The following is a 56,400-nucleotide window of genomic DNA, read 5'->3' as shown; positions in this document are numbered from 1 at the left end:
TTCAGAAATGGAAGTCACCACTTTCAGCGCGGACTTCGTCAACGCTTCGTTCTCAAGTTTTTCAACTTGTTTCCAAAGTGTTTCGAAAGATTCATTATTTTTCTGCGCTTGCGCCATTTGAGAAAATAGAATTATCGTTAATATCGTTACTAGATGTTTCATTACGAGTTTCTTAAGCTATACGCTATACATAGAACGATTTAGCTCTACTTAAGGTATACAATTTCAAATTTACGTACAAAGGTGAAGCCAAAACCCCCTGAAAACAATGAAAATTGAGGGAAGAGTACTTTTGGGTTAGGGAGAAAGGTTAGCTATTTGGTGCTCGGTGCTCGATGTTTTTGATTTTTATCGTGCATCGTGCATCGTGCATCGTGCATCGTGCATTTAGCCTTTACCGATACTCATCTCTAGCCGGACTAAATACATCCATCAATTTACAGGGAGTCAATGCTTTTCCGCTATGTGGGATATTTGAAGCAATAGGTACAATGTCTCCTTGATGGTAAATTTTGGTCTCTCCATCCAAAGTAAATTCAAACTCCCCTTCTATTATATGCATGATTTGTTCGTGCACATGATGGTGTTCCGGTACTACGGCATCTTTTTCAACATCCCAAAAAACCAAACTCATGGTTTCGGTATGCACCAGTTTGCCATGATAACCTGGCATGATTTCTTTGGATTGAATGTTGGAGAGGTTGAGGTTCATGGTATTTTGTATTTACAACTAAGATAAATATAATGTGGTGGTTTTCGAAGCTAACTTCAATTCCTATCTTTACACAATAATTACTACTTCATGCAAATTCATTTTATCGCCATAGGTGGCAGTGCGATGCACAATCTCGCCTTAGCATTAGATTTTAAAGGATATATAATTACCGGAAGTGACGATGTCATTTTCGAACCTTCTAAAAGCCGATTGGCAGACAAAGGTTTGCTACCTGAAAAGTTCGGATGGTTTCCTGAGAAATTACATTCAGATATCGATGCTGTTATTTTGGGTATGCATGCCAAACCTGATAATCCTGAATTGTTGAAGTCGCAAGAATTGGGGTTGAAAATTTATTCCTATCCGGAATTTCTATACGAGCAATCGAAGAATAAAACAAGAGTGGTAATCGGCGGAAGTCATGGTAAAACCACCATTACCTCAATGATTCTTCATGTGTTGAATTATCACGACCGCCCTGTGGATTTTATGGTAGGCGCGCAGTTGGATGGTTTTGACCGCATGGTGCATCTGACCGAAGAAAATGACTTTATTGTTTTAGAGGGAGATGAATATCTCTCATCACCTATCGATAGAAGGCCGAAATTCCATTTGTACCAACCCAATATCGCTTTGTTAAGCGGAATCGCTTGGGATCATATTAATGTGTTTCCCACTTTTGAAAACTATGTGGAGCAATTCCAGATTTTTGTGGATAGTATTGTCAAGGGAGGAAGCATCACTTACAATGAAGAAGATGTAGAAGTTAAAAAGGTTGTAGAAGCTTCGGAAAATGCGATTCGAAAGTTGCCTTATCAAACCCCCGAGTACGCTGTTAAAGATGGAGAAACACTTTTGGAAACTCCCGAAGGACCAATGCCGATTGAAGTTTTTGGCAAACATAATCTGAACAACCTAGCAGGCGCCAAATGGATTTGCCAAAACATGGGTGTAGACGAAGATGATTTCTATGAGGCGATTGCAACTTTCTCCGGGGCTTCAAAACGATTAGAGAAAATTGCAGAGGGGAAGACTAGTGTTGCCTATAAAGACTTTGCCCACTCACCCAGTAAAGTTGCTGCGACCACAAATGCTGTGAAGGAACAATACCCCGATAGAAAACTAATCGCTTGTTTGGAATTGCATACCTATAGTAGTTTTAATCCGGAATTTTTAAAGGAGTATATGGGCGCTTTAGATGCCGCGGATGTTGCAGTAGTTTTCTATTTGCCAGAGTCAGTCGCTATCAAAAAATTGGAACCCGTGAGCGGAGAGCAAATTAAGGAAGCCTTTGAACGCCCCGATTTGAAAATATACACCAATGCCGAAGAATTTCATAACTATGTTTTTGGTCAAAACTTTGATAACTCCACCTTACTTCTAATGAGTTCAGGTAATTATGGCGGATTGGATTTGGAAGCGCTGAAAGCCACTGTAGAATCTTAAGGCGTTGATTGCTAGCTGCATATTTGTCAGGTACAGCGTGTCTGGAATGTATTTTGACTAATACCCTACATGACCAAAGAGCAGAAAGCCACTCTTATAAATGCTGCATATCGATTTTTAAAGCGAAAACTATCCCTTTTTATGATAGCCTGTATGTTGGGTATTTCCAATGTTATTCTAGAAGAAGATAGAATGGTAAATGATACTAGGGCTAAAATCGAACACCAAGAGATTCAGTCAGAAGACGATTAGACTCCAAATTGTGTCAAGTGGTGGTCCAGATGTTTGTACTCCATCTTTCCCCATTGTTCATGTGTGAATTTTCCAAATATGGGATGTGGGTTCCATTCCATACGAGTTCTACACTCATAAAAATCAGCAACCAATTGTCTTAATTTTGCTTTCTCTGTAATTAAATCCCTTTTTTCTTTTGCCTTTAGGTTTGGAGCTGTTGGTAGATTCTTTCGAAAAGGTTTGTCTGAATACATCTGCTTTTTAAAGAAGGTTCGAACGAAGATATTTCCATTTCCTTTGTCCTTGTTTTTGATTCCAATCACAAATGGAAATTGACAATGCCAAACCATTTGTCCAACTGTCATCTTACCCCATTGCCGTTCAGAATTTTCATTAAGCGAATCAATTCGCGCTAAAACTTCATTATAAGTAGATTCTTCAAAAAGGGATTTCATTGCTATCGGATTTGAGCCATAAAAGTATGCTTTATTGGACAATTTCATATTTGTAAGATTTATCTTATTTTTAGAAATGCAAGAAAAACGTGCTTCCCTCTCCATTAAAAATTGGTCTGACGATGATAAACCGCGGGAAAAATTAGTACAGAAAGGTAAAGCTGTGCTTTCAGATGCGGAACTCATAGCTATTCTGATTGGCTCCGGAAACCGAAACGAAAGCGCCGTAGAACTTTCGAAACGGATATTAGCATCGGTAAACAACAATCTTAATGATCTGGGAAAACTTTCCATAAAACAACTTATGGCATTCAAAGGAATTGGCGAAGCGAAAGCCGTAACCATTGCCGCAGCATTAGAAATGGGAAGGCGCAGAAGGGGAGAAGAAGCTCAGAAAGTCACAAAAATTCAAAGTAGTAAAGGTGTTTTTGAGCTTTTACAGCCTATCATGGGAGAGTTGGAACACGAAGAATTTTGGATTGTTTATCTAAACAATTCCAACAAAGTCCTACATCGGGCCCAGCTAAGCAAAGGGGGAATTACTGGCACTTTGGTAGATGTCCGGTTGGTAATGAAACAAGCATTAGAACTAGGTGCGGTAGCTTTAATCTTAGCACATAATCATCCATCGGGAACACTAAAACCAAGCAATGCCGACAAACAAATAACACAAAAGTTAAAGGTTGCCGCCGAAGCACTTGATATAAAAGTTTTAGACCATTTAATCATTACCCAAAAGGAATATTTTAGTTTTGCAGACGAAGGCGTTTTATAAAATCGTATTTTTCTGAATTAAGATATTCATGTTATTAATCTATACCCATAAGATTACCCCTCGTTTCAGTTATACAATGAAACACATCTTCACCAGAACTTTGGGGATAGATGTTACCTTTACTACTAAGGTTGAAGATTTCATAAAGCATTCCGGAGCAAAAGTTACTTATACCAAACAGCCTTTACAGAATGAATTTTTCATTCGAAGTAATGATTTGCTTTTTGAGCAGGGTATCAATGATATTCAAATTAGCGTTTCTGATTGGGAAGGTGTTCCTTGTTTTTTTACTGCTGGTGAGCGAAGCACCATTCCTTTTGACATTTTTTCAGCTAGCTTTTATTTGCTAAGTCGGTATGAGGAGTATTTACCCCATGTAAAAGATATGCACGGCCGATTTCCGCCTAAAGAAAGCATTGCTTATCAAAATGGATTTTTACAACAGCCTGTGGTCGACATTTGGGCTTTTAAGTTATTGGCAAAACTGAAAGAGCGTTTTCCCAATTTGGAATTTAAGAAGAGAGCCTATAAATACACTTCAGTTATGGATGTAACCACTTCGCATGGATTTGCCCATCGTGGATTCACTAGGAGTGTGGCTGGACTATTATATGACTTGGGGTCCTTCAAATTGCGAAGAGTCGGGCGACGCATAGGGGTTTGGTTTAATCCGAAAAAGGATCCTTTCGACAATTATGGTTATTTGATTAATCTGCATAAAAAGTTTACCGTGAAGAGCATGTTCTTTTTTCAGTTTGCTTCTTATTCCACCTATGACAAAAACCTTTCTCCAAATAATAATAGGTTTAAATTTTTGATTAAATCGATTGCCGATTATAGTACGGTTGCACTTGCGGCTTCATATAGTTCTTTCGAAGACATTATTCTTTTAAAGAATGAGAAAAAGAGACTTTCAGATGTAATAAATCGCGACGTGACTTCCTCGCGAATGCGCTATAATCGCGTTGATGTCCCAAATACCTATAGAAATCTAGTAGATGCCGAGTTTACTGATGACTATACTATGGGATATACCCATGAGATAGGTTTTAGAGCAGGAACATGTACTCCATTTTACTTTTATGATATTAATCTTGAGTTGCAACAACCCATTCGCGTTCATCCATTTGCTTTTCACGATTATGCTCTGGTGAGTATGGCATCTAAAGAAGAAATTTCACAAAAGATTAGTGCATTGTATCAAAGGGTTAAAAATGTGAATGGAGATTTTACAAGCGTTTTTTCCATTGAACTTCTTGGCGGCCAAAAATCCAGAGATTGGAAAATATTATATGAATCCGTATTAAGTGAATTTCATGTTTAAAGAAATTGTAACCGATGTATTTTTTGATTTGGACCATACACTTTGGGATTTCGAGAAGAATTCGGCACTTACTTTTGAAAAAATTCTATCTGAGAATAATATTCCAGTAAGTCTTTCCGATTTCTTACAGGTCTACGTTCCAGCTAATTTGGCTTTTTGGAAGTTATATCGTGAAGAAAAAATCACCAAGGAAGCCCTGAGATATCAGCGTTTGAAATCCGTATTTGATAAATTGGGACTTTCCGTCGTAGATGAAATGATTCACAAGTTATCTGAAGAATATATTCTGTATTTGTCCTCTTACAATCACCTTTTTCCTAATGCAATGGAAGTTTTAGAATACTTAAAGCCCAAATACAAACTACATATTATCACTAACGGTTTTCAGGAAATTCAAGGAAAAAAGCTCCGAAACTCCAATATAGATGGGTATTTTGAACATGTCATTGATTCTGAAATGGCCGGTGTAAAAAAACCGAATCCAATAATTTTCGAATTGGCACTCAACAAGGCAAATATTGCTTCAAAAAATGCCCTGATGATTGGAGATAGCCTTGAAGCCGATATTCTTGGAGCAAGAGATTCCGGATTTCACATATTGCATTTTAACGCACATAAAGAACCTTTCCACGAGTTTTGCCCAATCATTCAAGATTTAAGTGAAATAAAAAGCTTTTTGTAGAGTTATCATAAGTAGGGTAAAGTACTTCTTTCCTGTTGTTTATTAAAAGGTTTATTCGATGAAAAGAATACTTCAAAGTGTATTGTTTGTTATGCTGCTCCTCGGCGGTATGAGCGCTTGTACAGAAGAACTTGATTTTAACCAATTCGATGATTTAGAAGCTACGCCTACATATGAGGCGGGTATTCTTTACCTTGAAGCACAGGAGGATCTCATAAACTTAATTTCAGGAACCAATGTTTTTAGTCAAAACTTCAATTTTGATGCTTTTAGTTCAGACATATTTGCTGATAGGGTTCTTGATGGGACAATAACTTTTGTTGTGGAAAATACAACGAGTAAGGAATTAGCTATTACTGTAGAGCTTTTGGATGAGGCCGACACCGTTACCGATACCGAAATATTTTCAATTGAACCAGCGCCGACGGCCATCATTCAGCGTGAGATTGCCTATGGCGATTCAGGTAGAAGTATAGACATTATAAAAACCCTTTCAACCATACGAGTTACCGCCACAAATTTGGGGGACAATACCAGTGTTTCAACTTTGCCAGATCCCCTTATCACCTTGAAGTCTAGCGGTAAGTTCAGACTACGTGTAAAATGAGAATTCCCAAAATCTTATTCTTAACCCTTTTGTGGGTATGTACTGGTACGCTTGCCCAGAACAAGCAGTTACTGTATGATTTTACTGAGATTCCGCAGTCATTGCTTATTAACCCCGGCGTGCAAACTGATTTCAAATGGTATGCTGGCGTCCCTGGAATTTCTGGACTTTCTTTTCAAGCTGGATCGAGCGGTGTCTCAGCATATGATCTTTTTGCTGCAGACGGTATAGATTTTAATACGAAAGTAAGAGACCGTCTACTCGGTGGTATGACCACAAGAGATGAACTCAGCGGAACACAGCAAATTGAATTGTTGAATGTCGGTTTTCGAAGTAACGACCCCAATGTTTTTTATTCTTTTGGAATTTACAATGAGAGTGACGCCATAGGATATTGGTTTCAAGACTATGCTATTTTGGCGATAGAAGGAAATGCAGATCGCTTGAATCAAAGATTTGATTTAGGAGATTTAAAAACAAGAGGGGAAATGATGAATGTTTTTCACTTCGGAGTCAATAAGAAGATGAATAACAAACTTACCGTTGGCGGTCGAGCAAAAATTTACTCTAGCATTTTGGATTTCAACTCAACAAGAAACAAAGGTTTTTTTGTTACCCGCCCTGGTCAGAATAATTTATTGTCAAGTACGTTCAATGCTGATATGAAATGGAGAACATCCGGTATAAATGCTCTAAAGGCTGCCGAAAACGAAGAGGACATTCCCGGAACAATTCTTAAGAGGGGATTTTTCGGTGGGAACCTAGGTTTGGGTATCGATTTAGGCCTTACCTACCAGTTGAACAAACAAACCGTATTTACCGCAAGCCTTTTAGATTTAGGATTTATCTACCATTCCAATGATGTGGAAAATTATACATTAAAGGGTGATGTTACCACAGAAGGTGTTGAGGTTATTTTACCTCAAGACGTTTTAGATCCCAATCGAGATTTTTGGCAAGATTTAGTCGACAATATTGAGGAAATTGTTCCTTTTGAAAATAATTTCAATAACTACATAACTTTTAGACCTACTAAACTCTATGCTTCCTTGCGTTATAATTGGGGGGAGCAGGCATTGAGAGGCGCAGATTGTGACTGCGGACCATATGTTACAAGTAGCAATAGAGTTCCGAAATTTGTTAATGGTGTTGGCGGACAATTGTACATGATAAATCGTCCTCGTGGACCACAAGCGGCAATAACGGCCTTTTACCAAAGACGATTTGGGAATATTATGGCGGTGAAAGCTACTTATACGGCAGATAAGTTTACCTATACCAATATTGGTTTCGGACTTAACTTGCAAGCTGGCCCTGTTAATTTGTACCTGATGGCTGATAATCTTCTTGCTTATCGCAACATAGCGGACAGCCGTTATGCTTCTTTTCAATTAGGATTAAATATCATATCTTGGGGCAAGAAATGATATGATTTATTAAGCAGCCATTCATTACTAATTTCTTCTTTGGCATGCTTTTTTCATATGATGTTATAATTAATCTGAAATTGTCACAGTATCTAAGTTTGTGATGGTTTTGAAAAATGTGTGATTTTGAAAATTATTGTAATAACTGTTTTTTTAATGGTAAGTTTTATTGGTTCATCTCAGGTAAATATGGATGACTACAAATACATTGTAGTACCTAAAAGGTTTGATGGTTTTAGAAAAGAAAATCAACATCAAACAAGTACCTTGATAAAATATTTGTTCAGTAAGAAAGGCTTCTTGACTATCTATGACGATAACTTACCCGTTGACTTGAGTATTGATAGGTGCTTAGGACTTTACGTAGATCTCATTGAAAATTCATCAATGTTCACCACCAAAACAATTTTGGCCTTAAAAGATTGCAAAGGTGAAGAAGTGTTCCTTTCTGAAGAAGGGAAGAGTAAGAACAAAGATTATAAAGGTGCCTTTAACGAGGCAATTACCGAGGCCTTTGATTCTTTCGAGTCATTGAATTATACGTATGTTCCGAAGGAAGGCGAAAAGGAAGAGGAGGCGCCAGTAACCGTGAGCTTTAAAAATGATATTAAAAAAGTAGTGGAAAAACCAGACCTAAAAAGACAACAAGATAGACTAGTAGAGGAGATTTCAACTGAGGAAGTGCAGTATTACAAGGATCGTACGCCAATAGAAACAGATATTAAGATGGCTGAGTCTACTAGCGAAAAGAAAACAGTGGAGCAAATAGCTACGAAAGATGAACGAAGCTTTAAAAGTATGGAGCCGGTTCAAACTGATTATAAGAAGGGAGAACTTGCTGGCTCCACAGTATCTAAAATTTCCCGCGGAACTTTATATGCACAAGAACTCCCCAATGGATATCAATTGGTAGATAGTACTCCAAAAATTCAATTAAAGATTTTCAAAAGCTCTATGCCAAATGTATACATCGCCAAGGGTGATAGTAGAGATGGAGTAGTGTATACTTCAGATGGGAAATGGTTTTTCGAGTATCACGAGGGAGGTCAGATTGTAAAAGAAGAACTTAATATTAAGTTTTAGAATTGTACTTATCTTTCCATCTATTTTTTAGGAACTCTTTGATAGCGTTTTCACGTTGGTTTACCCCAGGTTCGTAAAAAACAGTACCAGATAATTCTTCTGGTAAAAACTCTTCTTCTACAAAGTTGTTCTGATAGTCATGGGCGTATTTGTAGTCTTGCCCATAGCCTAAGTCTTTCATTAATTTTGAGGGTGCATTTCGCAAGGGTAGGGGAACGGAAAGATCTCCCGTTTGCTTCACAATCTGTTGTGCTTTGCCAATTGCCATATAACTGGCATTGCTTTTTTGAGATGTAGCTAAGTAAATTGCACATTGACTTAGTAATATCCTTGCCTCTGGATATCCAATCGTAGTTACAGCCTGAAAAGTTGCATTTGCAATTACCAAAGCAGTCGGATTTGCCAATCCAATATCTTCAGAGGCTGAAATAAGTAGTCTACGTGCAATAAATTTGACATCTTCACCACCTTCAATCATTCGAGCGAGCCAATATACAGCACCATTGGGGTCACTACCTCGTATGGATTTAATGAAAGCGGAAATGATATCATAATGCTGCTCGCCTGTCTTATCGTACAGTACAGTGTTTTTCTGAACTTTTCCCAAAACCAGCTTGTCAGTTATAGTGATAGAATCAGATTGTTCAGAATTCACTACAAGCTCAAAAATATTTAGCAACTTCCGACCATCGCCTCCTGAAAGCCTTAAGAGTGCTTCGGTTTCTTTTAGTTTTATTTTTTTTCCTTTGAGAAAAGTATCTTGTTTTAGGGCTCTGTTCAAAAGGGCTTCCAAGTCTTCCTTTCCAAAAGCATTTAAGACATATACTTGACATCTTGACAATAATGCAGGAATCACTTCAAAACTTGGATTTTCAGTAGTTGCACCAATCAAAGTAACCCATCCCTTCTCTACGGCTGCCAAAAGCGAGTCTTGCTGCGACTTACTAAAGCGGTGAATTTCGTCAATGAATAGAATGGGATTTTTAGCAGTAAACAGGCCCCCACTTTGTTTGGCTTTTTGGATAACTTCTCGAATATCTTTGACGCCACTGTTAATAGCGCTAAGCGTATAAAAAGGTCTTTCACTTTCGTTGGCAATAATGTTGGCAAGTGTAGTTTTGCCCGTACCTGGAGGACCCCAAAGAATTAGAGAGGGAATTATTCCTTTTTTGATTTGGTGTGTTAACGACCCTTTTTCACCCACTAAATGGTTTTGGCTAATATAGTCTTCTAGCGTTTTGGGGCGCACTCTCTCTGCAAGTGGTTCGTTCATTCGGTAAATGTAGCAAATAATATAAATGACATTCTTTCCGTTTTTAAGTTTTTGGCTTGTTTATTGACTTACTAAAAAAATTATCTAGAGAAATGGCTGAACAGACCGAATTTCGATTTTCAAACTCAGTAGTGGTTGCTCCTCTGTTGGCTCTGCTACTTATTTGGTTTGTCTTTTGGATGGAATTATATTTTCAGACCAATTTCAACGATTTGGGGCTCTATCCTAGAAGATTTTCTGGTCTGCAGGGCATCCTTTTCAGCCCTTTTATTCATGGTTCTTTAGAGCATTTATACAACAATACGATTCCTTTGGCACTTTTATTGACCTTCTTGTTTTATTTCTATCGGGGGGTAGCTTTGAAAGTACTGCTCTTAGGTGCTCTGTTTTCAGGATTGATAACATGGGGAATAGGTAGACCATCATATCATATTGGCGCAAGTGGGATTATTTACCTTTTGGCAAGTTTTATATTTTTTAAAGGAGTCTTCACGAAGTACTTTCGTCTGGTGGCCCTTTCTTTGGTAGTGGTTTTTATTTATGGAAGTTTATTATGGTATATATTTCCAGTTAAAGATGGTATTTCTTGGGAAGGCCATTTGGGAGGCTTTCTTTCCGGATTGGCTTTGGCGTTCTTCTTAAAATCCCATATACCATCCCCTAAAAAATTTGCTTGGGAACATGAAGATTACAATGAAGAAGATGATGAATTTCTAAAGCACTTTGATGAAGACGGAAACTTTGTCGAGACCATTATTGAAGAACCTGAAAATGAAAACGAACCTTTGAAAATTACATATTTATACAAAAAGAATTCACCGGAAGGTTCAAACCCAGAATAGTATTCTAGAGTTAGTAATTCGTTCGTTGTCGTACCGCTTCATAAAGGAAAACAGCACAAGCAACGGATACATTCAAAGATTTGATATCTCCCAAAAGCGGAAGTTTTGCCAAATGATCGGAAGCTTTCAAGATAGATGGGGAAATGCCTCGGTCCTCAGCACCCATTACTATTGCACATGGTGCCTTAAAAGAAACATTATAAATTGTGTTATCGGTTTTTTCGGTTGCGGAGATTACTTCAACACCGGAAGCCTGTAAGTAAAAAACCGCATCTTTGATATGGTCTACTTTTACGATTGGCACTTTAAATGCTGCTCCGGCTGAAGTTTTTATGGTATCAGCGGTAACGGGAGCTGATCCTTTCTTTTGAATAATAATTGCATCCACATCGGTACACTCAGCAGTTCTAATGATAGCACCAAAGTTGCGCACATCTGAAAGTTGATCTAAAAGTAAGAATAAGGGTGTTTTTTTGGATTCCATTACCTTTTCAACCAAGGTTTCAAGTTCATGGAACGTAATGGGTGAAATATTTGCGACTACACCTTGATGATTATTTTTAGTTAAACGATTCAGTTTTTCCACCGGTACATAAGAAGAATTGATTTGGTTTTTACGCACGACACTCTCAAGTTCCTTCATCAAATCACCTTTAAGCCCCCTTTGAATAAAAACCTTGTCAATAGGTTCTTCTGAGCTTATGGCTTCTAAAACGGCTCGTATGCCATATATTTGAGTGGTCTTTTCCATAGGCAGTAAAGGTAAATAAAAAACCATGTGCTAAATTCACATGGCTCTATTGTTTATATTGATTAGGTGAGTCTTGTTTATATCCCTAGAGAAAGTATTTCAGGAGAAGTTTTATCATAGTGATAGGCCCTCCAGAAAAAACCTTCTCCAACAAAGCGCCAAACGACTTCACCTTTTTCGGTGACTTCCCAAATACCTGCATTTCCTTCGGTTATGAGCCTATTGCCATTAGAAAGTTTCACCACTCCGGATACTTTGGGTGAAAAAAGTGTTTCGTCTGTGAAACTCCATTCGATTTGCGGTTCGTTGTTTGTATTAACCTGAAGGCTTAGTGGATTTGGAAGTCTAAGTTCATATGCAGTAGATTGTTCCTTTGTAAAACCATTGGAAAAAATTAAGATTTTACCTTCATCCGATCCTTCTAAGAGGTTGGGGTAGTGGTTGTGGTCAAAAAGTCTTTCACCACTTGTATTTTGATAGGCTTCTGGATTTCCAAAGCGATAGATTAAGTCTCCGCCCTTATTGAAGGCCCCACCTGAATTAGTTGCTGCCTCTTCTGTTGTCGTACTGTGATCAATCACCCATACTTCGCTAAAGAAATTAACACTGAGATAAATAAGGTCATTCTTTGCATCATAGTTAATACCATTGGCATGCATTATGTCTCCATTTTCATCCGCTACATAGTTCAAATCAATTAATTGTGGGTTTTCGGAGACAATACCAAAATTTGATTTTGATTCATCATAATCTTGTATTAAATGATCCCACGCATGCCACTCCCAAACAATTTCATTGTTGGAAGGATCTACTTCAATAAGAGCATCAGGAATTAATTCAATATCCATATTTGAGCCTGCTTCTTCAGATTCAGTTACAGTCTTTCGTTCCCAAGATTGAAACAAAATATTACCATTTGGAAGTAGTTCTGAATCATGATGGGCTATATGATCATCAGTTGAATACTCATAATTCCACTCAACATTTCCATCCTTATCCAATATTTGCAGAATACCTCCAAACCCACCTAACTTAATGGAGGGGTCTTCCGACTGAAACATAGCCAATAATTTTCCATTGGGAAGAATAAAGGCATCATTACCTAACTTTTTTCCATTCAAAGGCCACTTGAATAGAACCTCAAGGTCTTTATTCATCAAGTAGACATTTTTATCACCAAATTTGTCGTTAATCAAGATATAATTGTCATCAACTAATGCTTTGTTGAAATATTCAGCTTTGCCTAAATCTGTTTCCACCACAGATTCTGGATTTTCTAAGTCGTTGATAATCTCTTCTTCTGGCTGAACCCCTCCAAGAGCTTGGGTCTTAACATCATCTGAACAACTTATGAATGTCAAAGTTGTAAAAAATAACACGGAATAAAGTAAATACTTTTTCATAGCAGGATATTGATAGTATTCAATTTTACGTAAATGTATTTGAAATGAATTTGACGTTAGATAAATTCTAGAATTTTAACAAAAAAAGACCGCCAACAATAGTTTATAGGCGGTCTTTTTAAAAGTTATCTATAGTCTTTTATTTACCATTCAAGAATTCAAAAGTTTTAATTAAATCAGTTTCATTTTTGACATTCAAACTATTTTCTTTCAAAAACTCTTTGGTTTTGACTTTTTCGTTTGCATCAAGAACTTTCAGAAGTTTTGAATTTTTTGCAATTACTTCGTCTATTCTGTTTACACCTTTTTTCTGATAATAATACTCAGTAAACTGGGAAAATTTTGCCGGTACTGCAGCAACAAAAGAGTTTTGTGCATCCTGCCCTTCTGTATATTTAACAGTTATTCTTTTAAATAAGTCATATTCCTCACCGTCTACAAGGGTGGTAAGATAGCCATTGGTTGTTCTCTTTTTACTTGTGATAAAAGTGTTGAAAGCCATTTTCTTACCATCAATAATAAGACTAATTTTTTTATCGTTGCTTAAACCTCTGTATCCTTCCTCTTCAAGTTGTGATCTCTTTATTTCAACTTCCTCATTTAGGGCATTATAGCGATAGAAAATATCTCCTATTTTTTCATCATTGTAGTAAAGAGTAGTAGGTGCAAATTTAAAAGATGTATACGGGGATCCTTGCGCATTGGAAATGTCAATTGCCTTACGTTTCATTTCAGCATCACTAATAGGACCTAAAAATTGTTGTATTGCTGAATTTGCAACAGTATTGGTACTACCAGCTGCGGATGTTATTGGAGCTTGGCCTGCAAATTGAGCTTGTGCTGTTGTAACCGCACATAGCGAAAGAAGTACTATCATTAAATTTTTCATAAGAACTAAATTTTTATAAACTCAAATATACAAATATCACGCCAATTAGGTATTAATTATCTGTTAAGATGCGTACTTTTAAGTTGTCGTTGTTAAAACCTAAAACTAACAGCTTCTCTTTTTTAAATGATAAAAGTTCAAAACTTTTAAGATTACCAAGCGGATATAGCCCGCTATTCTGGTTGGTCACAGGGCGATACCCATCTAGTCCGTTAGAAATTAGTATCAGTCCTGAAATCGCATCTAAACGCGGGGTTTCAACCTCTGTTTCAAAAATATTTCCACCAACAAGACAATCTTGAAAACCATCTTTGTTAAAGTCATAAAGAGCTATATCAAGTATTGGAAATAACTGTGCTTCAATCGGTAATGGTTTTAGCGAAAAACCTCCTTGCCCATCATTAATCAAAATTGCCGATTCAAAACTAGTTACTTCTCTCTGGTAAGAAGTCTTCAATTTATCACCATATATATCTGAAAGTGTTGCTTTTGCAAAATCGGTATAATTAGGGAATTTACCTTTTATAAAGGGCATTTGTTGTGAAGAACATTCGCGACCCCTTACTGGAACATATTCTCCCTGATATTTTTTGCTCAAAACGATATCTTGAGATCCGTTACCGTCAAAATCATCTGCATAAATTTTGAAAGGCTTTGATTCGTTCGCTTTATATTTCAAGTTCTTGCCCGCATTGCCTAGAATATAATCGGGAACCCCATCATTATTAATGTCTGTTTCCTCAATTGAAAACCACCAACCAGTAGTGTTGGGGATTCCATCGGCACCTATTTTTTGAATAAATTTACCCTGTTTGTTTTCGAAAAAACCTATCGAAGTCCATTCCCCAACAGCAATAAAATCCGTCCATCCATCTTTGTTAAAATCTGTTGATACAATGTCATTAACAATTCCGAACGCTTTTAAATCACCTGCGTTTTCGTTGGTAACGTTTTTTAGTTTACCACCTGTGTTTTCATACAGTATTGATGAGGAATGCCTAGGGTAATTTTTTGGTTTTATCCTGTTGCCCACTAGCAAGTCCAAATCCCCATCTTTGTCAAAATCAATGGTAGTGACAGTCTTGCCGCTGGTCGGATTTTGTTTTAAAATATCACCATCCCATCTTGTAAGATTCCCTTTTCCATCATTAAGATAAATTCGGTCGGCGTAATAGGAAGAGCCGGATTCAAATGAATTTCCACCACTAACTACATACAAATCTTGATCACCATCACCTTCAAAATCAAAAAATGCTGATTCCATATCTTCATAGCCAGAATCATTGGAAAGGGCCTGAGATTTTAGATTCTTGAAACCAGTGTCGTTCTGCACGTACAATAGTCCCGATTGTCCTGAAGCGCCTCCGATATAGATATCTTCCTTTCCATCACCATTAACATCACCTTTAGTTATAAAAGGACCAGAAGTAGATTGCTTATAGGGTAAGAGTATCTCCTGTTCGAAATCGTCGTAAAGATTTTCCTTGTGTTTATAATTTAATCCTATTTGCGTATTAGTACTTTTAAAATAAGGATTTAAGTTTTTAGTCGTTCTTTTTTTTACTATAGCGTTGCCTTCGTCGAACTCTATTGAGGTGTTGGCGGTTATATCATATTTTTCTTCTATCAATCCGCTTGGCCATTCAACCAAGACTGTATCCACTTTAGTTACCTTTCCTAATCCAAAATGGGCAGTATCATCTTGGGAAGACATATAGCCTCGAACTCTTTTGGTTTCAATGAATTGAGATTTGCCATCATATGAGATTGTGACTTTTGCAAATGCCTCAGAGTTTTCACCGGTGGTCTTAACTTTTAAATAGTTCCCTAAATCGTTTTCACGCGTGGTATTTTTATACAGAAAAGCATTATCATCCATATTATTTATTACGAGATCTAAATCGCCATCGTTATCTAAATCACCAGTTGCGGCACCATTACTGAAAGAAGGGGCTGCGAGTCCCCAGTCTTGAGCAACATCTTTGAAACTAAGATTCTTGTTGTTCTGATATAAGATATTTGCTAATTTCTCGGAGGGCATCTGGTCATATAATTGTTGTTTTATAGACAAGGGGACATTATTGCCGTATTTTTTTCTCGTTTCAAATACTTTGCGTTGTAGGTCATTATCTAAGGCATAACGACGATATCCATTAGTGATATAAATATCCTTGTCTTCGTCATTGTCAAAATCGGAAAGCAAAACAGACCAACTCCAATCGGTGTTAGCAGTTTCGGTCAGTTGCGAAATGTTATTGAATTTATTATTCCCTATGTTTAACTGTAGGGAGTTAAACATATATTGATGTTGAAATTTTTCAGTATCTACCAAATACGAAAATCGGCCGGTACTCATTGACGCCATGAGGGTCTTTGCTCGAAAGTGGTCTGTAGAAGCCATATCTAATGTAAAAATGTCTTGTAGGTCATCATTGTTGATGTCAGCTATATCGACGCCCATACCGTAAAAAGAAATCTGGTTTGTATATGATTTAACTGAATCAGTGAATGTGCCATTTTGATTATTTATAAAAATTGCATCGGGTAAATAATAATCACTGGCAATGTAGATATCCAACCAACTGTCATTATTGATGTCTCCAACACAAAGACCAAGGCCGAAAATTGGACGCAACAAGCCAGCTTTCTTTGTGATGTCATTGAATTTACCGTTATCATTTTGATATAGGTGTGAGCTATTGGAATAGGCGGTTTCCTCATTTTGGTTTACCAAACGTTTAAGGTTTATTGGGTCTACGCCATATAATTCGTTTTCATTCATGACGATGCAATCCAAATCGCCATCCTTATCGAAATCAAAGAAAGCCGATTGTGTCGTAATTCCATTGTCAGCAAGACCATATTCTTGCGCTGATTCGGTAAAGGTTAAATCTTGGTTGTTGATAAATAATAAGTTATTTCGGTTATCTCGATTGTGTGGTCCACCTTGTGAAACATAGATGTCTTTGAAACCATCATTATTAATGTCCAAAAAGGTAACGCCGTTCGCCCATTTCTTTCCTTTATTTATATCTGCTTTAGCGGAAATATCTTCAAAAACAAGATTTCCTTTATTTAGAAAGAGTTTGTTCGGAACTTGATTTCCACAAAAAAACACGTCTAAAAGACCATCATTGTTTAAATCTTCGACACCAACTCCTGCGCCATTATAGAAGTAGTCAAAATTAAATAGGTTATTCAGGGTAGATACATCTTCTTTTATAGTATTACTAAATATTAACTGACTTTTATCACTTGCTATGCCTTCAAACAGGGGTTTTGTAGATGATACTTCTTTATCAGGCAAATTCGATTGCGATTTTTTGGCTAGGGAATCTTGTTTGCAAGACATAACAGAAGCTATAGTCGTAAGTACGAGAATAATTTTTTGAAAGCTTTTTGGAGCATTAATATTTAAAGAGAGTTTTGACAAACTAATTTTATTTTTTATGATGGGTTTTGAATATATCAAAAATAAAAAAACTGCTCGATGTAAATCGAGCAGTTTTTAAATTCTATATAATCTGAAACAGTTACTAGCCGTTACAAATGTTAAACACTAATGTGCCAGCTGCTGGACTAGGTCCATCTGAAATAGCAGTTTCACCAGTAGGAGCAATGATGGTGTAAGAATGTTCACCTTCAAAACTACCGGTAACATATACAACAGTAAATTCAGTAGTGCCAGCTGGTACAGTAATAGTCGTATCGAATTCACTACCTGATGTAAAAGTTACTTCACTTGTAGTACCATCAATAGTAACTTCAAGCTTTGCACCATCCCATCCGTCACCGTATGAATCTCTAAGTTGAAATTCGTAATCACCAGCTACTGGTGATGTTGGAATACACTTAATAACCTGACGATACTGAAACGGCGACCTGAAAAACAATTGGGTAATTGTATTGGTGTTATCCGTGCTAGTAAAAGCTCTACCATCCGTTAATTTAAGGTTTAAACGGTACGTTATTTCATCACCACCGTCAAATTGACCATCAACAACACCTAGTGATGAAAGTGCATCGGCTAATGAAGTCGAGAAAGTAGCTCTAGGAAGTCCAAATGGTCCAGTTGTGAAAGAACCGGCAGGAATTGTTGTAACTAAAGCTTCAGACGCTGTTGTTTCACCATTTGCAGCAGTATTATCTGTAAAATTTGCAAATACTTCCACCTCACTTAAAAGTCCTCCGTCTTCAATATCCTGAGCCTCAATTTCAAGATTAAAGGTAGAAGAAGTGTCAAACCTATTAAAGGTCCCAGAAGCGCTTATGGTTCTTAATACAGCTCCTCTTGTGACATCGTCATTGACTTGGTCAACTACTTTATCACTGTCCTCGCATGAAGTAATTCCTGCTACGGCAAGAACTGAAAATAATATGAGTTTAAATTTATTTTTCATTTTTTTCATTTTTTAGTTAGCAGGTGGAAATGCAGGACCTGCAGGATTAGTATCCCAGAATACCTGAGTATTCATGTCTGTACGCTGCGTTAAATTTGAATTTGTAATTACTTCGTTTGATGGAAGTAAGAATGTTCTTGGGAATGGCCCTGGATCTAACTCCCAATTTGGAGCAAGAGTTGTAGGAAATCCTGTTTTTCTGTAGAAGTTGTAAGCTTCCGCTCCACCGCCGTACATAGCTATCCAATACTGTTCTGCAAAAATATTCATCTTGTCATCACCTGTCGCAGCATTATAATCGCTAACAATACCGTCAACATAGGCAGTAACTGTAGCCTCATCTGGAGCAATTGATTTATCAGCAGTGGCATCCAGTGCAGCAAAACCTTCTGCTTTTGCAATCGACTTCTCCATACCAGCTTTTAGGAAAGGAGCCGCATCACCACCAGTGGCAATAGCATTCTGTCCTCTCCAAAACTCAACATCCGATGATAAAATTACTGGTTCAATTCCAGCTCCTTGACCACCAAGACCAAGACCTACACTACCAAAACTATTATCGTCAAAACGACCTGCATGTGGGTAAACACCTGCAGCTGTTTTCAAGAATCCATCTGGTGGGCCACCTTCATCATTACCATGAGATCTACCCCAATATCCTTCTGGAATGAAACAATAAACAAATCCGTCATAATGAAGTGGAGGTGTAGCTGAACTACAAGCCAAGTTTTCTTCATCTGCTGGTGCGTCAGCACCTGGCGTTGCATCTACCTGTCTGTAAAAGTAATAGCGTAATCTAGGATCTTGTTTATTCAACATATTATTCATCAACCAGTTTGAACGATATCCACCAGCACCACTTGGAGTGTAGTTCTGAGCGTATACTGGGTGTCGCGTATCTGGGTCAAGTTGACGAGCTCCATATTGAAACTGCATGTCATCTGCAGCAGAAGAAATATAGTTACCTCCAGCGATAATACTGTTAAAGGTACCACTGTCTCCTGTGGTTACAGCTGCTTTAAGACGTACCGTGTTAATGAATTTAACCCATTTGTCGGTATCACCTTCATAAAAGAAGTCACTTGCTCCAATAGGAGCGGGACCAGGAGAAAGTAGTGCTTCAGCTTCATCAAGCATTGCTAAGGCACCAGCATATACAGCAGGGCCATCGTCTAACATAGGGGCTGGGAATTCATCTGCATTACCAGCTTGACTAAAAGCAGCAGTTCCTAAGTAATCGGTTAATAGCAATAGGTTGTGTGCCTGAAGAGCTTTACCAACACCTACATGAAAATCGAATTTTCCAGTTCCATCCAATTCATTTTGGGCTTCTATGTTTTGAATGTTAGTCCATAGTCCAACGGCAGCGTTGTTGCCGATTCCGTTAAAGGAACTACTATACGTTCTAGCCCAGTTTCCACTGAATGTGGCTCCAGGATAGTTATTGAAATAGTTTCGGCCTCCCATGTAATCAATTCTGGTAAGCTGAGAACCTAACCTGTTATAATTTTGCATATTAGTTACATATGCAAATTGAATCGAATTCAAAATTAGATTGGGATCTAACTGATTTTCAGAAAGAGCATTAGGGTCCACCCTAAGATCCAAATCGGCTGTCTCACAGGAGTTCAAAAATGAACCCGCAATGAGGACAATCATCATATATTTTATTATTTTTTTCATAATCGTATTGTAATTTAAATCGTTTTTTAGAATGATGCTCTTAAACTAATTCCATATCTCCTTGCACTTGGACCGTTTAAGAAATCAAAACCTTGAGAGTTACCTACACCGGCACCTTGAACGTTTGGATCAAAGTTCGCTCCATCAGGAGTATTGTAAGCATCATACCAAAGGTTGAAACCTTGCGCGGTTATAGATAAAGAACCAAAAGGTGTTTTATCTAAGAATCTAGAAGGGAATGAATAGCCCAAAGAAAGCTCTTGTAAACGTACAACTGAACCGTCGTAAATTTTATTTTCAAGAGGGCCAAAAAGCAAGTTGCTAAAGTAATAAGTTGAATTATTAATTTGCTTATTGTTTGGCACACCATCACTTCCTTGAACAACACCAGGTAATATATAGGTGTTTTCACGATCTTGTGTTTCAACAATCAAACCACGACCTAATAGTGTTGCAACTGTGTTCGACATGATGTCTCCACCTTTGGTATGACTTAATTGAAAACCAAGGCTCCAATTTTTGTATGACATGCTGTTGATAATGTTCATAACGTAGTCAGGGTTTGGATTACCGATAATAGGCACGTTTCCATCAGCATCAACCGTAGTCGAAACATAGTTACCTGCACTATTTACCTCGAATCTACCTTGAGCATCTCTACTAATTGCCGAACCAACAATAACACCTAGCTGCTCACCTTTGATAGCCGCGTTACCACCTAAGGCAGTAAGGTTGGTACTACCCGCATAGATAATAATATCTTGTTCTTGTTCAGTAACAATGAATTGACTTTTCGTAAAGTTAGCTCTGGTATTCCAGTTGAACCCATCTCTTTCCTCACTTCTAAACCAATCAACTCCTAAGTCAATTTCGACACCATCACCTTCAATTTTACCAACATTACTTTGTCTAAGGGTAAAACCAGTTGAAGGAGATAACGGCTCAAATACAATTAAATCTTTAGTTGTTCTATCGAAATACGTAAAGTCTAATGATACACGGTTGTCTAAAAACTTAGACTCAAAACCAAACTCTATTTCTGAAAGTAATTCAGGCTTTATGTCTGGGTTTGCTCGTAAACTACCTACTTGGTTTGTTGAGAATTCACGTCCGTCTCCAGCTACACCAACAACTTGTTGTCCAACACCAAGTGTAGGATATAATTGTGGGAAAGTCGAAGATTGTCCAATACCAGCTCTTAATTTCAAGAAGTTCAAACCTTTTTGAGATTTGATACCTGGGAAGGAGGCTGTTGGTAACCAAGATAAACTAGCACTTGGATACGTTCTGCTGTTATTCTCCGTTGTAAGGTTCGAAACCCAATCCGTTCTTGTCGAAGCTGTTAAAAACAACTGGTTGTCATAATCAAAAGTAGCTTGACCTAATAGACCAGCAATGTTTTGTTTAACATTGAATTGGATCGGAGTAGTAGTAGCGTAGTTAAAGTGACGCTGAACATCAAAAACAATTTGATTAGAACTTGCTGCACCTTGTATGTCAAACTCAGTTGAACGAGTCGTTGCACCAAGGTTAAACGTCATACCTAACTTCTCTGATAAATCATAATTACCATTTAAAGCTAAATAGTGGTCCCAAATCGTATTGTTATTATCAAAAGTATTTAAGAAACCAAATATCGCTTGTGAAAATTGTACACCACCTTTATTCGAATATTGTGTATTTCTCTCTGTGTAGAAATCCATACCTGCACGATATGAAACATTTAAGTTTTCATTGATGTCGTACTGTAAAGATGCATTCCAGAAAAAACGATTAGTTAATTGTCTATACTTTACGTTTTTCGAAGTCCATCTTGGATTAATGATACTGTTGTTTTGACGATAATAAACAGCTGAACCGTCAATAGGGCTTTCAAAAGGCAAGCCATTTAAATCCACAGAACGTGGAGTAAAGAACACAGCGCCAAAAACAGAAAGTCCAGCGGTACCATTACCACGACTTGCTGCAATAGGAGGCGATTTATAATCAGACCTTGAGTAGTTCATGGTTGCCGAAACTGTAAATTTATTAGACAATTTTGAGCGCCCACCTACAGAAAGGTTAGTTCTACCTAGTGAGTTACCGGGAACAAATCCCTTGTCATCTAAATAACCAAAGTTCACATTATAGGTTGTGTTTCCATCATCGGAAGCACCATTGATGTTAACAGAGGTATTAGAGATACCTCCATCTGTCAAGAAATTCTCCAAGTTATCATAAGGCCTCCAATCATAGCGAGCATTTTGTAACTCTGGGAAGGCAGCACGAATAGAAGCAACACCTGTAGTAGAGTAAGGGTGTGGTAAGGTTACGGTATCTGGATCGAAATCAAACCCTGAAGCGAAACTCCCTGGGTTTGTATATCCAGAAGGTCCGCCAGCTTCAAAACTAGGTCCCCAGTTACTAAAGAACCATCCGAATGACTGATCGAAACCATTACCATACTTATCTTGATAATCTGGTGTAGAAGCCATTTGATTAACGAAGAAAGATTGGTTAACCGTAATTTCAGATTTTTTTACTCCTCCTGAACCTGCGGCACCTGCTTTCGTAGTAATCAAAATTACACCATTCTTACCCTGCGTACCATATAGTGTTGCAGCCGCAAGACCTTTAAGTACTTCAACTTTCTCAATATTGTTAGGATCTAAATCCAAGAAACGAGAAGATCCTGTGTTACCACTAACGAAGCTACCACCGTTATTGGGGTTACCTGCGTTTGTATCACTCGCGAAAGGAACACCATCAACAACAAACAATGCCTGGTTACTTCCACTAAAGGAACTTAAACCACGAATTACAACGTTAGTTGCAGATCCAGACATACCACCCGCAGATGTAATCTGTACACCGGAAGCCTTACCAGAAAGAACACGGGCAACATCACCGTCAGCTCTAGATTCTAAATCTTCAGAACCAACAGAGGAGACCGCGAAACCAAGTGCCTTTTTCTCTCTTTTAATACCTTGGGCAGTTACAACCACCTCTTCTAAGGCTTGTGCATCTTCCTGCATTTGTACATTAATAGTACTACCAGAACCGATTGGTTGTCTCACATCTTTCTGACCGATGTAAGAGAAAAGAAGTGTTTGACCTTCACTACCACTTATGGCGTAGTTTCCGTCAAAATCAGTTTGGGTACCATTAGTTGTACCTTCTACGACGATGTTAACACCAGGCAGTGGCAGACCGTCTTGATCTGTAACCGTACCGGTAATCGTCTTGTCTTGTGCAAAAGATAAATGCACAACAAACGCCAATAGTAGCGTTAAGATTCCATTTAATTTTGTTCTCATTTTTTAATTATTTGAATTAGCTAAGCGCAAAAATCATAATTTCATGTTAATAATCCAAACTAATATTAATAAAACTTTAAGAGAGCATTTCTTTTTTGCCGGTTACATATAAAACAATTTGCCATTATATCAATGTATTATGTAACAGCCTGAGTTTTTATCGATTTGATAAAAAAATCCATTTTAACACTTTTAGGAAATTTGGAGGATGAGATTCTTCATATATCTGTGGTAAAGTCGATTTGTTTTTGACTTTTAGTTTTTAGTTAAAAGTCTAAACGATTTGAAATTGTGCTTTATTTATGGAAGACAATTGTTTGTTGAAAATTAAGTTTAATTCGGGTTTTGAAAAAATAAAAGAAATTTAATGTATTAGGATTTGAAATATTATGAAATAGTATTACATTTGCCAGCCCTTAAACAGGGGTAAAGTTTTATACATATATAAGGTATGCCAACAATTTCACAATTAGTACGAAAAGGAAGAGTCACAATTACTAAGAAGAGTAAATCGGCTGCTTTGGATTCGTGTCCTCAAAGAAGAGGGGTTTGTACACGTGTTTATACCACTACACCTAAGAAGCCTAACTCTGCTATGCGTAAAGTAGCAAGGGTAAGGTTGACCAATGGTAAAGAGGTGAATGCTTACATCCCTGGTGAGGGTCACAATTTGCAAGAGCACTCGATAGTATTAGTAAGAGGCGGAAGGGTAAAAGATTTGCCAGGTGTTAGATATCACATCGTTAGAGGTGCTTTGGATACTGCAGGTGTTGCAGGAAGAACCCAACGAAGATCTAAATACGGTGCAAAACGCCCTAAGAAGTAATCATAACTTTGTAAAGAAGCAGTAATGAGAAAAAAGCAGGCAAAGAAAAGACCATTATTACCAGATCCAAGATTTAACGATCAGTTAGTTACACGTTTTGTTAACATGATGATGTGGGACGGTAAGAAATCGGTTGCTTTTAGTGTGTTCTATGATGCTATTGATATTGTAGAAGAAAAAAAGACAGACGAAGAAAAAACAGCTCTTGAGCTATGGAAGGATGCATTGTCTAACGTTATGCCACATGTTGAGGTTAGAAGTAGACGTGTTGGTGGAGCTACATTCCAGATTCCAATGCAAATCAGACCAGACCGAAAAATTTCAACTGCTATGAAGTGGTTGATTAGTTATTCTAGAAAGCGTAACGAAAAAGGTATGGCTGCAAAATTAGCAGCTGAAGTTTTGGCGGCTTCGAAAGAAGAAGGTGCTGCGGTCAAGAAAAGAGTTGATACCCATAAAATGGCTGAAGCAAACAAAGCATTCTCTCACTTTAGATTCTAATCAGAAATGGCAAGAGATTTAAAATATACAAGAAATATAGGTATTGCTGCGCATATTGATGCCGGTAAAACTACTACTACAGAACGTATTTTGTTCTATACAGGTGTTAGTCACAAAATTGGTGAAGTACATGATGGTGCTGCTACTATGGATTGGATGGAGCAAGAGCAAGAACGTGGTATTACAATTACCTCGGCTGCAACTACTTGTGAGTGGCAATTTCCGACCGAAAACGGAAAGCCGACTGCTGATGCGAAAGGTTTTCACTTTAATATTATCGATACTCCTGGTCACGTGGATTTTACCGTTGAGGTGAATAGGTCATTACGTGTTCTTGATGGTTTGGTATTCCTTTTTAGTGCGGTTGATGGTGTTGAGCCACAATCTGAAACGAACTGGAGACTAGCTGATAATTACAAAGTGCCGCGTATTGGTTTTGTAAACAAAATGGACCGTCAAGGTTCTAATTTTTTGATGGTTTGCAACCAAGTTAAAACCATGTTGGGTTCTAATGCGGTTCCTATTGTTTTGCCAATAGGTGATGAAGCTGATTTCAAGGGAATTGTAGATTTAGCAAAGAACAGAGCCATAGTTTGGCATGATGAAGGCTATGGTTCTACTTTTGATGTTGTTGATATTCCAGAGGAAATGAAGGCTGAAGTAAAGGAGTATAGAGCTGCGCTAATTGAGGCTGTTGCAGAATATGATGAGGAATTGATGGAGAAATTCTTCGAAGATGAGGATTCCATTACTGAAGAAGAGGTGCACGCCGCCTTAAGGGCAGCTGTTATGGATAGGGCTATTATTCCAATGATTTGCGGTTCTTCCTTTAAAAATAAAGGTGTTCAGTTTTTGTTGGATGCAGTGTGTAGATACTTGCCTTCTCCTATAGATAAGGATGCCATTGTTGGAACGGATCCAAATACTGGTGAAGCAATTAGCAGAAAACCGGATGTTAAAGAGCCGTTTGCTGCTTTAGCGTTTAAAATTGCTACCGATCCATTTGTTGGACGTTTGGCATTTTTTAGAACATATTCAGGTCGTTTAGATGCTGGTTCTTATATATTGAATAATCGCTCGGGTAAAAAAGAACGTATTTCACGTATTTACCAAATGCACTCGAATAAGCAAAATGCCATCGATTACATCGAAGCAGGGGATATTGGTGCTGCGGTAGGATTTAAAGATATTAAAACCGGTGATACGATGTCTTCTGAAAAGCATCCCATTGTTTTGGAGAGCATGGATTTCCCTGACCCGGTAATTGGTATTGCCGTGGAGCCGAAGACAAAGGTTGATGTTGATAAATTGGGTATGGCTTTGGCTAAATTGGCCGAAGAGGATCCAACATTCCAAGTAAAAACCGATGAAGCATCAGGTCAAACCATTATTTCTGGTATGGGCGAACTTCACTTGGATATTATTGTTGATCGTTTAAGGCGTGAATTCAAGGTTGAGGTAAACCAAGGTGAGCCTCAGGTTGAGTATAAAGAAGCGCTTACTAAATTAGCTGCACACAGAGAAACTTACAAGAAGCAATCTGGGGGTCGTGGTAAATTTGGTGACATTGTCTTTGAAATGAGCCCTGCTGATGATGATTTCGAAGGAACTGGACTTCAGTTTGTTGATGAAATTAAAGGTGGTCGTATTCCTAAGGAATTCATTCCATCTGTTGAGAAAGGCTTTAAGGCTGCGATGATGAATGGACCATTGGCTGGATTTGAAATGGATACTATGAAAGTAGTATTGAAAGATGGGTCTTTTCACCCTGTGGATTCCGATGCACTTTCTTTTGAATTGGCTGCAAAAATGGGTTACAAAGCTGCTGGTAAAGCTGCTGGTGCCGTAATCATGGAGCCTATCATGAAGTTGGAGGTTATTACTCCAGAGGAAAACATGGGTGATATTGTTGGTGATTTAAATAGAAGGCGTGGAACTATTAGTGATATGAGCGATAGAGCTGGAGCTAAAGTTGTTAAAGGAACGGTTCCTTTATCTGAGATGTTTGGATATGTTACTTCATTGAGAACATTGTCTTCTGGTAGGGCAACATCAACTATGGAATTTTCGCACTACGCAGAAACTCCATCGAATATTTCAGAGGAAGTAATTAAGGCAGCTAAAGGTGTAACCGCTTAATTTTTAGAAGATGAGTCAAAAAATTAGAATAAAATTAAAATCTTACGATCACAACTTGGTAGATAAGTCTGCTGAGAAAATCGTAAAGACGGTAAAGACAACCGGAGCGGTAGTAACTGGCCCTATTCCTTTGCCAACACATAAAAAGATATTTACGGTTTTGCGTTCGCCGCACGTAAATAAAAAATCAAGAGAGCAATTTCAATTGAGTTCTTATAAAAGACTATTGGATATTTATAGCTCTTCATCAAAAACTATTGATGCACTTATGAAGCTTGAGCTTCCAAGTGGTGTTGAGGTTGAGATAAAAGTATAAGTACAAAACCTATTCGAATAGGATAGGTGACATGTCCTGAGCCGCGTGCAAGGGAAAAACGGAAGAAAACAAAATTCAGGGTTGAATTAGTTTTTAACCCTGTTTTTTTATGTCATAGTTAAGAGTAATATTAATTAATATAAACGGAAGGAAGATTTAAACTTTAAATCCGATATCCAAAATCTAAATCGAATGTCTGGGTTAATAGGAAAAAAAGTAGGTATGACCAGTATTTTTGACGAGAACGGCAAGAACATGCCATGTACCGTTATAGAAGCTGGGCCATGCGTAGTTACCCAAGTCAGAACCGAAGAGGTCGACGGGTACAGTGCCCTTCAACTTGGTTTCGATGACAAGGCAGAGAAACGTGCTAATAAGGCTCAATCGGGTCATTTTAAAAAGGCAGGTACATCTCCTAAGAAAAAAGTCGTTGAGTTCCAAGATTTTGAAGGTGAGTTCAAATTAGGTGACACCCTTGGTGTGGATCTATTTGAAGAAGGTGAATTTGTTGATGTAGTTGGTACATCAAAAGGAAAAGGTTTTCAAGGTGTTGTTAAAAGACACGGCTTTGCTGGTGTTGGTCAAGCGACACACGGTCAACACAACAGACTAAGAGCTCCTGGTTCTATTGGTGCCGCTTCATATCCTGCGAGAGTTTTCAAGGGAATGAAAATGGCTGGTAGAATGGGTGGTGATCAAGTTACTGTTCAAAACCTTAGAGTTTTAAAAATAGTTCCAGAGAAAAACCTTATCGTGGTTAAGGGGTGTGTACCTGGTCATAAGAATGCTTACGTAACTATTCAGAAGTAATGAAAGTAGCAGTTTTAGATATCAAAGGAAAAGAAACAGGTAGAAAGGCAGACCTTTCTGATGCTGTTTTCGGAATAGAGCCTAACAATCATGCGGTTTACTTAGATGTAAAACAATACCTGGCTCACCAGAGACAGGGAACGCACAAATCTAAAGAGAGAGCGGAGATTGCGGGTAGTACAAGAAAGATTAAAAAACAAAAAGGTACAGGTACGGCACGTGCTGGTAGTATCAAATCACCAATCTTTAGAGGTGGCGGACGAATTTTCGGGCCAAGACCTAAGGATTACACTCAAAAATTGAATAAAAACTTGAAGCGTTTGGCACGTAAATCTGCCTTAAGTATCAAGTCAAATGAGAAGGCAATTTTGGTAGTTGAAGATTTTAATTTTGAGGCGCCAAAAACTAAAGATTTTGTACAGGTTTTGAAGTCTTTAGGACTAGAGAACAAAAAGTCTTTATTTGTGTTGGGTGATTCAAATAATGGTGTATATTTGTCTTCGCGTAATTTGAAGCGCTCTGAAGTTGTAACAAGCTCAGAATTAAGTACTTACAAAATATTAAACGCAAACAATATTGTGTTATTAGAAGGTTCATTAGAAGGAATCGTAGCGAACTTAAATAAATAGGAGAACCATGAGTGTGTTGATAAAGCCAATTATAACTGAAAAGATGACCGCTGATAGCGAGTTGTACAATCGGTATGGTTTCATTGTTGACCCAAAGGCCAACAAGATTCAAATCAAGGAAGCTGTTGAATCAGCTTATGGAGTTTCTGTTAAGAAAGTTCGTACCATGAATTATGGTCCAACAAGAAAATCGCGGTATACCAAAACTGGTATTCAGCATGGTAAGACAAATGCTATCAAGAAAGCGATAGTTGATGTTGCCGAAGGAGATATTATTGATTTTTACAGCAATCTATAAAGACGAACAATGTCAGTTAGAAAATTAAAACCAGTAACTCCTGGACAGCGTTTTAGAGTCGTAAATGGGTTTGACGCCATTACGACTGATAAGCCGGAGAAGAGCTTGCTCGCTCCGTTAAAAAAGTCCGGAGGTAGAAACAGTCAAGGAAAGATGACTATTCGCCAAAAAGGTGGAGGTCATAAAAGAAGGTATCGTGTTATCGATTTTAAAAGGGATAAGCAAGATGTTACAGCAACCGTAAAATCTATTCAATACGACCCCAATAGAACAGCTTTTATTGCATTGTTGGAGTACGTAGACGGTGAGAAAAGATATATTATTGCTCAGAACGGATTGCAAGTTGATCAGAAGGTAACTTCTGGTGCGAACGCTGCGCCTGAAATTGGTAATGCACTGCCACTTAGTGCAATTCCTTTAGGAACAATCATTTCTTGTATTGAGTTGCGACCTGGTCAAGGAGCTGTAATGGCAAGAAGTGCTGGTACTTTTGCTCAATTAATGGCAAAAGACGGCAAATTTGTTACCGTAAAAATGCCATCTGGTGAAACGAGATTGATTTTATCTGATTGTCTAGCAACTATTGGTGCAGTGTCTAACTCTGACCATCAATTATTGGTTTCTGGAAAAGCTGGTAGAAGTAGATGGTTGGGTAGAAGACCTAGAACAAGACCAGTAGCTATGAACCCTGTCGATCACCCAATGGGAGGTGGTGAAGGTAGAGCTTCAGGTGGTCACCCAAGATCTAGAAACGGTATTCCGGCTAAGGGTTATAGAACCCGTCAGAAGACAAAGAGCACAAACAAATATATTTTAGAACGTAGAAAGAAATAAAAAGAAGAAAAAATGGCACGTTCACTAAAAAAAGGACCTTACGTTCACTATAGCTTGGAGAAAAAAATCCAACAAAATGCTTCTTCTGGAAAGAAGAGTGTTATAAAGACATGGTCAAGAGCTTCTATGATAACACCTGATTTTGTGGGTCTAACCATAGCTGTACATAATGGGAGACAATTTGTTCCTGTATTCGTAACAGAAAATATGGTAGGTCACAAATTAGGGGAATTTTCTCCAACAAGATCTTTTAGAGGTCACGCTGGAGCAAAGAATAAAGGTAAAAAGTAAGCTATGGGAGTTCGAAAAAAACAGATGGCCGAAAGAATTAAGGCTGAAAAAAAGCAGATAGCGTTCGCAAAGTTGAACAACTGTCCTACTTCTCCTAGAAAAATGCGTATTGTTGCGGATTTGGTAAGAGGTGTTGAAGTAGAGAAAGCTTTGGCAATATTGAGATTCAATCCGAAGGAAGCTTCCCGCAAATTAGAAAAGCTTTTGCTTTCCGCCTTGGCAAACTGGCAAGCAAAGAATGAGGATGCAAGTCTAGAAGATGCTGATCTTATTGTAAAAGAGATTCGTGTTGATAGTGCAGCGATGTTAAAAAGATTGCGTCCAGCTCCGCAGGGTAGAGCACACAGAATTAGAAAACGTTCCAACCATGTAACATTGGTTTTGGGGTCTAACAATAATATAGCAAGCTAGAATGGGACAGAAAACAAATCCGATAGGAAATCGTCTAGGAATTATCAGAGGATGGGAATCTAACTGGTACGGTGGAAACGATTATGGAGACAAACTAGCTGAGGATAGCAAAATCCGTAAGTACGTTCATGCACGTCTAGCAAAAGCAAGTGTGTCAAGAGTTATTATCGAGCGTACCTTAAAATTGATAACGGTAACTATTACTACTGCACGACCTGGTATCATTATTGGTAAAGGTGGTCAAGAAGTAGATAAGCTTAAAGAAGAGCTAAAAAAGATTACTGGAAAAGAAGTTCAGATCAACATTTACGAAATCAAAAGACCTGAGGTTGATGCGAATTTGGTAGCTGCAAGTGTAGCGCGTCAAATTGAAAGCAGAATTTCTTTCAGACGTGCAATCAAAATGGCAATCGCTGCTGCGATGCGTATGAACGCTGAGGGAATCAAAATTCAAATTTCCGGTCGGTTGAACGGGGCTGAAATGGCTCGTTCTGAATCGTATAAAGATGGTAGAATTCCATTATCTACTTTCCGTGCGGATATTGATTATGCTTTACACGAAGCTCAAACTACCTATGGTAAGTTAGGGATCAAAGTTTGGATAATGAAAGGTGAGGTATACGGAAAGAGAGAGCTTTCTCCGCTAGTTGGTATGAAAAAAGGCCAAAGCGATAAAGGAGGAAAAGGAGATCGAGGTGGAAAACAACGCCGTAGAAAGTAATTTTTTAAAGAAGTAAGAAAATCATGTTACAACCGAAAAGACAAAAGTTTCGTAAGATGCAAAAAGGCCGGATGAAAGGTATATCCGGAAGAGGGCACCTGCTTTCTAATGGTATGTTTGGTCTTAAATCTTTAGAGACTCGCTTTATAACAGCACGTCAGATTGAAGCGGCTCGTATTGCAGCAACAAGATATATGAAAAGGGAAGGGCAGCTTTGGATTAAAATTTTTCCAGACAAGCCTATCACCAAGAAACCATTAGAAGTACGTATGGGTAAAGGTAAGGGTGCTCCTGAATATTTCGTAGCTCGCGTTTTGCCAGGAAGAATTATGTTCGAGGTTGCAGGTGTACCAATGGATGTTGCTAAAGAAGCTTTGCGATTAGCGGCTCAAAAATTACCGGTTAAGACAAAATTTATTGTTGCCAGAGATTATACTGCTGCAGACTAATTGAAGGAAATCATGAAAAAAAAGGAAATAAAAGAATTATCTGTTGAAGAGCTAAAATTAAAGTACGCTGAGCTTAAGAAAGAGCATGCAGATTTGAAAATGGCACACTTCGTAACTCCTTTGGAGAATCCTCTTCAAATTAGAAAGGTGAGAAGAACAGTAGCGCGATTGGCAACGGAATTAACTAATAGGGAAAACCAATAACTGGTTCTGCTTTATGGAAGAAAAAAGAAACTTAAGAAAAGAGAGAATAGGGGTTGTTACTAGCAACAAAATGGAGAAATCTATCGTGGTTGCAGAGGTAAAAAGAGTAAAGCACCCTATGTACGGTAAGTTCGTTTTGAAAACGAAAAAGTACGTTGCACACGACGAAAAGAACGATTGCAAGGAAGGTGATACCGTAAAGATTATGGAAACACGTCCTTTGAGCAAAACCAAATGTTGGAGGTTAGTAGAAATCTTAGAAAGAGCTAAATAATTATGTTACAGCAAGAATCAAGATTAAAAGTAGCGGACAATACAGGAGCGAAGGAAGTTTTGACCATCCGTGTTTTGGGTGGAACAAAAAGAAGATACGCTTCTATTGGAGACAAGATTGTTGTTACTGTGAAGGAGGCGACTCCAAACGGAGGTATCAAGAAAGGTGCTGTTTCAACAGCAGTTGTGGTAAGAACCAAGAAAGAAGTAAGAAGACCTGATGGTTCTTACATTCGATTTGATGACAACGCATGTGTATTGTTAAACCCAACTGGCGAAATGAGAGGAACTCGTGTTTTCGGACCGGTTGCAAGAGAACTTCGTGACAAGCAGTTCATGAAAATTGTTTCATTGGCCCCTGAGGTACTATAATTTATAGCGAGGAATGAAAAAATTAAAAATAAAAACGGGAGATACGGTACGAATCATAGCTGGAGACCATAAAGGTACCGAAGGTAAAGTGATGCGTGTTGATATTGCAAAGAACAAAGCAATCGTGGAAGGTGCTAATATGGTATCTAAACATGAGAAGCCAAGTGCGAAAAATCCACAGGGCGGTATTGTTCAAAAAGAAGCGTTTATCAATGTTTCTAATCTAGCGCTTCTCGATGCTAAATCTGGTGAGACTACTAGAGTCGGTTATGAAGTAAGAGATGGAAAAAAAGTTAGAGTTTCTAAGAAATCCAATGAAGTAATTTAGTTATGGCTTACGTTGCAAGATTAAAAAAAGAATATGGTGAGCGCATTGTTAGTGCGTTGACTGAGGAATTTGGTTACAAGAATGTAATGCAAGTACCTAAGCTACAGAAGATAGTAGTAAGTAGAGGTGTTGGTGCTGCTGTTGCCGATAAGAAACTTATCGACCACGCGGTTGACGAGATGACGATGATTACCGGTCAAAAAGCAGTTGCAACAATATCTAAAAAGGATGTTGCTACCTTCAAATTACGTAAGGGAATGCCAATTGGTGCTAAAGTTACACTTCGTGGAGAAAGAATGTACGAATTTTTAGATCGCTTGGTTACAAGTGCTTTACCTCGAGTTCGTGATTTTCAAGGAATTAAAGCTACCGGTTTTGACGGACGAGGAAATTATAGCTTAGGTGTAACGGAACAAATTATATTCCCTGAGGTAAATATTGATAAAATCAATAGAATAAATGGGATGGACATCACTTTCGTAACCACGGCTGCAACCGATAAGGAAGCGAAATCATTATTAACAGAACTAGGATTACCTTTTAAAAAGAAATAGTATGGCTAAAGAATCAATGAAAGCCCGTGAAAGAAAAAGGGCAGCGACTGTAGCTAAATATGCCGAAAAGAGAAAAGCTTTGAAAGAAGCTGGAGACTATGAAGGCTTACAGAAATTGCCAAAGAATGCTTCACCTGTCCGTATGCACAACAGATGTAAGATTACCGGAAGACCTAAAGGTTACATGAGAACTTTTGGAATTTCAAGGGTAACTTTCAGAGAAATGGCAAATCAAGGATTGATTCCAGGAGTTAAAAAAGCCAGCTGGTAAGACAAAATTGAATAACTGGTTTCAGGTCTGGCAATACTGTTGGAAACCGTTACCGAAATATATAAGAATGGTTACAGATACTATAGCAGATTACTTAACAAGAGTGAGAAACGCCAATAGCGCAGGTCACAGGGTTGTTGAGATACCTTCATCAAAAGTGAAGAAAGAGATAACTAAAATATTATTCGATCAAGGGTATATTCTAAGTTACAAGTTCGAAGAGGACAAGGTTCAAGGCAGCATCAAAATTGCTTTGAAATATGACAAGTTCACTAAAGATCCTGTTATCAAAAAATTACAGAGAGTTAGTAAGCCTGGTTTACGCAAGTATACAGGAGCTGATAATCTGCCAAGAGTTTTAAACGGATTAGGTATTGCCATTGTTTCTACATCTCATGGTGTTATGACAAGTAAGCAAGCCAAAAATGAAAATGTAGGTGGCGAGGTACTTTGCTACGTATATTAATCAGTATAAAGATTTAGAAAATGTCTAGAATAGGTAATAATCCGGTAGCGATTCCTGAGGGAGTCACAATAGAGGTAAATGAAAATATAATTACTGTAAAAGGTAAGTTGGGTGAATTAACTCAAGAGTTTTCAGGAGTTTCTGTAAAGGTAGAAGATGGACAAGCTTGGGTAACCAGACCTTCTGATTCCAAAGAGCATAAGGCAAAACATGGTCTTTACAGATCTTTGGTTTTGAATATGGTGGAAGGAGTTTCTAAAGGATGGACAAAAGAGTTGGAACTTGTAGGTGTAGGTTATAGAGCAAGCAATCAAGGTCAAAAATTAGATTTGGCATTAGGATTTTCTCATAACATTGTTTTGAATTTAGCACCAGAGGTTAAAGTTGAAACTATTTCTGAAAAAGGAAAGAATCCAATTGTGAAACTTACTTCTTTTGATAAGCAGTTAGTTGGTCAAGTAGCGGCTAAGATTAGATCTTTCCGTAAGCCAGAGCCGTACAAAGGAAAAGGAATTAAGTTCGTTGGAGAACAATTGAGAAGAAAAGCTGGTAAATCCGCATAATATTAGTGTTATCATGAAATTATCAAAGACACAAAGAAAATTAAGAATTAGAAGGAGAATACGTAAAGTATCAGCCGGAACTGCAGAAAGACCTAGATTATCGGTTTTCCGAAGTAATAAAGAAATTTATGCTCAGGTAATTGATGATGTTGAAGGAAAAACTTTAGTAGCTGTTTCTTCTAGAGATAAAGATTTAGCAAAAGCTAAGGGAACTAAAAGTGAAATTGCAGCCCTAGTAGGTAAGGCAATTGCTGAAAGATCTGCAAAAGCTGGTATTGATAAAGTAGCTTTCGATAGAGGAGGTAACTTGTACCACGGTAGAGTAAAAGCATTGGCTGAAGGAGCAAGAGAAGCAGGGTTAAAATTCTAAAATAAGAGCATGTACCAGAAATACAAAAACGTAGAAACTGTTAAGCCAGGTGGTTTAGATTTAAAAGATAGATTGGTCGGTATCCAAAGAGTTACTAAGGTAACAAAAGGTGGACGAGCTTTCGGATTCTCTGCAATTGTTGTTGTAGGTGATGAAAATGGAGTTGTTGGTCACGGTTTGGGTAAATCCAAGGAAGTTGCCACGGCTATTGCTAAAGCTATCGAAGATGCTAAAAAGAATTTAATTCGTATTCCTTTGAACAAAGCTACATTGCCACATGAGCAAAAAGGGAAGTTCGGTGGTGCACGAGTATACATTCAACCCGCATCTCATGGTACAGGTGTTATTGCAGGTGGGGCAGTTAGAGCGGTTTTGGAAGCTGTTGGAGTACATGACGTACTTTCAAAATCTCAAGGTTCTTCGAATCCACACAATGTGGTAAAGGCAACTTTTGATGCACTTTTACAATTAAGAGGTGCACATACCATCGCAAAACAAAGAGGTGTTTCCTTAGAAAAAGTTTTTAAAGGATAATTCAAGCAGACAATGGCAAAGAAGATTAAAGTAAAACAGTTAAAGAGTGCTATCAAAAGGCCACAAAACCAAAAGAGAACTTTAGAGGCTCTTGGTTTGAAAAGAATTGGTCAGGTTGTGGAACATGAGGCTACAGCTAGCATCGTTGGCATGGTAAATACAGTTAAACACTTAGTTTCTACAGAAGAAGCTTAATACATAAAAGGTAATGAATTTAAGTAATCTAAAACCAGCTGAGGGCTCTGTCAATAGAGACGGAAAACGATTAGGAAGAGGCCAGGGGTCAGGTAAAGGTGGAACGGCCGCAAGAGGTCATAAGGGAGCTAAATCAAGATCGGGTTATTCTAAGAAAATTGGTTTCGAAGGTGGTCAAATGCCTTTGCAAAGACGTGTGCCTAAATTTGGTTTTACAAACATTAACCGAAAGGAGTATCAAGGTATTAATCTTTCCAAATTACAGGAGTTGGTAGACAAAAAGGTCATAAAGGATACAGTTACTTTAGAAACTCTTGTTGAGAACAGATTAGCACGTAAAAATGATTTGGTGAAGATATTGGGCGGTGGAGAATTGAAAGCATCCCTTAAAATTTCTGTGCATAAATTTACTGCTACAGCGAAGACGGCGATTGAAGCTGCGGGTGGAGAGGCAATAAGTTTATAAGCAAAGCAAACTATGAAGAATTTTTTCGACACAATATCCAATATTTGGAAGATAGAAGAACTAAGGAATAGAATAGGTATTACCTTAATGCTTCTTTTGGTTTACCGTTTTGGTTGCCAGATTGTTCTTCCGGGTATTGATACATCACAATTGGGTGCCTTGGCTGATGAAACCGGACAGGGTATTTTTGGACTATTGAATGCGTTTACGGGTGGAGCTTTTGCAAATGCTTCAATTTTTGCATTAGGTATTATGCCCTATATTTCCGCATCGATTGTCGTTCAGTTGATGGGTATTGCAATCCCTTATCTTCAGAAATTACAGAAGGAAGGTGAAAGTGGAAGAAAAACAATCAACCAAATTACCAGATGGCTGACTATCGGTATCTGTATTGTTCAAGCTCCTGCATATTTATATGGATTGGAAGCTTTTGGTGTGCGTGATAGTGCTTTCCTGATTGGTAAAGGTCTCAATTTCATGGTTCCTGCGGTAATTATTTTGGTCACAGGTTGTGTATTCGCTATGTGGTTGGGAGAAAAGATAACTGATAAAGGAATTGGTAACGGTATTTCCTTGTTGATTATGATAGGTATTATCGCTACACTTCCGCAGTCTTTCGCACAAGAGGTTGTTTCAAGACTTGAAGGAGTTGGTGGACCGATGTTGATTTTGGTTGAAGTTATTGTTTGGTTCTTGGTTATTTTAGCAAGTGTTTTATTAGTAATGGCAACACGTCAGATACCAGTACAATATGCCCGAAGAACGGCATCTGGTGGATATGAAAAAAACGTTATGGGGTCTCGTCAATACATTCCCTTGAAATTAAATGCATCAGGTGTAATGCCAATAATCTTTGCACAAGCAATTATGTTTGTCCCTGGTCTTATTGGTAGCGCTGATTTTTTAAAGGATACTGGCGCTGGTCAATGGCTTCAGGTTAATTTTGGAAATAACATATTTGGTTTTTGGTATAATTTGGTCTTTGCCCTTTTGATAATCATATTCACTTATTTCTATACGGCAATAACAGTTCCTACAAATAAGATGGCTGACGATTTGAAACGTAGTGGAGGATTTATTCCAGGCATACGACCTGGAAAAGAAACGGGAGATTTCTTAGATAAAATTATGTCTTTGATTACCTTACCCGGGTCTATATTTTTAGCATTGTTGGCAGTTCTACCTGCGGTAGTTGTAAAGTTACTCGATGTACAAGCCGGATGGGCATTGTTTTTTGGAGGTACTTCACTATTGATTATGGTAGGTGTTGCAATTGATACAGTACAACAAGTGAACGCCTACTTGTTAAATCGTCACTATGATGGTTTGATGAAATCAGGTAAAAACAGAAAAGTAGCATAATTATGGCTAAGCAAGCAGCGATTGAGCAAGATGGATCCATAATCGAAGCATTGTCTAATGCAATGTTTCGTGTCGAATTAGAAAACGGTCATGTAGTGACTGCACATATTTCAGGAAAGATGCGTATGCATTACATTAAATTGCTTCCTGGTGATAAGGTGAAGTTGGAAATGAGTCCATACGATTTGACAAAAGCGAGAATTACTTATAGATATTAAGATAGTAGAAAGATGAAAGTTAGAGCATCAGTTAAGAAAAGAAGTGCCGACTGCAAGATTGTTCGCAGAAAAGGTAGGTTGTACGTAATCAACAAAAAGAATCCTAGATTTAAACAAAGACAAGGGTAATTATGGCAAGAATTGCAGGTATTGATATACCAAAACAAAAAAGAGGCGTGATAGCGCTAACCTATATTTTTGGAATTGGTAGCAGCAGAGCTAAAGAGATTTTGGCTACGGCAAAAGTTAGTGAAGACACTAAAGTTTCTGATTGGAACGATGATGAAATTGGGCGTATTCGTGAAGCGGTAGCTGGTTACACAATAGAAGGTGAATTACGTTCTGAAACACAATTGAACATCAAAAGATTGATGGACATTGGTTGTTACAGAGGAATTCGTCACAGATCAGGACTTCCATTAAGAGGCCAACGTACAAAGAACAACTCTAGAACGAGAAAAGGAAAGAGAAAAACTGTTGCTAACAAGAAAAAAGCAACGAAGTAATAATTAGATAGTAGTCATTAGTATTTAGACGTTAGAAGAATCTGTTTGAAATGTAAAAGTCTAGGATTCCAATAACTAAGAACTAGCACTAGAAACTAAAATAAATATGGCAAAAGCAGGTACAAAGACAACTAAGAAACGTAAGGTTATTATTGAGTCTGTAGGTGAAGCTCACGTTACAGCATCCTTTAACAACATTATCATTTCTTTGACGAACAAAAAAGGAGATGTAATCTCATGGTCGTCTGCAGGAAAGATGGGTTTTAGAGGTTCAAAAAAGAATACACCTTATGCTGCTCAAGTAGCGGCCGAAGATTGTTCTAAAGTTGCACACGAGGCAGGATTGAGAAAAGTAAAGGTTTATGTAAAAGGACCTGGTAATGGTAGAGAGTCTGCTATACGTGCAATTCATAATTCAGGAATTGAAGTAACAGAAATTATCGATGTTACACCAATGCCTCATAACGGATGTAGACCTCCGAAAAGAAGAAGAGTTTAATAAATCACTATATAATTTCACAGAAGTGTAGTACACGATTATCGAAGGAGGAAGCCTTAATTCATAATCACACTTCAAATTAAAAGAAAATGGCAAGATACACAGGACCAAAAAGTAAAATCGCGCGTAAGTTCGGAGAAGCGATTTTCGGTGACGATAAGTCATTCGACAAAAAAAATTACCCACCAGGACAACACGGAAACGCAAGACGTCGTGGTAAGAAATCTGAATATTCAGTTCAGTTAATGGAAAAGCAAAAAGCAAAGTACACGTATGGTATTTTGGAAAAGCAATTCCGTAACCTATTTACCAAAGCAAACCGAAGTAAAGGTGTTACAGGTGAAGTTCTACTTCAATTATGTGAAGCTCGTTTAGATAACGTTGTTTACAGAATGGGTATTTCGCCAACAAGAAGTGGTGCTAGACAATTAGTTTCTCACAGACATATTACCGTTAACGGTGAGTTGGTAAACATTCCTTCATATTCGTTAAAAGCGGGAGATGTTGTTGGGGTAAGAGAAAAATCGAAGTCTTTACAGGCAATTCAGGATTCTCTTGCAGCTAGCAGTGCCGTTTACGAATGGATTGTTTGGAACAACGATACCAAGCAAGGAACCTTTGTTACCATTCCTGAGAGAATGCAGATTCCTGAGAACATCAAAGAACAATTAATCGTCGAGTTATACTCTAAATAAACAACACCAATCCAATTATGGCATTATTTAATTTTCAGAAGCCCGATAAAGTAATAATGATCGATTCCTCAGATTTCGAAGGGAAGTTTGAATTCCGTCCTTTGGAACCTGGTTATGGATTAACTGTTGGGAACGCCTTGCGTAGAGTATTGCTTTCTTCATTAGAAGGTCATGCAATTACCTCCGTAAGAATTGATAAAGTAGAACACGAATTCTCTGTGATTCCAGGTGTTGTTGAAGATGTAACTGAAATCATATTGAATTTGAAACAAGTACGTTTCAAAAAACAAATTGAAGATTCAGAAGCTGAAACGGTATCTGTTTCCGTTAGCGGAAAAGATCAGTTGACTGCAGGAGATTTTCAAAAATTCATTTCTGGGTATCAAGTATTGAATCCTGATTTGGTTATTTGCAACATGGAGTCAAAAGTTAGCATCAATATGGAGCTGGTTATTGACAAAGGAAGAGGTTATGTTCCTGCAGAAGAGAATAAGAAATCTGGTATGCCAATGGGAACCATTGCTATCGACTCAATCTTTACTCCAATAAAAAATGTAAAGTATAGCATTGAGAACTTCCGTGTAGAGCAAAAAACCGATTATGAAAAATTAGTTTTCGAAATCGTAACAGATGGTTCAATTCACCCTAAAGACGCTTTGACAGAAGGAGCAAAAGTATTAATTCACCACTTCATGTTATTCTCTGATGAGCGTATCACTTTAGAAGCTGATGAAATTGCTCAAACTGAAACTTATGATGAGGAATCACTGCACATGCGTCAGTTATTGAAAACTAAACTAGTAGACATGGATCTCTCAGTTCGTGCTTTGAATTGTTTGAAAGCTGCGGAGGTTGATACATTAGGAGATTTGGTTTCTTTCAACAAAAATGATTTGATGAAATTCAGAAACTTCGGTAAGAAATCATTAACTGAACTTGAAGAGTTGGTAATCAACAAAGGTTTAAGTTTCGGAATGGATCTTTCAAAATACAAATTAGATAAAGATTAATCATATTTTGCTCCTCGTTCAAACGAGTTTGGTAGCAAGATGATAAAATAAAAACATGAGACACGGAAAAAAAATTAACCACTTAGGTCGAAAGACAGCGCATAGAAAGGCGATGTTGGCTAATATGGCTTGTTCTTTAATTGAGCATAAACGGATCAATACAACAGTTGCCAAGGCTAAAGCCTTGAAACAATTTGTTGAGCCATTGATTACTAAGTCTAAGGCAGAGAACAACCAATCAGCGGAAAAAGGTACGCATAATAGACGTATCGTTTTCAAAAGCTTAAGAGATAAGAATGCCATCACTGAATTGTTTAGTGTAGTTTCTGAAAAGGTTGGTGATAGACCAGGAGGTTATACCAGAATTATCAAGCTAGGTAATCGTCTAGGTGATAACGCAGATATGGCAATGATAGAGTTGGTTGATTTCAATGAGCTTTACAATGCTGATAAACCTAAGAAGAAAACTACAAGAAGAAGTAGAAGAGGTGGTGGGGCAAAAGCACAAACGCCTCCAGTAGCCGTAGAAGCGAAAACAGATTCTCAAACTGATGCAGAAATAAAAGCAGATGATTCAGAAGAATAAAATTGTTAAGAGATTTTAATAATTGAAAAAGGATAGACTTTAAGTCTATCCTTTTTTTATGTTTATTTGTCAAATTAAAAATTCGATAGAACCACATGAAGTATCAATCTAGAAAAAGAGCATTTATTTTATTAGCTGATGGCACCATCTTTCACGGTAAAGTTGTTGGTGACAATGAAGGAACAGCTTTCGGAGAAGTTTGTTTTAATACAGGTATGACAGGGTATCAAGAAATATTCACAGACCCCTCGTATTTTGGTCAATTGATGGTAACCACAAACGCACATATTGGCAACTATGGTACCAATGAGAATGAGGTAGAATCTGATTCTGTTAAAATCGCCGGCTTGATTTGTAAAAATTTCAGCTATAATTATTCTAGGGATGATGCAGATGCAAGTTTGGAGGATTTTTTAGCAAAGAGTAATTTGTTCGCTATTTCGGATGTGGATACTAGAGCACTTGTAAGCTATATTAGAGATAACGGCGCGATGAATGCTGTAATATCTACGGATGTTGACAACATCGCAAAGTTAAAAGAAGAGTTGGCAGATTTCCCAAGTATGGAAGGTTTGGAACTTTCTTCCAAAGTATCTACAAAGGAACCCTATTTCTATGGAGATGAAAATGCTACCTATAAGATTGCCGCTTTAGATATCGGAATCAAAAAGAATATCTTAAGAAATCTGGCTAAGCGAGGTGCATTTATCAAAGTCTTCCCATATAATAGTACTTTTGAGGAGTTAAAATCATGGAATCCGGACGCATATTTTATTTCAAATGGCCCTGGTGACCCAGAGCCGTTAACACAAGCAATTGCTACCGCAAAAGATATTATAGCCACTGACGCTCCTCTTTTTGGAATCTGCTTAGGGCATCAAGTTATTGCCTTAGCCAATGGTGTATCTACGTATAAGATGCATAACGGACATAGAGGAATCAACCATCCTATTAAAAACTTACTTACAGGAAAAGGAGAGATTACTTCTCAAAATCATGGTTTTGCTATTAATAGAGAAGAGACTGAAGCACATTCTGAGTTGGAGATTACACATGTGCATCTCAATGATCAGACAGTTGCAGGTATTCGTATGAAGAATAAAAATGTCTTTTCGGTACAATATCACCCTGAGGCTAGCCCTGGTCCACATGATGCTGAATATTTATTCGACCAGTTTTTTGAGAATATCGCAAAATCAAGCAAGAAAGCGGTCTCAATTTAACAAATCGTTATATTTTTTCAATCCATTCATATTCAGAGAGTAAACAAAACACGCTTTCGTATATTTGTGGGCTGAAATTAATAGTAATAAAATAGAATTAAATGAGTATTATCCTAGGCGTTCACGCAAGACAAATATTAGATTCAAGAGGAAATCCGACTGTTGAAGTTGATGTGATTACTGAAAATGGAGTGATGGGGAGAGCTGCGGTTCCTTCAGGAGCCTCAACAGGAGAACATGAGGCGGTAGAATTACGAGATGGTGGAGATACTTTCATGGGAAAAGGTGTCCTGAAAGCGGTAGCTAATGTAAATACGGTTATTTCTGAAGAGATTTTAGGGATGAATGTTTTCGAACAAAATCTAATCGATCAAGTCATGATTGATTTAGATGGTACCCCGAATAAATCAAAATTAGGCGCAAATGCCATTTTAGGTGTTTCTCTAGCCGCTGCCAAAGCCGCTGCAAATGAATTAGGTTTGTCGTTGTTTAGATATGTAGGGGGTGTGAGTGCAAACACCCTTCCTGTGCCGATGATGAATATAATCAATGGAGGTTCGCATTCAGATGCTCCCATAGCTTTTCAAGAATTTATGGTGATGCCGGTAAAAGCGAAAAGTTTTTCACATTCCATGCAAATGGGAACCGAAATTTTCCACAACTTGAAAAAAGTATTGCATGACAGAGGTTTAAGCACTGCTGTTGGTGATGAAGGTGGATTCGCTCCAAATCTGGCCGGTGGTACGGAGGATGCATTAGACACTATTGCTAAAGCTGTTGACAAGGCAGGATACAAATTGGGTGATGATGTAATGATAGCCTTAGATTGTGCGGCAGCCGAGTTTTTTGTGGATGGAAAATATGATTATACCAAATTTGAAGGGGATAAGGGTGTAGTAAGAACTTCTGAAGAGCAAGCGCAGTATTTAGCGGATTTATCTGCAAAGTATCCTATCATTTCTATTGAAGATGGAATGGATGAAAATGACTGGGATGGCTGGAAATCGCTAACTGACAAAATTGGAGATAAAGTCCAATTGGTGGGTGATGATTTGTTTGTTACCAACGTAGAAAGACTTTCAAAGGGAATTGATAATGGTATTGCAAATTCCATTTTAATCAAGGTAAACCAAATAGGAACGCTTACAGAAACAATTGCTGCCGTGAATATGGCTAAGAATGCAGGTTATACTTCTGTAATGTCGCACCGCTCGGGTGAAACAGAGGATAATACTATAGCTGACCTTGCAGTTGCATTAAATACAGGTCAGATTAAGACCGGTTCAGCTTCGCGTTCAGATCGTATGGCAAAGTATAATCAATTACTTCGTATTGAAGAAGAGTTGGGAGATACTGCTTATTATCCACAAGAAAAAGCCTTTAAAATCAATTAATAATAGTTTTTTAAAGTTTAAAAAGCCTTTCTCACTAAAGAAAGGCTTTTTTTTGGTCTCATCATTCAGAATACCTATCTTTTTAACACATAAACGCTAAGACTTGATTATATGAATAACTTCCTCTTTGTTGCCGCTGAAAATGACGCTATTGCGAATTGCAAAGCTGGAGGAATGGGTGATGTGGTAAGAGACGTTCCTCGTCAAATTTCAGAGCGAGGAGATAAAGTTCATGTAGTTGTTCCTTCCTATTCACGCCTACATCAAAATGGCACTTTCAAAACCAATTTGAATTTTCAGCTTAAGGGCATAACGTATACAGCCGAATTATACGAAGTAATTCCGAAGAAAGAGTTTAAAAATATTCACCATTACGTTATTCACCATCCTGAAATTGAAGCTGGTGATATCGCTCACATCTATCATAACGACCCAACGGAACCTTTCTATACAGATGCCATTAAATACTTTATCTTTTGTACCGCAGTTGCCGAGGCAATCAAAAAAGGGGTATTCGGCAAATTGGATGTCGTTCATATGCATGATTGGCATTCTAGTTTGTTGCTTTTCTTAAAGCAATATCACCCTGCTTATAAGTCTCTGAAGAAGATGCGATATGTTTATAGCATTCATAATTTGGCGATTCAAGGTATTCGACCTTTCGAGAATAACTACTCATCTTTAAGAAATTGGTTTCCTGATATTCCACTAGATTATAAAGGTCTAAGGGATTACCGCTACCAGGATTGTATTAACCTCATGGCTGTAGGCATTCGCTTGGCCGATGCTGTACATACGGTATCTCCATCCTATAAAGAAGATGTGCTTAAGCCAAGTTCCCCCCCTGAATTTATTGGAGGAGAAGGTTTGGAAAAGGATTTGCAGCAAGCCGACAATGAAGGGCGTTTACATGGCATACTAAACGGCTCTAATTATGCAAATATCAGGGCTGCTGATAAAGGAAAATTGTATCGAAATACGGTCAAAGCCTTGTTTAAATGGCTTCAAGAAGAATCAAAAAGCTATAAAGCAGATTTCTTAGCGCATACCGGAGAAAAAGTAATGGAATATGTTGAACAACCTCCAAAGTTCATCGTGTCGAGCGTTGCACGGCTTACCGAGCAGAAATTTTATTTTTTCAAACGTTCTCCGGAAGCATTTGTCAAAATCCTTAAGAAGCTAGATAAGATTGATGGAATTTTCATGCTCTTGGGAACTGGCGCACCGGAGTATGAAGAAATGTTTCGTCAAATGAGTTATGATCATCATAATTTTATTTTCACCAACGGTCAATCTGAAGACCTTATCGATTCCATATATCTAGAATCTGACCTTTATTTTATGCCAAGTCTTTTTGAGCCCTGCGGAATAAGTCAAATGTTGGCGATGCGAAATGGTAACCCTTGTTTAGTGCATCATACTGGTGGACTAATTGATACGGTGATGCCTATGAAAACAGGTTTTGCTTTCGACGGCAAAACTTATGACGAAAAAATCAGCAATATGTTGGCAAGTTTCGATGAGGTTATTGACATCTACAAGAACGATAAACCTAAATGGAAGAAGATTCAAAACAATGCCAAAAAAGTACGTTTTACTTGGAAGAAATTTGTTGATGAATATTATAAAGTTTTATACCTGCTTTAACAGGGTTTTATTGCATTCGGCCAATGCGCCATCCTAGTTAATAAATCTACAAATAGAAAGAAGGAATTGTTAACGTGCCTTGTTTTTCTTAAATTTGTAGTTCACTTTAATTCATAGTAAAACTTACAAATGTCAGATAAAGCAACACTAGAATATAACGGTCAGAAATACGAATTCCCTGTCATTAAAGGAACAGAAGATGAGCTTGCAGTTGATATCAAAACTTTACGCGGCGCCACTGGGGGTTTAACTACCATCGACCCAGGTTATAAAAACACGGGCTCCTGTGAAAGTGCTATCACGTTTTTAGATGGTGAAAAGGGTATTTTACGTTACCGTGGATATTCTATTGAAGAATTGGCAGAGAAAGCTGATTTTTTAGAGGTTTGTTACTTGTTGATTTTTGGGGAATTGCCAAATAAAGATCAACTCGAAGCTTTTCATATTGATATAAAAAATGAGTCGCATGTCGATGAAGAAATGAAGAAAATTTTGGATGCTTTTCCAAAGTCTGCGCATCCGATGGGAATTCTTTCTTCACTAACTAGTGCATTGATAGCTTTTAATCCAACCTCTGTAGATGTAACATCAGCGGACGAAATGTACGGGGCTATCGTAAGAATATTGGCAAAATTTCCAGTTCTCGTAGCCTGGACAATGCGAAAAAAGAAGGGACTTCCCTTAGATTATGGTGATGATAATTTGAGCTATGTCGAGAACATCTATAAGATGATGTTTAAAAAACCTTCTAAGGAGTACGAAAAAAATCAAATTGTAATTGACGCTCTTGACAAACTCTTAATCTTACATGCGGACCACGAACAAAATTGTTCGACTTCTACAGTTCGAATTGTTGGTTCTTCACATGCTGGTTTATTTGCGTCCCTTTCAGCCGGAATCTCAGCGTTATGGGGGCCTCTTCATGGCGGCGCAAATCAAGCAGTATTGGAGATGTTGGAAGCAATACAAGAAGATGGTGGTGATACCAAAAAATATATGGCGAAGGCCAAAGACAAAAGCGACCCTTTCAGATTGATGGGCTTTGGGCACCGTGTTTATAAAAACTTTGATCCGAGAGCTAAGATTATCAAGGTTGCTGCGGATGAGGTTTTGGGTGATTTAGGAATCGATGATCCAATTTTAAACGTAGCGAAAGGATTGGAAAAAGAAGCTTTAGAGGATCAATATTTTGTAGACAGAAAACTATATCCAAATGTAGATTTCTATTCTGGAATAATATATAGAGCATTAGGCATTCCAACTGAAATGTTCACCGTAATGTTTGCCTTAGGAAGGTTACCAGGGTGGATTTCGCAGTGGAGAGAAATGAGATTGCGAAATGAACCAATTGGACGTCCGAGACAGGTATATATTGGAGAAAATAGCAGACCTTTTGTCGAAGTTGATAAAAGGTAGATTGCTACCTTCTAAAAAAAACAAAAAAGCTCTTTTAGATTCTAAAAGAGCTTTTTTTTAGATACTAATTTGAAGTAAAGTAAAAAGCTACATAATGCTAAATTTGAATGTAAAAGATGAAATTGCAACGCTTAAAGCTGTAGTTCTGGGAACCGCGGAAAGTTGTGGTTCGACTCCTAAACCTGAAGAGGCTTATGACCCAAAGTCCTTGGAACATATTTTGGCTGGTACCTATCCAAAAGAAGAAGATATGATTAAGGAAATGGATGCTTTTGCAGCTGTTTTTAGAAAATATGATGTTGCCCTTTTTCGACCAGAAGTTTTAGAGGATTGTAATCAGATTTTTTCTAGGGATATTGCTTTCGTCATAGAAAACAAATTGATAAAAGCGAATATACTTCCTGACCGTGAAAAAGAGTTTGAGGCCATTTTACACGTTTTGGAATATATTGACCCCGAACATATTGTTCATGCACCAGAAGAGGTACATGTAGAAGGGGGAGATGTAATGCCTTGGAACGATTATATTTTTGTTGGAACGTATACCGCACCTGATTATTCAGATTGGATTACTGCCCGAACTAACAAAGAAGCGGTTGCATTTCTGAAAGAACAATTTCCACATAAGACGGTGAAGTCTTTCGAACTTCGAAAATCGAGCAATGCAAGAGAAAATGCACTGCATTTAGATTGTTGTTTTCAACCATTAGGAAAGGGTAAAGCTATTTTACATAAAAACGGATTTTTGGTAAAGGAAGAATATGAATGGTTGGTTGATTTCTTCGGGAAAGAAAACATCTTTGAAATAACTTCAGATGAGATGTATCATATGTTTAGCAATGTGTTTTCTATTTCCCCTGAGGTCGTTGTATCAGAAAAGAATTTTACAAGGTTGAACGACTGGCTCAAAGAACAAGGCTTTACAGTCGAGGAAATTCCGTATGCTGAAATTGCCAAACAAGAAGGTTTATTACGTTGTAGTACTTTACCATTAGTTAGAGAATAATATACAAGTTATGCAGGTTACAAATACCATTTTAATGATTCGCCCAGTGAACTTTCGTATGAATGAGCAAACGGCTGTAAATAACTATTTTCAAGAGGAAATCGATGGTTCAAGTACCGCCATTAATCAAAAGGCTCAAGAGGAGTTTGATTCCTTTGTGGAGGTTTTAAGAGCAAAAGGGGTAAATGTTATCGTTATAGATGACACCAAAGAACCAGACACGCCTGATAGTATTTTTCCCAATAATTGGGTTTCTTTCCATTCAAGTGGTACTGTAGCGGTTTACCCCATGTTTGCTGAGAATCGTAGAAGCGAACGTAGAGAAGATATTTTCGATATTCTAGAGAATAAGGGTTTCGATATCAAAGATATAGTGGATTATACATCGGCGGAAGAAGAAGGTGTTTTTCTTGAAGGTACTGGCAGTATTTTGAAAGACCGGGTTCATCAAAAAGCATATTGTGCGCTATCAGAACGTGCGCATGAAGAGTTGTTCATTGAATTTTGTGAGGATTTTGATTGTTTTCCTGTAATTTTTACCGCTAACCAAACCGTTAATGGAGAACGAAAACCAATTTATCACACTAATGTGATGATGGCAATGGCCGAAACCTTTGCTGTTATTTGTTTGGATACCATTGACGATAAAAAAGAACGTAAAAATGTAATTTCCCATTTAAAAAAAGATGACAAGGAAGTTATATCAATTACTGAGAAACAAATGCATTCATTTGCAGGTAATATGCTGCAAGTAATAGGTGCTGATGATAAACGATATATGGTAATGAGTTCGGCAGCTTATCATAGTCTGCGTGATGACCAAATAAAAGCAATCGAAAAACACTGTAAAATTATACATAGTTCACTAGAAACGATTGAGACCTGCGGCGGAGGAAGTGCGCGTTGTATGATGGCCGAAGTATTTTTGCCCAAATCATAGAGTTGCAATAAGGTATATCCCTTTTCCGTTATTTATGGGAAGTCCTATCCTATGAAGCCTATTCGTTTTGTCTTAGTGTTTCTTTACCTTTTGTCATGTTCGAAGGATAACAAGTTTGAACTGGAACAAGAAGTCGAAACTCGTTCATTTTATATGGGTTTTACGGCATTTCCATACGACCTTAGTAAAGAGGCTCAGCTAGAAACATACCAAAAAGTGACAAGTGTTAGTGATATCTTTCTGACACATCTAGATCATGGTGTACCTTGGGATGAAGCTTTGAATGATTTACCTTTTCCGACTGAAGTCCAAAATACGCTGGATGCAACAAAAAGTGGTTTGGCAACGAATACAAAAATCTTACTGACTGCTACACCAACGGATCAGCTTAGAAAAAGCCTGAATGGCTATTGGAACAACGAGGGTAGTCATCAACTTTTACCTGTTTTCTGGCAGGGTAAGAGTTTTGATGACCCTGATGTTATTGCCGCGTATATCAAATATTGTAAACGGGTTATTGAAAGTGTACAACCTGATTATTTTGCTTATGCAATAGAGGCAAATGCTGCATTTAGATATGATGACGCCGGTTTTGAGAACTTCTTAAGTTTAGCTGAAACGGTTTATATATCACTAAAATCTGATTATCCCGACCTTCCAATTTTTCTGACACTTCAAGATCGCTCATTCGAAAACACGCATCAAGAACTTCTGGAAACTTCGAAAAGATTACTTCAACATTCGGATTATGTCGCTATGAGTACATATCCATTTTTAGATTATAGCAACTTACAAAGAGATGCCAATCCTGATTTGTTTGAGGACAACTGGCTACAAGATTTTAGAAATTTAGACTCGGCAAAACCATTTGCAATTTCCGAGACCGGGTTTTGCGCTGAGGATTTGACTATTCCGAACCTGGGAGTAAATATCAAGGCTTCCGAGACATGGCAGAATGAGTATATGAATAAACTGTTTAATAGTGCGAATAATCTCAATGCTGAATTCGTAGCCTGGTTTGTCTTTAGGGATTATGACCAACTTTATGATAAAACTCCGAATCCGCCCGATATTTTGAAAGTATGGCGCGATAACGGGCTTTTGGACGGGGCTGGTAACCAACGCCAGGCATATCAAACTTGGCGAAACTGGAAGGCTTTTGAGAAAAAGTAGCTTCCAAAAATTCCTATAACCGATTGTTTTCTTCATCTCCCGAAGATTTCCCTGTGTAAGTTGTCTTTTTCAACTTTCCAAAGTTATATGTAGCCACAAATCTAATATTTTGTGTATTGTAAATTCGGTCAAACAAGATGCTGGTTTCACCCAAACTGTAATTTCCATCAGGTTTATTGGTATGGAAGATATCGTTTGCTACGATTTGTAGTTTTAAAAATTTATTGAGAAACTCTTTCTCTATCCCTATGGTAATATCTGCTTGATTCTTCCTAAAATAAATACCGTCGTAGCGATTACTGAGGTACCATGCAAGCAGTTGAATTTTAAAACCCGGAGCAATGTTAAATTTATTGTTGGTATAAAGGTAGGCTTGTGGCCTAGTTTTTTTAAATCCGAAAGAAGAACGCGTGTCGACCAATTTGCGATAACTAGTAGTAATTGTGTTGGTTGAAGTCCACCAATTGGTGTTGATGGGTACGGATAGGCTGGCAAAAATATTATGTTGCTTATCGCTGTTTAGCCTTTGGAGGATATAACTTTTCGGGTTTTCACCTTGAACAGCGCCCCCAATAATAGGGTCTATGGTATAGGTGTACCCCAATTTTGCAGTTAACTTTTTCAAATTTGCACCCAATTCAAATGCATGTATTTTTTCTGGAACTATATTCGGATTACCCTGTATCGAAGTAAAAGCATCCTGATAAACTATGGTGGGGTTTAATGATTGATATCGTGGTCTAAATATCCGTGAGGAATAGGAAGCAAATAGAGATTTACTATCATCAATCGAAGTACTCATAGAAAAATTCGGAAACAAATTGAAATAGTTTTTCTCTTGTAAACTATTGTTGTCAGCATCTGAGCTTAGATTGTAAGCAGTGTACTCTGTGCGAAGCCCAATAGCATAATTAAATTTATCTTGAACATTTTTGCTGTAGTTCACGTAGGCACCGTAAATAGATTCATTATACTCAAAATCTCGGGACAGATTTTCATCGAAGGTGAATTCTCCGTTCTCATGGGAAATCAAGAACTTTGAAGAAGAAGTATTTGAAACTTGACCCAGCTTTATTCCTATCTCAAGCTGGCTTTGCTTTGAAAAGGCTCTGGTATAGTCACTTTGCACACTTAAAATTGGAATGTTGCGCTTTACCAAATTTTTCAAAATACGGTTTGTTGTTCGAGTTTCTGTTGTGGATTTTTCTTCGATAATGTCATCTATTGAGGTGTCATTCAACGAATATTGACCTCCTATGTAGAAAGAAGAACCAATGGTATCTAGAGCCTTTGAAAAATTTAAGGCAAAAGAATGTTGGCTGGTCAAATCATCTTTGTTGAGCACACTTTGAAAATCTTCCGTATCGGCATTTGCAATTATGGTGTTATTACTTGTTTCTGTTCCTCCTAAGTCATTGGTAAGTCCATTGTATGCTATGGATAAGTATCCGTCTTGGCTGAAATTGTATTGCATCCCAAGACCATAATTGGCAAAGTATTTTTGCTTCCAGTTCCAATCTGTGGTGATGTCGGAGTTAAAAAAATCGCTTTCCCCTGAACGGGTTCTCGTCGTATTGAGGATAAATCGAGACGTTCCCAATTCCATTCCATAGTTTCCTCGAATGGATATTTTTTTACTTCGGTAATCTAAACTGATATTTGTGTTCGATAAAGGTGCGGCAAAGTCAGATACGGTAAGATTCTGCTGTAGTAATCCTTTAATTCCCTCCAACGAATTTTTAATAGTTACTATATTTATAACTGCTTCACCTTCCGCATCGTACTTGGCAGAGGGATTGGTGATGATATCTATACTTTTAATTTCTGAAGGTTGAATGTTAGAAAGTTGCTCGTTCAAAATGCGCTGCCCGTTTAGGTAAATAATAGCTTCTCCTTTCCCAAAGATTGATATACGCTCGTCTTCAACAATTACATTGGGAGACCTTGATAGTATTTCCTCGACGGAAGTACTTGTCGCTAGGACCGTGTTTGCTACATTTACCTGAATACTCCCATCACTTTTAGTCTGAATTGGCGGAATATTTGAAAGTAATATAACCTCGTCTAATGCCGTGGTCCCTTCTGTTATGACAATATCTCCTAAGTCAATATCTGCTTTTCCATGATATTCAATAACCTGATAGTAATCTTGGAATTCCAATGAGGTTAGCTTTAATAATACTTTTTGTTTATTGATATTCGTAAGTTCAAACTTTCCCTCAAAAAAACTTGTCCCTTTTAAAATGGTAGAATCTTGGAATGAAACTATTAACGCATTTCCTAACTTAACTTCATTTTTAGAGTTGACGACGTTTCCAGTTATAGATTCTACAGATTGTCCTTTTACAGATGTATAAAGAAGTATGCACAACATAAGACCGATAAAATTCAAATAGTTTTGCATGGTTTGTATTTTAATTGAATCAAAAATACAGACCATGGTTTCTGGGTTTTTAAAAAGTAGACCGATGCTAAATCTTGGTCTACGGAAGGAAGATTTGGCGCTCGTAGTTAGTTTAGCAGTATTGGTAGACGAAAAGCAAGGTTTGGTATACTATTGAATTTGCAAATGGATTTTAAACGGTAATTTTATGGGCAATGAACAGGATCACTACATATTTCAAAGACTCTTTACCGGGACATCTTGTGTTTTGGACCATTGTGTATTTATATTTCGTCCTTTCAGTACATAATTTGAGTATGTTCGCCAGTTACCGGCACTTGCTAGAGACTTACGGACTTATCGTACTAGCTCAGATGATTACGGCATATACTTGTATTTATATATTGATGCCAAAGTATTTAGATCGTAAAAAAACGGGTCTTTTCATTTTTTGGATGTTGACTGTATTGATTCTGGTATATACATTTTATCAGGGTGTTAAGTTGATATATTTTGACGTTGAATACTTCGATTTTTATGACGAAGTCCAAAGAAAGTTTGCAAAGGATTCTTTATTAAAAAGACTCTCCTATTTTTCGGTTTTTTTAAGTAAATGTATTGTGTATCTAACCCCTACAGCTTTGTTGCTGATGTATCGTTTTTATAGGAACCAGCAGAAACTTCTTAAAATCAATGAACAAAAAAAGATAGCAGAGCTAAGTGCATTAAAACAACAATTGAATCCGCATTTTTTGTTCAATACTTTGAATAATCTATACTCTTTGGCCTTAGAAAAATCGGAAAGAACTCCTGAAGTAATCGAAAGACTTTCCGATATACTTGACTATATGCTATATCGTACCAAAGATAAATTTGTGCAATTGCAGAAGGAGATAGAACTTATAGAGAACTATCTCGCCTTGGAGAAAATACGCTATGGAAATCGAGTTGCGATTACTTTTAATTACGAGATACCAAGTGACATCAAAATAGCACCCTTACTAATATTAACATTCATTGAAAATGCTTTTAAACATGGAGTACGACAAGAATTAAAACAGGCTTCGATTGATATATCTTTAAAATTAGTAGGGGAAGATATTCTAATTAAGATTAAAAATACCAAACCTAATTCGGTGGTTAGAGTTGAGAATAGGGAAGAAGCTCTCGGACTAAAAAACGTAAAACGTCAATTGGAACTATTATATCCAAATGCCTATGAATTACAATTGTCAGATGAAGAGTCAACATATATCGTACAACTAACACTAGAACGAAAATGATATATACTTGTGTTGTTGTGGACGATGAAGATTTGGCGAGAAGGCTAATCGAAAATCATATCTCGCAATTGGAGAATTTCAAGGTAGTTGCTTCTTGTCAAAGTGCGATTGAGGCGAGTAAAATTTTAAAAACCGAAAATGTGGATTTGCTTTTTCTGGATATTGAAATGCCGGTATTGACGGGCACTGAATTTTTCGCTAATCTCATTCAAAAACCGAAAGTAATTTTCACTACGGCATATCGCGACTATGCATTAGATGGATTTGAACTTAACGCCGTCGATTATTTATTAAAACCAATAACCTTCGGAAGGTTTTTCAAGGCCATTGAGAAATTTCTGGAGCAACAACAGTCGAAAATCGAAACACCAAGCGAAGTCAAAGAAATACCCAAAAACCATATATTTGTTCGAAAAGATAGGAAGCAGGTCAAAGTATTTTTCAAAGATATCTTATACATAGAAAGTGTAAAGGACTACATCAAGATTGTAACTCCTGAGAGTAATCATTTAGTGAAGCATAGTATGACTTCCTTTGAAGGGCTTTTGGATAATAGGTTCGTTCGCACACACCGTTCTTATATTGTCAATGCTAATAAAGTAATCGCCTATACCAAACAGGATGTTGAAATTGGAAAAATTGAAATTCCGATTAGCGAGAGCTACCGAAATCAGGTACAGGCCTTTTTAAAGGGGTAAAAGTCCTTTGGCTACTTATTTTGTTTATATATGAGCGTGAAGTATTGACTCTGACCTAAATCTGAAGCCAGCACTGCTTCATATTCTTGTGTTTTGGTTTTGATCAAAATTGCAGCGGTGTTCGGAGCTACTTCCCCTAGGTTTTTAGCATGAAGCGTAATCCGGTTTGCACCAGGCTCCAATCTAATCTCAAACATTTTTTTCTTTCGCTTTAACTCCAGATTTTGAACGACTATTTTGTCATTGTGATAAATAGTTACTCGGTCTTTGTCTATGTTTCGATGATCATATAAGCCTATTGAAATAATCCGTTCGGAAATTGAATAGCTCTTTTTACTGTCAATCAATACTCGTTCTGCAATTTTATTAGGAAGTGTTTCTTCAGGAATAATTATTCGTTCATTGTTTTCGATGATTTTATCTTCTTCTTTTTGCTTTTCGGTAAAGGGTCGTACAAAAACTCCGGTAACGGTAACATCTTTACTAAAGTTAATGGGAGAACGTCCCCAATCGCTATTTTTTAATGCTATCGTTATATAGTTGTAAATGGTGTCGGGTCGAATAACAAAGGTAAAATGACCGCGACCACTATAACTAGGTGGTGGTAATACTTTGAGCGCTGGAAGAATTTCAATGGATTCCACTTGATCAAAAACTTGTCCATTCACAGGACCCATGAAATTAGAGGGGAAAATGTTTATTGGATAGGAATACCCTTGATTACGAAGTTGTCGTCCGATAATCCAAAAACCAACTTCGTACGCTTTCTTTGGATAGAGAGGCTTGTTTAATTTGACCGTCAAAATAGACTCATAGCCCGACGGTGCTCTTTTTGGAATACCCATCTCTGTAATTTGAAAGCCATAATCTTTTACCGTTAATTTTTCCTTTTGGGCTTGAAGTAAAATAACGTAAAACAGAAATATGAAAAGAGTTTTGTACTTCAAATACAAGATTTAAGTTTTGGCAATGTTTCTAATCATTCCCCCAAAGATAAAATAATGAAAAGGAACGATGCTATACCAATACAAACGACCTCTTAAGCCCTTTGGCCTAAATGTAGCTGTTTGATGTAAAACGTTATTATCATCGATTTTGAATTCCAACCATGCTTCTCCAGGTAGTTTCATTTCTGCGAAAAGCAGTAATCGTTTGCCTTTTTTGTCCGCCAAAAGAACACGCCAAAAATCTAAGGCATCTCCAGGGTTTAGCTTATCAGGATGCGTTCTTCCTCTTCGTAAGCCAACGCCCCCAGAAACTTTATCTAAGAAGCCTCTAATTTTCCATAACCAATTTCCATAATACCATCCTTTTTCGCCGCCTATGCTCCAAATATTCTCGAGTACGGCTTCTTGATTAAGTACATTACGTTTTTGCTGATCCTTTAAAACCCCGAATTTTGGGACTTGAATATATTTTTCCAAGTCTTGTCGAAAACGACCACTGACCATGCTATCTTTCCAACTGCTAACCACTTGATTTTGAGCAATTTTTTTAAAGGCCATATCAATGGCTTCGCCGTAGGTATGGGTTTTGACATTCAGTAACTCTTCTAATCGTTTATCTTTTGCTATTACCTCGATTTTCATGCTGTCTACCAAGTTAAGTGCAAGTTTGTAAGAAGTTGAGGTCACAAAATATAACCAATATGAGGACAGCTTCGGAGTCATAATAGGTACTGTAACTATCCAGTTTTTAAAACCCCTTGCTTTGGCATATTGCTGTAGCATTTGTTTGTAGGTCAAAACATTGGGCCCTGCGATATCAAAAGAATGGTCATAGGTATTTTCATTACCCAAAACCCCGACCAGAAAGTTCATAACATCACGAATGGCGATGGGCTGCGTTTTGGTAAGCACCCATTTCGGGGTAATCATAAAAGGGAGTTTTTCACATAAATCCCGAATAATTTCAAAAGAAGAACTACCAGAACCTACGATAATTCCGGCTTTAAGAACTGTAAGTTTAAATGGACCTTCAGACAATATCTGCTCGACATTCTTTCGTGACCATAAATGTTTCGAAAGGTTTTCATCGTTGACAATACCGCTCAAATAGATAACCTGTTTTACTGATGTACCATCGAGATACCTATTGAAATTTCTGGCTGTAATGGCTTCCATCTCATCGAAGTCTGAAGTAGAGCTACTCATTGAATGGATAAGAAAATAGGCAACATCGATATCATCCGGAATTTTTCCCACGACAACATCCTGTAAAAAATCAATTTCCAGGACCTGAATTTTGTTTCGCGT

65 protein-coding genes (2 of these 65 running past the window's edge) are annotated in these 56,400 nt (G+C 37.6%); 51 read left to right on the top strand and 14 right to left on the bottom strand.

Going from position 1 to position 56,400, the window contains the following annotated elements; genetic code table 11:
- Together FEE95_RS01595 and FEE95_RS01590 are read right to left on the bottom strand one after the other, a co-directional pair.
- Positions 1-162 carry the 5' end (the start) of an alpha-2-macroglobulin family protein gene (locus FEE95_RS01595; protein WP_171036955.1) on the bottom strand. 5,955 nt of this gene lie to the left of the window's left edge, so the window shows 162 of its 6,117 coding nt (coding positions 1-162); the start codon lies at positions 160-162; its stop codon lies beyond the left edge, outside the window.
- A 232-nt stretch (positions 163-394) separates the two neighbouring features.
- Complete coding sequence (locus FEE95_RS01590; protein ID WP_138656079.1) at positions 395-712, bottom strand: cupin domain-containing protein; 318 nt, start codon at positions 710-712, stop codon at positions 395-397.
- A gap of 90 nt (positions 713-802) precedes the next feature.
- Between FEE95_RS01590 and FEE95_RS01585 the strand changes: the two genes are divergently transcribed.
- Complete coding sequence (locus FEE95_RS01585; protein WP_138656078.1) at positions 803-2,161, top strand: UDP-N-acetylmuramate--L-alanine ligase; 1,359 nt, start codon at positions 803-805, stop codon at positions 2,159-2,161.
- 69 nt (positions 2,162-2,230) lie between these two features.
- On the top strand, positions 2,231-2,413 hold the full coding sequence (locus FEE95_RS01580; RefSeq protein ID WP_138656077.1) for a hypothetical protein: 183 nt from the start codon (positions 2,231-2,233) through the stop codon (positions 2,411-2,413).
- Here the strand turns inward: FEE95_RS01580 and FEE95_RS01575 are convergent.
- The gene (locus FEE95_RS01575; protein WP_238474486.1) at positions 2,410-2,898 is read right to left on the bottom strand and encodes a DUF1569 domain-containing protein; all 489 of its coding nucleotides are present in this window, start codon (positions 2,896-2,898) and stop codon (positions 2,410-2,412) included. The genes FEE95_RS01580 and FEE95_RS01575 overlap by 4 nt on opposite strands.
- 28 nt (positions 2,899-2,926) lie before the next feature.
- Between FEE95_RS01575 and radC the strand changes: the two genes are divergently transcribed.
- The 6 genes from radC (at position 2,927) to FEE95_RS01545 (ending at position 8,748) form a co-directional block, all read left to right on the top strand.
- Positions 2,927-3,625, top strand: coding sequence for a RadC family protein (radC, locus tag FEE95_RS01570; RefSeq protein ID WP_138656076.1), 699 nt, complete (start codon positions 2,927-2,929; stop codon positions 3,623-3,625).
- Positions 3,626-3,653: 28 nt separating this feature from the next.
- Positions 3,654-4,949 (top strand): polysaccharide deacetylase family protein, encoded by a 1,296-nt coding sequence (locus FEE95_RS01565; protein ID WP_138656075.1) that lies wholly within the window; start codon positions 3,654-3,656, stop codon positions 4,947-4,949.
- Positions 4,942-5,631: a YjjG family noncanonical pyrimidine nucleotidase gene (locus FEE95_RS01560; protein ID WP_138656074.1), complete on the top strand. Its 690-nt coding sequence runs from the start codon at positions 4,942-4,944 to the stop codon at positions 5,629-5,631. Before FEE95_RS01565 ends, FEE95_RS01560 begins: the two co-directional genes overlap by 8 nt.
- 58 nt (positions 5,632-5,689) lie before the next feature.
- Entirely contained in the window at positions 5,690-6,238 is a 549-nt protein-coding gene (locus FEE95_RS01555) for a hypothetical protein (RefSeq protein WP_138656073.1), read from the top strand.
- Entirely contained in the window at positions 6,235-7,665 is a 1,431-nt protein-coding gene (locus FEE95_RS01550; protein WP_138656072.1) for a DUF5723 family protein, read from the top strand. The genes FEE95_RS01555 and FEE95_RS01550 overlap by 4 nt, the downstream gene beginning before the upstream one ends.
- 126 nt (positions 7,666-7,791) lie before the next feature.
- Positions 7,792-8,748 (top strand): hypothetical protein, encoded by a 957-nt coding sequence (locus FEE95_RS01545; protein WP_138656071.1) that lies wholly within the window; start codon positions 7,792-7,794, stop codon positions 8,746-8,748.
- Here FEE95_RS01545 and FEE95_RS01540 read toward each other — a convergent pair.
- On the bottom strand, positions 8,738-10,021 hold the full coding sequence (locus FEE95_RS01540) for a replication-associated recombination protein A (protein WP_138656070.1): 1,284 nt from the start codon (positions 10,019-10,021) through the stop codon (positions 8,738-8,740). The two genes, FEE95_RS01545 and FEE95_RS01540, sit on opposite strands and share 11 nt — an antisense overlap.
- Before the next feature lie 92 nt (positions 10,022-10,113).
- Between FEE95_RS01540 and FEE95_RS01535 the strand changes: the two genes are divergently transcribed.
- Positions 10,114-10,863 carry a rhomboid family intramembrane serine protease gene (locus FEE95_RS01535; RefSeq protein ID WP_138656069.1) on the top strand — a complete coding sequence of 250 codons (750 nt, stop codon included), beginning with the start codon at positions 10,114-10,116 and terminating at the stop codon, positions 10,861-10,863.
- Positions 10,864-10,873: 10 nt separating this feature from the next.
- Here the strand turns inward: FEE95_RS01535 and rlmB are convergent, their stop codons facing one another.
- The 7 genes from rlmB to FEE95_RS01500 form a co-directional block, all read right to left on the bottom strand.
- On the bottom strand, positions 10,874-11,614 hold the full coding sequence (gene rlmB / locus FEE95_RS01530; protein ID WP_138656068.1) for a 23S rRNA (guanosine(2251)-2'-O)-methyltransferase RlmB: 741 nt from the start codon (positions 11,612-11,614) through the stop codon (positions 10,874-10,876).
- 77 nt (positions 11,615-11,691) lie between these two features.
- Positions 11,692-13,017 (bottom strand): aryl-sulfate sulfotransferase, encoded by a 1,326-nt coding sequence (locus tag FEE95_RS01525; RefSeq protein ID WP_138656067.1) that lies wholly within the window; start codon positions 13,015-13,017, stop codon positions 11,692-11,694.
- Positions 13,018-13,156: 139 nt separating this feature from the next.
- The gene (locus FEE95_RS01520; RefSeq protein ID WP_138656066.1) at positions 13,157-13,906 is read right to left on the bottom strand and encodes a hypothetical protein; all 750 of its coding nucleotides are present in this window, start codon (positions 13,904-13,906) and stop codon (positions 13,157-13,159) included.
- Positions 13,907-13,958: 52 nt separating this feature from the next.
- Positions 13,959-17,258 (bottom strand): VCBS repeat-containing protein, encoded by a 3,300-nt coding sequence (locus FEE95_RS01515; protein ID WP_138656065.1) that lies wholly within the window; start codon positions 17,256-17,258, stop codon positions 13,959-13,961.
- Between the two features lie 184 nt (positions 17,259-17,442).
- Positions 17,443-18,306 carry a hypothetical protein gene (locus tag FEE95_RS01510; RefSeq protein ID WP_138656064.1) on the bottom strand — a complete coding sequence of 288 codons (864 nt, stop codon included), beginning with the start codon at positions 18,304-18,306 and terminating at the stop codon, positions 17,443-17,445.
- 12 nt (positions 18,307-18,318) lie between these two features.
- Positions 18,319-19,989: a SusD/RagB family nutrient-binding outer membrane lipoprotein gene (locus FEE95_RS01505; protein ID WP_138656063.1), complete on the bottom strand. Its 1,671-nt coding sequence runs from the start codon at positions 19,987-19,989 to the stop codon at positions 18,319-18,321.
- Positions 19,990-20,015: 26 nt separating this feature from the next.
- A complete protein-coding gene (locus tag FEE95_RS01500; protein ID WP_138656062.1) occupies positions 20,016-23,285 on the bottom strand; it encodes a SusC/RagA family TonB-linked outer membrane protein in 3,270 nt (1,089 codons plus the stop codon).
- 451 nt (positions 23,286-23,736) lie between these two features.
- On the opposite strand from FEE95_RS01500, the gene rpsL reads away from it, so the two are divergent.
- The 39 genes from rpsL to FEE95_RS01305 all read left to right on the top strand — a co-directional run bounded on the left by rpsL (position 23,737) and on the right by FEE95_RS01305 (position 49,781).
- Positions 23,737-24,111 (top strand): 30S ribosomal protein S12, encoded by a 375-nt coding sequence (gene rpsL / locus FEE95_RS01495; protein ID WP_031445118.1) that lies wholly within the window; start codon positions 23,737-23,739, stop codon positions 24,109-24,111.
- A 24-nt stretch (positions 24,112-24,135) separates the two neighbouring features.
- Positions 24,136-24,612 (top strand): 30S ribosomal protein S7, encoded by a 477-nt coding sequence (gene rpsG, locus FEE95_RS01490; protein WP_138656061.1) that lies wholly within the window; start codon positions 24,136-24,138, stop codon positions 24,610-24,612.
- A gap of 6 nt (positions 24,613-24,618) precedes the next feature.
- On the top strand, positions 24,619-26,751 hold the full coding sequence (gene fusA, locus FEE95_RS01485; protein WP_138656060.1) for an elongation factor G: 2,133 nt from the start codon (positions 24,619-24,621) through the stop codon (positions 26,749-26,751).
- Between the two features lie 10 nt (positions 26,752-26,761).
- Positions 26,762-27,067 (top strand): 30S ribosomal protein S10, encoded by a 306-nt coding sequence (gene rpsJ, locus FEE95_RS01480; RefSeq protein ID WP_007094989.1) that lies wholly within the window; start codon positions 26,762-26,764, stop codon positions 27,065-27,067.
- Between the two features lie 192 nt (positions 27,068-27,259).
- The gene (rplC, locus tag FEE95_RS01475; protein WP_138656059.1) at positions 27,260-27,877 is read left to right on the top strand and encodes a 50S ribosomal protein L3; all 618 of its coding nucleotides are present in this window, start codon (positions 27,260-27,262) and stop codon (positions 27,875-27,877) included.
- Positions 27,877-28,506, top strand: coding sequence for a 50S ribosomal protein L4 (gene rplD / locus FEE95_RS01470; protein ID WP_138656058.1), 630 nt, complete (start codon positions 27,877-27,879; stop codon positions 28,504-28,506). The genes rplC and rplD overlap by 1 nt, the downstream gene beginning before the upstream one ends.
- 7 nt (positions 28,507-28,513) lie before the next feature.
- The gene (gene rplW, locus FEE95_RS01465; RefSeq protein WP_138656057.1) at positions 28,514-28,804 is read left to right on the top strand and encodes a 50S ribosomal protein L23; all 291 of its coding nucleotides are present in this window, start codon (positions 28,514-28,516) and stop codon (positions 28,802-28,804) included.
- 9 nt (positions 28,805-28,813) lie between these two features.
- Positions 28,814-29,638 (top strand): 50S ribosomal protein L2, encoded by an 825-nt coding sequence (rplB, locus tag FEE95_RS01460; protein WP_138656056.1) that lies wholly within the window; start codon positions 28,814-28,816, stop codon positions 29,636-29,638.
- A 12-nt stretch (positions 29,639-29,650) separates the two neighbouring features.
- Complete coding sequence (gene rpsS / locus FEE95_RS01455; protein ID WP_138656055.1) at positions 29,651-29,929, top strand: 30S ribosomal protein S19; 279 nt, start codon at positions 29,651-29,653, stop codon at positions 29,927-29,929.
- Positions 29,930-29,932: 3 nt separating this feature from the next.
- Entirely contained in the window at positions 29,933-30,340 is a 408-nt protein-coding gene (gene rplV / locus FEE95_RS01450) for a 50S ribosomal protein L22 (RefSeq protein WP_138656054.1), read from the top strand.
- A gap of 1 nt (position 30,341) precedes the next feature.
- Positions 30,342-31,061 (top strand): 30S ribosomal protein S3, encoded by a 720-nt coding sequence (gene rpsC / locus FEE95_RS01445; RefSeq protein ID WP_138656053.1) that lies wholly within the window; start codon positions 30,342-30,344, stop codon positions 31,059-31,061.
- A gap of 23 nt (positions 31,062-31,084) precedes the next feature.
- Positions 31,085-31,510 (top strand): 50S ribosomal protein L16, encoded by a 426-nt coding sequence (rplP, locus tag FEE95_RS01440; RefSeq protein WP_138656052.1) that lies wholly within the window; start codon positions 31,085-31,087, stop codon positions 31,508-31,510.
- Between the two features lie 12 nt (positions 31,511-31,522).
- The gene (gene rpmC / locus FEE95_RS01435) at positions 31,523-31,714 is read left to right on the top strand and encodes a 50S ribosomal protein L29 (protein WP_138656051.1); all 192 of its coding nucleotides are present in this window, start codon (positions 31,523-31,525) and stop codon (positions 31,712-31,714) included.
- 13 nt (positions 31,715-31,727) lie between these two features.
- Positions 31,728-31,988, top strand: coding sequence for a 30S ribosomal protein S17 (gene rpsQ, locus FEE95_RS01430; protein ID WP_055397057.1), 261 nt, complete (start codon positions 31,728-31,730; stop codon positions 31,986-31,988).
- Between the two features lie 2 nt (positions 31,989-31,990).
- Complete coding sequence (rplN, locus tag FEE95_RS01425; RefSeq protein ID WP_013993867.1) at positions 31,991-32,359, top strand: 50S ribosomal protein L14; 369 nt, start codon at positions 31,991-31,993, stop codon at positions 32,357-32,359.
- 13 nt (positions 32,360-32,372) lie between these two features.
- Positions 32,373-32,687: a 50S ribosomal protein L24 gene (rplX, locus tag FEE95_RS01420; protein ID WP_138656050.1), complete on the top strand. Its 315-nt coding sequence runs from the start codon at positions 32,373-32,375 to the stop codon at positions 32,685-32,687.
- A gap of 2 nt (positions 32,688-32,689) precedes the next feature.
- Positions 32,690-33,241 carry a 50S ribosomal protein L5 gene (rplE, locus tag FEE95_RS01415; RefSeq protein WP_138656049.1) on the top strand — a complete coding sequence of 184 codons (552 nt, stop codon included), beginning with the start codon at positions 32,690-32,692 and terminating at the stop codon, positions 33,239-33,241.
- 1 nt (position 33,242) lies between these two features.
- On the top strand, positions 33,243-33,512 hold the full coding sequence (rpsN, locus tag FEE95_RS01410) for a 30S ribosomal protein S14 (protein WP_138656048.1): 270 nt from the start codon (positions 33,243-33,245) through the stop codon (positions 33,510-33,512).
- A gap of 67 nt (positions 33,513-33,579) precedes the next feature.
- Entirely contained in the window at positions 33,580-33,978 is a 399-nt protein-coding gene (rpsH, locus tag FEE95_RS01405; RefSeq protein WP_138656047.1) for a 30S ribosomal protein S8, read from the top strand.
- A gap of 20 nt (positions 33,979-33,998) precedes the next feature.
- Positions 33,999-34,541 carry a 50S ribosomal protein L6 gene (gene rplF, locus FEE95_RS01400; protein ID WP_138656046.1) on the top strand — a complete coding sequence of 181 codons (543 nt, stop codon included), beginning with the start codon at positions 33,999-34,001 and terminating at the stop codon, positions 34,539-34,541.
- A gap of 13 nt (positions 34,542-34,554) precedes the next feature.
- Positions 34,555-34,911, top strand: coding sequence for a 50S ribosomal protein L18 (gene rplR, locus FEE95_RS01395; protein WP_138656045.1), 357 nt, complete (start codon positions 34,555-34,557; stop codon positions 34,909-34,911).
- 9 nt (positions 34,912-34,920) lie between these two features.
- Positions 34,921-35,445 (top strand): 30S ribosomal protein S5, encoded by a 525-nt coding sequence (gene rpsE / locus FEE95_RS01390; protein ID WP_138656044.1) that lies wholly within the window; start codon positions 34,921-34,923, stop codon positions 35,443-35,445.
- Between the two features lie 12 nt (positions 35,446-35,457).
- Positions 35,458-35,640, top strand: coding sequence for a 50S ribosomal protein L30 (gene rpmD / locus FEE95_RS01385; protein WP_138656043.1), 183 nt, complete (start codon positions 35,458-35,460; stop codon positions 35,638-35,640).
- 13 nt (positions 35,641-35,653) lie between these two features.
- On the top strand, positions 35,654-36,106 hold the full coding sequence (gene rplO, locus FEE95_RS01380; RefSeq protein ID WP_138656042.1) for a 50S ribosomal protein L15: 453 nt from the start codon (positions 35,654-35,656) through the stop codon (positions 36,104-36,106).
- Positions 36,107-36,118: 12 nt separating this feature from the next.
- Complete coding sequence (gene secY / locus FEE95_RS01375; RefSeq protein WP_138656041.1) at positions 36,119-37,468, top strand: preprotein translocase subunit SecY; 1,350 nt, start codon at positions 36,119-36,121, stop codon at positions 37,466-37,468.
- 2 nt (positions 37,469-37,470) lie between these two features.
- The gene (gene infA, locus FEE95_RS01370) at positions 37,471-37,686 is read left to right on the top strand and encodes a translation initiation factor IF-1 (RefSeq protein ID WP_013305172.1); all 216 of its coding nucleotides are present in this window, start codon (positions 37,471-37,473) and stop codon (positions 37,684-37,686) included.
- Positions 37,687-37,698: 12 nt separating this feature from the next.
- Positions 37,699-37,815, top strand: coding sequence for a type B 50S ribosomal protein L36 (gene ykgO, locus FEE95_RS01365; protein ID WP_013305171.1), 117 nt, complete (start codon positions 37,699-37,701; stop codon positions 37,813-37,815).
- A 2-nt stretch (positions 37,816-37,817) separates the two neighbouring features.
- Positions 37,818-38,192 carry a 30S ribosomal protein S13 gene (rpsM, locus tag FEE95_RS01360; RefSeq protein ID WP_138656040.1) on the top strand — a complete coding sequence of 125 codons (375 nt, stop codon included), beginning with the start codon at positions 37,818-37,820 and terminating at the stop codon, positions 38,190-38,192.
- Positions 38,193-38,298: 106 nt separating this feature from the next.
- Positions 38,299-38,691 carry a 30S ribosomal protein S11 gene (gene rpsK, locus FEE95_RS01355; RefSeq protein ID WP_138656039.1) on the top strand — a complete coding sequence of 131 codons (393 nt, stop codon included), beginning with the start codon at positions 38,299-38,301 and terminating at the stop codon, positions 38,689-38,691.
- A gap of 89 nt (positions 38,692-38,780) precedes the next feature.
- Positions 38,781-39,386, top strand: coding sequence for a 30S ribosomal protein S4 (gene rpsD / locus FEE95_RS01350; protein ID WP_138656038.1), 606 nt, complete (start codon positions 38,781-38,783; stop codon positions 39,384-39,386).
- Between the two features lie 17 nt (positions 39,387-39,403).
- The gene (locus FEE95_RS01345) at positions 39,404-40,396 is read left to right on the top strand and encodes a DNA-directed RNA polymerase subunit alpha (RefSeq protein WP_138656037.1); all 993 of its coding nucleotides are present in this window, start codon (positions 39,404-39,406) and stop codon (positions 40,394-40,396) included.
- A gap of 55 nt (positions 40,397-40,451) precedes the next feature.
- Positions 40,452-40,982 (top strand): 50S ribosomal protein L17, encoded by a 531-nt coding sequence (rplQ, locus tag FEE95_RS01340; RefSeq protein WP_138656036.1) that lies wholly within the window; start codon positions 40,452-40,454, stop codon positions 40,980-40,982.
- A gap of 95 nt (positions 40,983-41,077) precedes the next feature.
- Positions 41,078-42,205 carry a glutamine-hydrolyzing carbamoyl-phosphate synthase small subunit gene (gene carA, locus FEE95_RS01335; RefSeq protein ID WP_138656035.1) on the top strand — a complete coding sequence of 376 codons (1,128 nt, stop codon included), beginning with the start codon at positions 41,078-41,080 and terminating at the stop codon, positions 42,203-42,205.
- A 101-nt stretch (positions 42,206-42,306) separates the two neighbouring features.
- Positions 42,307-43,599: a phosphopyruvate hydratase gene (gene eno, locus FEE95_RS01330; RefSeq protein WP_138656034.1), complete on the top strand. Its 1,293-nt coding sequence runs from the start codon at positions 42,307-42,309 to the stop codon at positions 43,597-43,599.
- Positions 43,600-43,710: 111 nt separating this feature from the next.
- Positions 43,711-45,246 (top strand): glycogen synthase, encoded by a 1,536-nt coding sequence (locus FEE95_RS01325; RefSeq protein ID WP_138656033.1) that lies wholly within the window; start codon positions 43,711-43,713, stop codon positions 45,244-45,246.
- Positions 45,247-45,375: 129 nt separating this feature from the next.
- Entirely contained in the window at positions 45,376-46,662 is a 1,287-nt protein-coding gene (locus FEE95_RS01320; RefSeq protein WP_138656032.1) for a citrate synthase, read from the top strand.
- A 94-nt stretch (positions 46,663-46,756) separates the two neighbouring features.
- Positions 46,757-47,668, top strand: coding sequence for a dimethylarginine dimethylaminohydrolase family protein (locus FEE95_RS01315; RefSeq protein ID WP_138656031.1), 912 nt, complete (start codon positions 46,757-46,759; stop codon positions 47,666-47,668).
- A 10-nt stretch (positions 47,669-47,678) separates the two neighbouring features.
- On the top strand, positions 47,679-48,608 hold the full coding sequence (gene ctlX / locus FEE95_RS01310) for a citrulline utilization hydrolase CtlX (RefSeq protein ID WP_138656030.1): 930 nt from the start codon (positions 47,679-47,681) through the stop codon (positions 48,606-48,608).
- A gap of 51 nt (positions 48,609-48,659) precedes the next feature.
- Positions 48,660-49,781: a hypothetical protein gene (locus tag FEE95_RS01305; protein ID WP_138656029.1), complete on the top strand. Its 1,122-nt coding sequence runs from the start codon at positions 48,660-48,662 to the stop codon at positions 49,779-49,781.
- 13 nt (positions 49,782-49,794) lie between these two features.
- On the opposite strand, the gene FEE95_RS01300 is transcribed toward FEE95_RS01305, so the two are convergent.
- The gene (locus FEE95_RS01300) at positions 49,795-52,185 is read right to left on the bottom strand and encodes an outer membrane beta-barrel protein (protein ID WP_171036954.1); all 2,391 of its coding nucleotides are present in this window, start codon (positions 52,183-52,185) and stop codon (positions 49,795-49,797) included.
- On the opposite strand from FEE95_RS01300, the gene FEE95_RS22060 reads away from it, so the two are divergent.
- From FEE95_RS22060 to FEE95_RS01290, 3 genes are read left to right on the top strand one after another with little or no spacing between them, the layout of a single operon-like run.
- Positions 52,184-52,342, top strand: a complete 159-nt coding sequence (locus tag FEE95_RS22060; RefSeq protein ID WP_171036953.1) for a hypothetical protein — start codon at positions 52,184-52,186, stop codon at positions 52,340-52,342. The two genes, FEE95_RS01300 and FEE95_RS22060, sit on opposite strands and share 2 nt — an antisense overlap.
- Before the next feature lie 37 nt (positions 52,343-52,379).
- Positions 52,380-53,447, top strand: coding sequence for a sensor histidine kinase (locus FEE95_RS01295; protein WP_138656027.1), 1,068 nt, complete (start codon positions 52,380-52,382; stop codon positions 53,445-53,447).
- Positions 53,444-54,145: a LytR/AlgR family response regulator transcription factor gene (locus FEE95_RS01290; RefSeq protein ID WP_138656026.1), complete on the top strand. Its 702-nt coding sequence runs from the start codon at positions 53,444-53,446 to the stop codon at positions 54,143-54,145. The genes FEE95_RS01295 and FEE95_RS01290 overlap by 4 nt, the downstream gene beginning before the upstream one ends.
- 11 nt (positions 54,146-54,156) lie before the next feature.
- On the opposite strand, the gene FEE95_RS01285 is transcribed toward FEE95_RS01290, so the two are convergent.
- Positions 54,157-55,092 carry a hypothetical protein gene (locus FEE95_RS01285; protein ID WP_138656025.1) on the bottom strand — a complete coding sequence of 312 codons (936 nt, stop codon included), beginning with the start codon at positions 55,090-55,092 and terminating at the stop codon, positions 54,157-54,159.
- Between the two features lie 9 nt (positions 55,093-55,101).
- On the bottom strand, positions 55,102-56,400 hold the 3' portion of the coding sequence (locus FEE95_RS01280) for an SDR family oxidoreductase (protein ID WP_138656024.1). 126 nt of this gene lie beyond the right edge of the window; 1,299 of the gene's 1,425 nt are visible here — the last part of the coding sequence; its start codon lies beyond the right edge, outside the window — the gene reads right to left on this strand; it ends in the stop codon at positions 55,102-55,104.

Source organism: Maribacter algarum (ex Zhang et al. 2020) (genome assembly GCF_005885635.1).
GTDB classification, from domain to species: domain Bacteria; phylum Bacteroidota; class Bacteroidia; order Flavobacteriales; family Flavobacteriaceae; genus Maribacter_C; species Maribacter_C algarum.
The sequence above is the reverse complement of the archived record's forward strand: the minus strand, read 5'-3'. Positions and strand labels throughout refer to the sequence as shown.

What these genes read in the sequence shown, in the direction of transcription:
- FEE95_RS01590 (WP_138656079.1), bottom strand. Translation starts at nt 712, where the DNA reads ATGAACCTCAACCTCTCCAACATTCAATCCAAAGAAATCATGCCAGGT.
- FEE95_RS01585 (WP_138656078.1), top strand. Translation starts at nt 803, where the DNA reads ATGCAAATTCATTTTATCGCCATAGGTGGCAGTGCGATGCACAATCTC.
- FEE95_RS01580 (WP_138656077.1), top strand. Translation starts at nt 2,231, where the DNA reads ATGACCAAAGAGCAGAAAGCCACTCTTATAAATGCTGCATATCGATTT.
- FEE95_RS01575 (WP_238474486.1), bottom strand. Translation starts at nt 2,898, where the DNA reads ATGAAATTGTCCAATAAAGCATACTTTTATGGCTCAAATCCGATAGCA.
- radC (WP_138656076.1), top strand. Translation starts at nt 2,927, where the DNA reads ATGCAAGAAAAACGTGCTTCCCTCTCCATTAAAAATTGGTCTGACGAT.
- FEE95_RS01565 (WP_138656075.1), top strand. Translation starts at nt 3,654, where the DNA reads ATGTTATTAATCTATACCCATAAGATTACCCCTCGTTTCAGTTATACA.
- FEE95_RS01560 (WP_138656074.1), top strand. Translation starts at nt 4,942, where the DNA reads ATGTTTAAAGAAATTGTAACCGATGTATTTTTTGATTTGGACCATACA.
- FEE95_RS01555 (WP_138656073.1), top strand. Translation starts at nt 5,690, where the DNA reads ATGAAAAGAATACTTCAAAGTGTATTGTTTGTTATGCTGCTCCTCGGC.
- FEE95_RS01550 (WP_138656072.1), top strand. Translation starts at nt 6,235, where the DNA reads ATGAGAATTCCCAAAATCTTATTCTTAACCCTTTTGTGGGTATGTACT.
- FEE95_RS01540 (WP_138656070.1), bottom strand. Translation starts at nt 10,021, where the DNA reads ATGAACGAACCACTTGCAGAGAGAGTGCGCCCCAAAACGCTAGAAGAC.
- FEE95_RS01535 (WP_138656069.1), top strand. Translation starts at nt 10,114, where the DNA reads ATGGCTGAACAGACCGAATTTCGATTTTCAAACTCAGTAGTGGTTGCT.
- rlmB (WP_138656068.1), bottom strand. Translation starts at nt 11,614, where the DNA reads ATGGAAAAGACCACTCAAATATATGGCATACGAGCCGTTTTAGAAGCC.
- FEE95_RS01525 (WP_138656067.1), bottom strand. Translation starts at nt 13,017, where the DNA reads ATGAAAAAGTATTTACTTTATTCCGTGTTATTTTTTACAACTTTGACA.
- FEE95_RS01520 (WP_138656066.1), bottom strand. Translation starts at nt 13,906, where the DNA reads ATGAAAAATTTAATGATAGTACTTCTTTCGCTATGTGCGGTTACAACA.
- FEE95_RS01515 (WP_138656065.1), bottom strand. Translation starts at nt 17,258, where the DNA reads ATGTCTTGCAAACAAGATTCCCTAGCCAAAAAATCGCAATCGAATTTG.
- FEE95_RS01510 (WP_138656064.1), bottom strand. Translation starts at nt 18,306, where the DNA reads ATGAAAAATAAATTTAAACTCATATTATTTTCAGTTCTTGCCGTAGCA.
- FEE95_RS01505 (WP_138656063.1), bottom strand. Translation starts at nt 19,989, where the DNA reads ATGAAAAAAATAATAAAATATATGATGATTGTCCTCATTGCGGGTTCA.
- FEE95_RS01500 (WP_138656062.1), bottom strand. Translation starts at nt 23,285, where the DNA reads ATGAGAACAAAATTAAATGGAATCTTAACGCTACTATTGGCGTTTGTT.
- rpsL (WP_031445118.1), top strand. Translation starts at nt 23,737, where the DNA reads ATGCCAACAATTTCACAATTAGTACGAAAAGGAAGAGTCACAATTACT.
- rpsG (WP_138656061.1), top strand. Translation starts at nt 24,136, where the DNA reads ATGAGAAAAAAGCAGGCAAAGAAAAGACCATTATTACCAGATCCAAGA.
- fusA (WP_138656060.1), top strand. Translation starts at nt 24,619, where the DNA reads ATGGCAAGAGATTTAAAATATACAAGAAATATAGGTATTGCTGCGCAT.
- rpsJ (WP_007094989.1), top strand. Translation starts at nt 26,762, where the DNA reads ATGAGTCAAAAAATTAGAATAAAATTAAAATCTTACGATCACAACTTG.
- rplC (WP_138656059.1), top strand. Translation starts at nt 27,260, where the DNA reads ATGTCTGGGTTAATAGGAAAAAAAGTAGGTATGACCAGTATTTTTGAC.
- rplD (WP_138656058.1), top strand. Translation starts at nt 27,877, where the DNA reads ATGAAAGTAGCAGTTTTAGATATCAAAGGAAAAGAAACAGGTAGAAAG.
- rplW (WP_138656057.1), top strand. Translation starts at nt 28,514, where the DNA reads ATGAGTGTGTTGATAAAGCCAATTATAACTGAAAAGATGACCGCTGAT.
- rplB (WP_138656056.1), top strand. Translation starts at nt 28,814, where the DNA reads ATGTCAGTTAGAAAATTAAAACCAGTAACTCCTGGACAGCGTTTTAGA.
- rpsS (WP_138656055.1), top strand. Translation starts at nt 29,651, where the DNA reads ATGGCACGTTCACTAAAAAAAGGACCTTACGTTCACTATAGCTTGGAG.
- rplV (WP_138656054.1), top strand. Translation starts at nt 29,933, where the DNA reads ATGGGAGTTCGAAAAAAACAGATGGCCGAAAGAATTAAGGCTGAAAAA.
- rpsC (WP_138656053.1), top strand. Translation starts at nt 30,342, where the DNA reads ATGGGACAGAAAACAAATCCGATAGGAAATCGTCTAGGAATTATCAGA.
- rplP (WP_138656052.1), top strand. Translation starts at nt 31,085, where the DNA reads ATGTTACAACCGAAAAGACAAAAGTTTCGTAAGATGCAAAAAGGCCGG.
- rpmC (WP_138656051.1), top strand. Translation starts at nt 31,523, where the DNA reads ATGAAAAAAAAGGAAATAAAAGAATTATCTGTTGAAGAGCTAAAATTA.
- rpsQ (WP_055397057.1), top strand. Translation starts at nt 31,728, where the DNA reads ATGGAAGAAAAAAGAAACTTAAGAAAAGAGAGAATAGGGGTTGTTACT.
- rplN (WP_013993867.1), top strand. Translation starts at nt 31,991, where the DNA reads ATGTTACAGCAAGAATCAAGATTAAAAGTAGCGGACAATACAGGAGCG.
- rplX (WP_138656050.1), top strand. Translation starts at nt 32,373, where the DNA reads ATGAAAAAATTAAAAATAAAAACGGGAGATACGGTACGAATCATAGCT.
- rplE (WP_138656049.1), top strand. Translation starts at nt 32,690, where the DNA reads ATGGCTTACGTTGCAAGATTAAAAAAAGAATATGGTGAGCGCATTGTT.
- rpsN (WP_138656048.1), top strand. Translation starts at nt 33,243, where the DNA reads ATGGCTAAAGAATCAATGAAAGCCCGTGAAAGAAAAAGGGCAGCGACT.
- rpsH (WP_138656047.1), top strand. Translation starts at nt 33,580, where the DNA reads ATGGTTACAGATACTATAGCAGATTACTTAACAAGAGTGAGAAACGCC.
- rplF (WP_138656046.1), top strand. Translation starts at nt 33,999, where the DNA reads ATGTCTAGAATAGGTAATAATCCGGTAGCGATTCCTGAGGGAGTCACA.
- rplR (WP_138656045.1), top strand. Translation starts at nt 34,555, where the DNA reads ATGAAATTATCAAAGACACAAAGAAAATTAAGAATTAGAAGGAGAATA.
- rpsE (WP_138656044.1), top strand. Translation starts at nt 34,921, where the DNA reads ATGTACCAGAAATACAAAAACGTAGAAACTGTTAAGCCAGGTGGTTTA.
- rpmD (WP_138656043.1), top strand. Translation starts at nt 35,458, where the DNA reads ATGGCAAAGAAGATTAAAGTAAAACAGTTAAAGAGTGCTATCAAAAGG.
- rplO (WP_138656042.1), top strand. Translation starts at nt 35,654, where the DNA reads ATGAATTTAAGTAATCTAAAACCAGCTGAGGGCTCTGTCAATAGAGAC.
- secY (WP_138656041.1), top strand. Translation starts at nt 36,119, where the DNA reads ATGAAGAATTTTTTCGACACAATATCCAATATTTGGAAGATAGAAGAA.
- infA (WP_013305172.1), top strand. Translation starts at nt 37,471, where the DNA reads ATGGCTAAGCAAGCAGCGATTGAGCAAGATGGATCCATAATCGAAGCA.
- ykgO (WP_013305171.1), top strand. Translation starts at nt 37,699, where the DNA reads ATGAAAGTTAGAGCATCAGTTAAGAAAAGAAGTGCCGACTGCAAGATT.
- rpsM (WP_138656040.1), top strand. Translation starts at nt 37,818, where the DNA reads ATGGCAAGAATTGCAGGTATTGATATACCAAAACAAAAAAGAGGCGTG.
- rpsK (WP_138656039.1), top strand. Translation starts at nt 38,299, where the DNA reads ATGGCAAAAGCAGGTACAAAGACAACTAAGAAACGTAAGGTTATTATT.
- rpsD (WP_138656038.1), top strand. Translation starts at nt 38,781, where the DNA reads ATGGCAAGATACACAGGACCAAAAAGTAAAATCGCGCGTAAGTTCGGA.
- FEE95_RS01345 (WP_138656037.1), top strand. Translation starts at nt 39,404, where the DNA reads ATGGCATTATTTAATTTTCAGAAGCCCGATAAAGTAATAATGATCGAT.
- rplQ (WP_138656036.1), top strand. Translation starts at nt 40,452, where the DNA reads ATGAGACACGGAAAAAAAATTAACCACTTAGGTCGAAAGACAGCGCAT.
- carA (WP_138656035.1), top strand. Translation starts at nt 41,078, where the DNA reads ATGAAGTATCAATCTAGAAAAAGAGCATTTATTTTATTAGCTGATGGC.
- eno (WP_138656034.1), top strand. Translation starts at nt 42,307, where the DNA reads ATGAGTATTATCCTAGGCGTTCACGCAAGACAAATATTAGATTCAAGA.
- FEE95_RS01325 (WP_138656033.1), top strand. Translation starts at nt 43,711, where the DNA reads ATGAATAACTTCCTCTTTGTTGCCGCTGAAAATGACGCTATTGCGAAT.
- FEE95_RS01320 (WP_138656032.1), top strand. Translation starts at nt 45,376, where the DNA reads ATGTCAGATAAAGCAACACTAGAATATAACGGTCAGAAATACGAATTC.
- FEE95_RS01315 (WP_138656031.1), top strand. Translation starts at nt 46,757, where the DNA reads ATGCTAAATTTGAATGTAAAAGATGAAATTGCAACGCTTAAAGCTGTA.
- ctlX (WP_138656030.1), top strand. Translation starts at nt 47,679, where the DNA reads ATGCAGGTTACAAATACCATTTTAATGATTCGCCCAGTGAACTTTCGT.
- FEE95_RS01305 (WP_138656029.1), top strand. Translation starts at nt 48,660, where the DNA reads ATGAAGCCTATTCGTTTTGTCTTAGTGTTTCTTTACCTTTTGTCATGT.
- FEE95_RS22060 (WP_171036953.1), top strand. Translation starts at nt 52,184, where the DNA reads ATGGTTTGTATTTTAATTGAATCAAAAATACAGACCATGGTTTCTGGG.
- FEE95_RS01300 (WP_171036954.1), bottom strand. Translation starts at nt 52,185, where the DNA reads ATGCAAAACTATTTGAATTTTATCGGTCTTATGTTGTGCATACTTCTT.
- FEE95_RS01295 (WP_138656027.1), top strand. Translation starts at nt 52,380, where the DNA reads ATGAACAGGATCACTACATATTTCAAAGACTCTTTACCGGGACATCTT.
- FEE95_RS01290 (WP_138656026.1), top strand. Translation starts at nt 53,444, where the DNA reads ATGATATATACTTGTGTTGTTGTGGACGATGAAGATTTGGCGAGAAGG.